Below are 57671 nucleotides of genomic sequence, written 5' to 3'. Positions count from 1 at the left end.
GACTACATAAACAGGCTCGGAGAAAAAAGATTTTTCAACAGGATCAAAAAATATGTTTATAAGTACAAGCTTATTGAGGCTTTGAAAAAACAGGTTGGCGAGGAAAATATAGATGACATACTTGATGCTTTATAATCAGCGAAAAGAGATTAAACTCAACTGACTCTTCCACACCCTTGTAGTCCTGCTTCGCGTCGGCGTTATGCTTCCATACTGCCGCTTACTACAACAACCTCCTACATCAGGCAAAAAGCAAAACATAAGACACCCCTTTTCCCTGGCGTCTTAAACTTCAAAAAATTGAATTTCTAATTTAAAAAACGTTAGGAATTAAACGCACAAAATAATCTGACGGCTATCGCTCATTTTATTTACGCAACCCTAGTGCTCCAATGTTCACATAACAGCAAAAAATTTCAACTATTTTTCAAAAACATCCCAATTATCCCAACTATCCCAATTATCGCCCGGAAAAACTATTGACACTCTGGTATAATAGAAAGCTCCAAAAACGAATCCCCACAAACCCCACCGCTCCCTAACTTAAAATCGTTAGGTGAATAATATTTAAATTCAGGCACCGCTCACCCAAAAAAATCAACGCACACAGTAATCCTCCGCAAAAAGCCAAAATATCAAAAAAAAACCTCCCCCTCTCCTCCGGCGACCTCACCTTGGCTCTTTGCGTGTAACAATACCAAAACCATCACCCAACTTGCCTGCCCAAGCCTTCCCGTAAGCCAGCCGAACCCCCAGCAACAAAAAAAAGTCTAGCACACCCAACGCAAGCAAACAAAACAGTGCCCGCCCCAAAACCAAACCCATCAACCTCCTTCTCGGGCACCCCCTCTTTCTCCTTAGCGCTTCGAGATACAGGCAACCAGCCCATAACGAGATAAGTCGCTAAGCGTGTCTGCCATAGCCTCGGCGTAAGCAGGTCAAACCACCACCACCACCAATAAAAACAACCAACCCATCATCACGCACAACGCCATTCAAAAAAATTCCCATCACACATAGCCTCGGCGTAGGTAAACCAAAATTCGCCAACACCCAAACAAAACCCAAAGCAGTCTCACAAAGCCACACCTCAAAAAACTCCCCATGATTCACCCCCCCTTCTCTGGCCCCCCTCTTTCCCTCCGTCCGTAATCCTAACACACACCTGCAACTCCTCAATTCATTTATTTAAAAAATCACGCCCCCTCCCATCGCCTTGTCTCTTCAAACCACACGCAACCATCCACTAAAAAGACCCATGCCAAGAGTGTCCGCACCTTAGCGCTTCGAGGCACGGGCCACCAGCCCATAACGAAATGAGTCGCTAAGCATGTCCGCCATAGCCTTGGCGTAGGCGGCCCCCCCAAAAAAAACACCGACCCACCAGCATTCACAGCACCATTCAAAAAACTCCCCTCTCACATAGCCTCGGCATAGACAGCCCCCCAACATACGAAACAACCTAAAACAAAAGCGCCCACATGCATTTAGTTATGAACAAAACACCAAAAAACCAACCCCTCCAAAACTAACTCCTCAACCCCCTTCTCGGGCACCCCCTATTCCCCTCCATCCGTAACTATACCACTCAAAATCCACCCCTCAATCATTTTTTTCAAAAAAAAAAGCCCTTCCGCTCGCTACGCTCGCGTCGGTAGTCTTTCTCTCTTACCCAACATAACAAACCCTCATTTCCCATGAATATCATCACCACACCCACCCCTTTACTGCCATTGATGGCAACCATCGTCCCACCATAGCGTCTTGACTCCCCTCACGTCTACTCCTGGTCGAGGCAAGACGGTTGCTTATGTCACGGGCGCGGAGGTTTTAACTCCTCGCCTGAGCGTAAAACACGTCCCCTTCTCGCAACATCAGGGCACGAGACGCCAGTCTAATAAAACATGCTTAACGGAAGGCCATCGCGAAACAAACCCCGAAGTCTCCGGGAGAATAGCCGAAGCGAAAAACAGCACACTCTTCCTAATAAGAGTTGCCCGTCACCACCTCCGCCTATACCATGCCTAAAGTTAATAATAATCTTCACACATAAGATCAATGACCCACAGCATGGCTCCCGGAATCAACTTCAAAGATGAACTCAACACCGAACAATACGCGGCCGTCACCGCCCCTCAAGGCCCCGCCCTCGTACTCGCCGGAGCCGGTTCAGGCAAAACAAGAACGCTCACCTACCGGGTAGCCTACCTCCTCGAACAAGGAATCGCCCCCTGGGAAATCCTCCTCCTCACCTTCACCAACAAAGCAGCAAAAGAGATGCTCTTACGCGTCGAAAACCTCACCGGGGTCTCCGCGGATAAATTCTGGGGAGGAACATTCCACCACATCGGGCAAAAAATCCTCCGCAGGCACGCCACCGAAGTCGGCCTATCCCCCAGCTTCACCATCCTGGACGCAGGAGACGCGGAAGCCCTCCTCGGCGAAGTCATCAAAAACCAAGATGCCCAGTTCTCCAAAAACAAGGAAAACCCAAAGCCCAGAGTCATCGCCGAAATCATCAGCTACACCCGCAACACCTGCACCTCCATCGCCAAAGTAGTAAAGGACAAATATCCCCACTTCGAGCACCTCATCGGCCCCATCGAAAACTTCGCCAGCCTCTACAAAGATCAAAAGCTCACCCAACAAGTAGTAGACTACGATGACCTCCTCGAGCACTGGTTAAACCTCCTCAAAAATAACCCGCAAACCGCCCAGGAATACCAAACCAAATTCAAAGTCATCCTCGTCGACGAATACCAAGACACAAACATCATCCAAGCAGACATCATTGACAGGCTCGGCGCACAACACCACAACATCATGGCCGTAGGCGACGACGCCCAATGCATCTACACCTGGCGAGGCGCAAACTTCGAAAACATCATGACGTTCCCCAACAGACACCCGGGAGCCCAAATCTACAAAATCGTCACCAACTATCGAAGCACTCCGGAAATCCTCGAACTCGCAAACAACGTCCTCGAAAGCCAACCCATCTCCGCCGGCTACCGAAAAGAGCTCAAACCAGTAAGAGAATCCCGCCAAAAGCCCTACTTCATAACAACTAACGATACCCGGCAACAGGCAAACTTCATCATCAAAAGAATCCACGGCGCTTTCCAACAAGGCTACAAACTAAGCGACATCGCGATCCTCTACCGAGCCCACCACCATTCCATGGACCTCCAAATGGAGCTTTCTCGCCAAAACATCCCGTACCAGATCACAAGCGGAGTACGCTTCTTCGAACAAGCCCACGTAAAAGATCTCGTCTCCCAACTACGCTTCGCCTGCAATCCACAAGACAGCACAGCCTTCTACCGGTTCGCCTGCCTCCTGCCCAAAGTCGGTCCCAGAGCCGCCGAAAAATTGTTCCTCCTGACCCATGAGCTCTCAACCAAAGAGCAAAAAACGCCCTACTCCGTCATGACTCACGAGAAAGTTCTTAAAAAGGTGCCCGAACCCGCAAAAGACGATTGGACAGACCTCGCCATCACCCTCCAGGATATTTCCGAAAATGCCGACAAGTTGACACCCGAAGAAACCGTTAAATTAGCAATGGAAGGTTGGTACAGCTACTACATCCGAAACGTCTACGCCAACTGGCGCACTCGCCAAGACGACCTCGAAAGCTTACTCGGCTTCGCAAAACGCTACGATAACATGCCAGACCTCCTCTCTCAACTCGTCCTCCTCAGTTCCGAAATGCACGATCGATCGATTGATGCAAACGAAGACAGCGTCCGCCTAACCACCATCCACCAAGCAAAAGGACTAGAATTTCCTCTCGTCTTCGTAATCGGCCTCGCTGAAAACATGTTCCCCTCCAAACGCGCCATCGAAGAGGACAATATGGAAGAGGAGCGCAGGTTATTCTACGTAGCCGTAACACGCGCTAAAGACGAGCTCTATCTAACCTTCCCTAAAATCATGGTACAAGGCGGTCCACCACAACTACTCAAGCCAAGCAGGTTCATCCAAGAGCTTTCCGAGACAACCTATGAAGCCCTACAAGTCGGCGGCAATTCCTACTCAAGGCAGTACTAAAAATCAACCTGAAGGATCTTTGGCCGTTCCCACTACTTTCTTAAGTCGTTTATTGATCAATTCAAGCTTCGCTCCAAAAATAACAAAGACAATACCTGTAAGTTCGATTAACACATTGTACTTGATATTGATCACTTTGGTGTTAAGAAATGAATCCATCTTGTGAAAGGATGCTGCTCTCATAACAATAAAAAACACGAGGAACGCAATACCGACAAACGGGAAGAAAAACTTCTTAAAGGAAAACAGCATAAAGCCTCCAAAAACAACAATAAAGCCAGCTCCGAAAAGGCTAAGTGCAACAATGAAATAGACCTGGTACGCTCTCCGCTGTTCATACCAACCTTGTTCCTTAGCTAAATCCTTCAGCGCTTGCGTGAAAAAGCTTTGTAGATCCAGTTGCTTATTAAAACCCAAAAAAAGCATAATCCCGGTAAATACAAGCCAAATGAACTTTTCTCTGAAACGAGGCGTATGAAGAACACATCGAGCACACATGTAAAAGGCAAAGAAATAAGCAAATACAGTAACCCAACCCCAAAAGTTAGGGTCACCTATACCAGGTTGCCACCGTTCATTAACCATTGCCGCAAGAATAGCATTCATAGGAGTGTGCAACAAAGAATGCGCCTTGTTATACGCTTAAGTCAAGGAGTTTATAATAGCACTGGATCAAGCATTTTTGGCCTCTGCATACGTGTGAGGCATATAATTCGCTAAGACGGATGAAAGTCCATTAACATCCTTGGCACCGCCCATAGCAAATTCGGGCTTACCGCCACCCTTTCCGCCAAGTTGAGCAGTTAGATCGCGTACGATATCCCCTGCTCTATAACCAGCCTGTATCGCTTCCGGCGTGCAAATCGCCAGGATTGTCACCTTATCCCCAAAAATACCTCCAAGAATAACGCCACGGGCGTGTGTTTTTTGAAGAACTTGTATAGAAACCCCTCGCATATCTTCTGGGTTCGGGATCTCGACTTCACCAATAACCCATTTATGACCTTCTATTTCTTTAGCATCCTGAACGAGTGCTTCCACTTGGGATGCCGCAAACTTTTGCTGATAAGCACGTATTTGCTTTTCTAATGATTTTTTTTGCTCAATCAGTTCCTTGCATTTATGCTCTACTTCTTCTTGTTTACAAGCAAATGTCTGCGCCAGATGCTGCATACTAGAATAAGTATGGGTAATTTGAGCATATCCGTGTTTTCCAGTAATAGCCTCTATGCGCCTTGTGCCCGCTGCTATACCGCTTTCAGAAATTATTTTACACATGCCGATTTCTCCAGTGGAGCGAACATGTGTTCCTCCGCAAAGCTCAACAGAGTACCCGCTTATATCAACAACACGTACAATCGCACCATATTTTTCACCAAAGAAAGCTATACAATTATCAGGTTTTTTATCAAAAGGAGTTTCAAAAGTACTCACGTTTGAATTTTCCAAGATTTTCATATTAACAAGCATTTCTATCCTTGCAAGTTGTTCATTCGAAATTGCCTCGAAGTGGCTAAAATCGAAACGCGAACGTTTATCATCTACATAGGAACCTGCTTGTCTTACATGATTGCCCAAGACCTGATGTAATGCCCAATGGATCAAGTGCGTAACGGTATGGTGACGTTGTATATCAGACCTTCGCTCCATATCAACAGAAACGCAAATAGGTATGCCCACTTTTATCTCTGACGGTTTGATATTTACTTTATGTAATGTACGGCCAGCATCGTCCTTAATTGTATCGAGCACATAGATTTTATGACCTTTAATTTCAACAATACCAGTATCACCTACTTGACCGCCCATTTCTGCATAAAAAGGCGTTTGTTCGAAAAGCAAAAAGGTGTTCCCCTCAGACTCAACAATCCCCGTAATCGTTGTCTCAACATTACTTAACTGGTCATAGTCATATCCAATAAACTGAGTCGTGTGAACTGATGTGTCATCATCGCTGACAGTAATGGTTGTTTTTTGTTGAGCCGCCCGTGCTCGTGTACGTTGCGCCTCCATTGCTTTATCAAAGGCTTCTACGTCTACAGTAAGGCCTCGTTCTTTAGCCATTAATTGCGTCAAATCTAGCGGAAAGCCATAAGTATCGTATAATATAAATGCTTCCTCACCGGAAATAATAGCATGCGAGCTTTGTGCTATTTTATCAAACAGAAGCAAACCACGATCCAAAGTTCTATCAAAGGTTTTCTCTTCCGCTTCAATGATTTGTTTTACCATCTTATAATTAGCAATTAACTCGGGAAAAACGCTGCCCATTTTTGCAATTAAAGGATCAACAAGAGTAGAGAAAAAGCCGTGGGGAAGGTCTAAACGTTTGCCAAACATAACCGCTCTGCGAAGGATTCGTCTTAAGACATAATTTCTGCCTTCATTGCCTGGAATAATCCCGTCCGCAATGGCAAATGTGAGCGTTCTAATATGGTCAGCGATAACACGAAATGCGCAATCCAGAATTTCTATTTCTGACATTTTGTCGCGATCAGTTGGAACTGTTCTTTGATATTTATGATCGGACATTTCCTCCAAATGAGCAAAGAGATCAATAAAAAGATCGCTATTATAGTTAGAAGGTTCCTTGGAATAGTCAGTAAAATTGTTAGTTGTCGCAAGAATGCCAGCAACACGTTCAAGCCCCATACCCGTGTCAACATGCCTTGCTTTCAATTTACTGAAGGCTCCATTTGGTTCGGCGTTAAATTGAATAAAAACAAGGTTCCAAATTTCAATGCAACGGCCAGAATCACGATTCACGAGTTTACCCTTACTGTCCCCTTTTGGAGTGAGATCCATGTGGACTTCGCTACAAGGGCCACAAGGGCCTGTATCGCCCATCATCCAGAAGTTGTCTTTTTTATTACCGTAGACGATATGAATATCTGGATTCATGCCTTCTTTTTCAAAAATTGCTTTCCAAATATCATAAGCCTCTTGGTCAAAGTCGGAGGGATCTCCTTTCTCTGGCTTATAAACGGTTGCGTAAAGGCGTTCTTTAGGAAAGCCCCAGACTTGTACTAATAGCTCCCAAGCCCATTCAATTGCCTCTTTTTTAAAATAATCGCCAAAGGACCAATTACCCAACATTTCAAAAAAAGTTTGATGATAGGTATCAAAGCCAACATCTTCCAAGTCATTATGTTTACCTCCAGCACGGATGCACTTTTGTGTGTCTGCTGCTGATGGGAATGGAGCTGGTCGATCCCCCAAGAAGTAGGGCACAAACTGGTTCATTCCTGAGTTTGTGAATAAAAGGTTCGGCGAGCTCGGCATGAGAGACTCAGACTCAACTAATACGTGGTGTTTACCTTTAAAAAAGTCGAGAAAGGATTGCCTTACATCGGAAGCGGTCTTAATCAAGTGAGTCATAGTTTTATGAAATTTGAGTATTTATAGGTAGTCACGTTTGGCATGATTCACTATTCAGTAAACTTAATTTGTACAAATTTGTACAGAAAATTACGTTTACCATAGGCAATACAAAAGACAAACTTTACAAGTTGCTAATAGCCGGAAAAACTAGTGTTCATTCTCTAGGGGATAGAGCTTCAGTAATTCTGGAGCTGTCCACGCTGTTTTTCGATCGCCTAAACCTTTCCTGACTTCGGCAACTAATTCCTCCTCTACGGCAGGAGACTCGTTACCCCATGATTGACGAGCAAATGTTAAAACACTAGCAATATCCTTATCTGAAAGCATGCTGTGCGATGGCATATTTCCATTATATTCTGTTCCATGGACATTTAAAGGACCTTGTAATCCTAACAAAAGAATGCTGGCTGGACGTTCCGGTGTTCCATTCAGCCATGGTGAACCATCCAATGGAGGGAAAACACCTGGCAAGCCTTGGCCATTAGTTTGGTGGCACTGCACACAGGTTCTCGAAAATATTTTTTTTCCATGGGCTATTGGATTAAAGGCAACCTCAGTTTTTGTTACTTCAGCCGTTACTGCAGCCTCGGGATTAAAAACATTCGGGCTAAAGCCGCCTGAATAACGAGCAAAGTAGAATCCTGCCCAAAATACAAGAACGGCACACAGCACAAGAAAGAACAGAGGGATAGGCGCAGAAAGTTCCTGAGGCTCGACTTTTTCACGCTGAATTTGGTCGTGCAACTGTTGCAGCTCTATATCTCCAAAAGCACTTGTTTCCCTTGTGTCGTGGGAATGGGTATTCTGTTGGGATAAAGAATCTTTAGATTTATCTTTTTTACTCATTTAGTTTACTCACTGAAGCGTGATTCTGGAAGTTCGTAATTAAGTTTAAGACTTAGCAAAAACGCAACCAATGCCTCGGCGCGAGTAGTCGGAACGATCTCGTACCCCTCTTTGGGTGTTTTCTTATAACCTGGAGGAAACTTTAGAGCATAAGGCGAAGGTTCACCATCTATTTTGCGGTTCTCAAAAAGGTATGAAAATGGAGGCATGAGTGAGCCCTTTGATGTAATTTGAGGATCATACAAATGGAGATAATGCCAGTCTTCACTGGAGAGACGCTGACCTACGTTCGTAAGATCCGGGCCTGTTCGCATCGTCCCAAGTAGAACGCGATTTTGCAAAATATAGTCGCGAGCCACTGTTTGGCGATCCCCCCAACCTCTTTCGAAATCGGAACCAAAGCCCTTGCGACGAACTTGATTAGAGTGACAATACATGCATCCTAAGCGAATGTAATCTTCCCTTCCCATTTGCGCCATGCCTGCAATGGCTTGAGGATAAAGCGGTTCACCCTCCTCCATCGCTACAGGTTCAAGTGAACCGAATTGAATAAGAGCCATTACAATCAATCCCGTAAACGAGAAGGCGATCATTAAAGTTATGCCAATAAAGAGTGTAGGTAAACTTTTCATTATGCTGAAACTCCTTGATTTTTCATTGAGCTGAAAGTTGTAGGTCCTGTAGCCAAGGTTAGTCTACGAGAACGGAATAGCATCCAGAAGAAATTAATAAAGAACGCAATATGCCCCACCAATATAAATACACCGCCTACTGAACGAGAGACAAGCCACGGAACAAGATGGCGAACCACTTCCAAGAATGGTATATCGGCATTATTAAGTTCTAAACCTTGTATCCAGCCACCTATATGGAGCGCAACTATATATATAGTAATTCCTATCGCAGTTCCCCAGAAGTGAATTGAAATTAACCTAGCAGAAGGCCATTCTTTTTGCAGTAAGCGTGGTACCATAAAATAAATGGAGCCAAACATGACCATCGTAACAAAAGCATAGGCACCTTGGTGAGCATGGCCAACAGTAAACTGTGTAAAGTGGGTAACCATGTTCACTTCCCGAAGAGCCATTGTTGAACCCAGAAGACTTGACACCGTATAGGACATCGCTCCAAAAACAATAAACCGCAAGGTAGGACTAGCCCATACGAGATGAAAACTGCCAACAACAGTAAGATGGTGGTTGATCGCGGTAACAACAACAGGAATGACCATCATTACGCTAGCAACAATACCTGCGCTAATGAACCAAACAGGAATCGGCCCACCAATCAGGTGATGCACACCCGCCCAATTGTAAAAAAACGCAAGAGTCCAAAAACCAATAACGGACAGGTAATAACTGTGGATGGGTTTCCCAAGTACTTTAGGAATAAAGTAGTACGTGGCAGCCACACCCATTGGGGTATACCATAGACCAAGGACATTGTGCCCAAACCACCAATTAGTAAGTGCTTGAATTGTCCCTCTTGCGGGGAACCAAAAAATTAATATCTGTGCGATTGTGTACAGCCAGGGAAACCAAAACAAAGCGGCAAGTATGTACCATTGAGAAACGTAAACGTGCTCCCCTTTACGGAATTTGAATGAAACAATTCCCCAAACACCAATAAAACCATATGAAAGAGCCAACAAGGGTGCCACATTTTTGGGCATCTCAAGCCACTCCACAGAAGTCATGTGCCCATTAAAGATAGCTGCTACGCCTATAACTACTCCCAAATTCCAAAATATCCCGGCAACAAACAATAGCCAATTATATTTTAGAGGCACTCGACATAAACGTGCCATAATCCATAGTCCCACTGCGTAAACAACGTTATTTAGCCAGCCAAACGCAACAACATTCAAGTGGGCTGATCGCATTATGCCAAACGACAACCACTCTTGAGCCGGAAAGTGATTTGGCGAATGTAAAGAAATTGATGCAATGAGCGCAAAAAGCGTTCCTATGATGAGCCAAATAATGGATGCTGAAATAAAGAACAGGCAAGGGCCTTTCATAGAAGAATCTATTTCAGCGAGCCTTAGCTTGGACTTAGGATCAAGATCCGTTTTGTGAATATCTGTTGATGATGCCATGAGTATGGAATTAAAAATTATTTATTAAAATTACGATTGTTTTTATTTTTACCTGGAAAAAAATCAATTTGACGGCCTTCAGGCTCATCTTCATCGAAAATACTTCGCGATGCTTCTTCTAAATTCTGAAATTGCCCGTTTTTTGCTGCCCACGTCATAGCCAGCACAACCATAACAAAAAAGGGTATTCCCAGTATGAAAATCGCTAAAACGTTGTTGTATTCTTCCATATTATTGTTGGTGTAACTCGTTTACGGTTAATTCCATTGCGCGTTTGATCGGCAAATGAACAATTTGCTTTTGTTGATCTACCCAACCGTAGTGAACCAATTTCTTACCATCTTCTGCTTGATGTTGAGATAAAGCCTTATAACGGTCTTGAATAAGCTTTTCGTCAATAGGACGTGGGCGATTCGGAACATACCAAATGAGCAATCCAAAAAAGACCGCTAGAATAACTAGTATCCCTATGACAGCTGCAAAACCGTGTTTTATGTAATGGTTATTATTAGTAGTACTCATTGCTGACTAATATTTATGGTGGTGAATATCTTCTTCTTTAGGGAAAACAGATTCGTTAATGCGAGGATCACGGAAAGGGATGGGGGCGCGTTTTCGGGCACTTCTTAGGAATGACCAGGCACAAATCCCGCCAACGCCTATAATGGCCGCAATATCGAAACCGGTAATGGAAAACTGAGTAACTACGTAGCCTAGAACATTATCTGCATTCTCTTTGCTCGGAAGTATATTGAAATAGAGGTCGCAAATAAAGAAAACGAGAATCCAGCAGCAGATAAAAATTAAACGGGCAGGAATAATTTTATTTCGATAAAAGAGAAGGAGCAAAAATGGTATAAAGAAATAGCCAAAGACCAAACCGCCCACACCTATCCACCACCATGAATTTTTAGAACCATCAACAAATAATTCGCGCATGTTATACCAAAAGGTTTCTTCTGGAATGTTTGCATTATAGATAAGGAAATATTGGGAAAAGGCAATGTAGGCCCAAAAGATAGTAAACGCAAGGCACATGCACCCTAACTCGTATCGATGCGCTTGGCGGAAAAGCCCTTTCAAGTGGCCACCCAAACTTAATACAGTGCACAAAATAATAGTTACCGCTAAAGCCGCGCGCATAGATGTGGCAAAGAACCAAACACCAAAGATTGTTGAGAACCAATGGTATGAAAGGCTCATAAAGTAATCAAACGCTGCAAATGTAACTGTCAATGCCAAGACGGGTGTACCGATTGCTGCCCAAACGCGTGCTCGTCTAGCCCATTTAATGTCTCCATCAACATCCATCGCAAATGAAGATTTGCGCAGAGCCCAAGCTAACGTTGTGAAAATTGTGAAATAGAAAGCAAAGCGAACCGTAAAGAATGGGAGATTTAAGAGTGGGGATTTATGAAGATAAATCGAGTCCTCACCTACAGGTTCCCCATTAGGGAGTAAAAGATCCGGATTCATCCATTCCCATAAGATGCCTGGGTTACTGTGGTTGAACCAACCAATCAAGATAAGGGGAAGTAAGATCAAGGCAAGCCAAGGGAAAACACTAATAGCGTGCTCTAGTTGTCTTCTGATAACAACAGGCCAACCCGCGTCAAACAGATACCATATCATGATAATAAATAGCATGCCGATCGCGACAGAAAACCAAACGGTAAAGCCAATCAGCCAACTCGCAAGGGGGCGTGATTCATCATGAAGAACACCTTGCCAAACCCCATAACCGGCAACAGCAAGACCGATAATACCGATGACAAATGCGATTGTCGAAGTGCGTGACTTTCCAGTGAAGCCTAAATAAAAGGATGATGTTGATGGTTGCTCGCTCATAAACCTAAGTCTTCTCTAAATTCTCCGGGTACATCCTCTATGCTTGCATTTTGGGCACGCTGTAAAGCGCGAACGTATGCAATAACCGCCCAACGCTCTTGTGGGGACAATTTGTCGGCATAGCTATTCATGAGGCCTTTTCCGTTTGTTATCGTGTTAAAAATTTCACCTATAGGCATATCACGTAAGCGCTTATCGTGATAGGTTGGCGTAGAGATCATGCCGTATTGTTTAGTAATGCCTTCTCCGTCACCAGCGGCGCCATGGCAAACGATGCAAAAGATATTGAATTTGTCTTGGCCAAGTTGCATCAGCTTGTGATCAACAGGAATAGGGAATGTCGTTAAAAACTCCCCTTCAGCATTCTTACCCGAAAACAGAGATGGGTTCTTTGCAGGAGCGTACTCGTAGTCTCCTGCAAATACTTGTTGAGTATCCCAACCGTATCCACGAACGACTGTTCCTTGGACTACCGGACGGTCATCACGCATGTCTGCAAAAAAGTGATTCTTGCCTTGAGGCTGATATTTTGCCTGAAAATCCATATCAGGGAAAATATAAAGCGGCGTTTTCTTAAACTTGTCGCCCCGAAAGCCGAGTACAGCAATAGTGGCAATGCACAAAAACGCAAATATAGCTAAAAAGTAACGCATGTTAGTTCTTTAGAGGTGTAATGTCCTTGCCACCATTTTCTTTTAAAAGATTTGTGGCTTGTTCCAGGTTAAATTTTGGGTCATCGGCGTTCAGGTAGATAAAGAATTTATCATCAGAAGCCCGACTAAAGGGTTCAAAGTCAAATACAGGATGGTTGTGTCGTGGTAGTCTATTCGTTATAAACATACCAAAAAAGGTACCGAATGCGGCGAGCAGAATAGTCAACTCATAGAACACCGGAAAGGGGAAAATGGGGCTGAAATAGGGCTTACCGCCGACAATTAAGGGATAATCGTAAGCATTCATATACCAAACAATGAGCATACCTGTTAGGAATCCAGTCATACCCCCGAAAAAGGTGAAGAATGGTACTTTAGAACGTTTAAGACCCATATTGCGATCCAAACCGTGCATGGGGTAAGGCGTATAAACATCCCAATGCTTAAACCCGGCATCACGAACATGCGCTGCCGCTTCAAAGACATCAGGTGCCTCGTCAAACTGGGCTATTAGCCCGTGTATATTATTGGAGTCTGCCATGTTGCTTACTTAATAAATTTTTAATGATGTCCTCTATGTGGGTCTGCTTGCGGTATCACTGCCTTAATTTCACCAATTGGCATAAGGGGCAGGAAGCGTATGAAAAGAAGGAACAATGCGGAGAAGAAGCCAAATGTTCCGAAGAAAGTAAAGATGTCAACGATCGTTGGTGAATAATAACCCCAGCTCGATGGAAGAAAATCATTGGCTAATGAAGTTACTACAATCACAAAGCGCTCAAACCACATACCTACGTTTACAAAAGCCACAATTATCCAAACAAGCGTTGTGTTGTTGCGAATCCATTTAGACCAGAAAAGTTGCGGGGAAATTACGTTGCAGGTAATCATGATATAATATGCCCATGAGTACTGACCAAACGCACGATTAATAAAAGTAAATCCTTCGTAAGGGCTTGCGCTATACCATGCTATAAAGAACTCCATCGCATAGCCGTAACCCACCATGCTGCCTGTTGCCAAAATAATCTTACACATGTTATCAATGTGGCGCTGAGTAACCAGATCGTGTAGGTTGTAGACGGCTCGCAGAGGAAGCATAAGGGACAACACCATTGCAAAACCTGAGAAAATAGCACCCGCAACAAAGTATGGTGGGAAAATGGTCGTATGCCAACCAGGGACTAGTGAAACCGCAAAGTCAAAGGAAACCACTGTGTGTACAGAGAGAACCAGTGGAGTTGAGAGACCTGCCAAGAGCAAATAGGCCATTTCATAATTTTGCCAGTGTCTATTAGAGTTCCGCCACCCCATTGCAAGCACACCATAAAAATACTTACGCCAAACTGCTTTTGCGCGATCCCGAATAGTTGCTAGATCAGGAATCATTCCCATGTACCAAAATAAACAGGAAACGGTAAAATAAGTGGACACCGCAAACACGTCCCATTCCAGAGGACTTTTAAAGTTAGGCCAAATTGAGTTAGCATTGGGGAGTGGGAATAACCACCAGGCAAACCACACGCGACCTACGTGGAAAAGCGGGAATAGACCAGCGCACATAACGGCAAAGATCGTCATTGCCTCGGCAGAACGATTAATACTGGTGCGCCATTGCTGCTTAAGCAAGCACAAGATAGCAGATATAAGGGTACCGGCATGACCAATACCAATCCAGAAAACGAAGTTTACAATCGCCCAACCCCAATTAACAGGATTAGCTAATCCCCAAACACCAACACCCGTGGATACCAAGTAGGTAAGGCCAACAAATGTAAAGCTAGCCACTAATATAGAGACAATGAAGCAAACCCACCACCAACGAGGGGTAGGTTCTTCGACTATGTTACAGATCTTGTGGGTAATCCAACGAAAATCACGATCGTGCTCAACCAAAACCCTGCGTGGCATCTTAGATGGCTCAATGCTGGGTAGAATAGCCGGATTAACCGCTTTGATTTTTTCTGAAATAGTTAGCTCTGCCATATCTGGAAATTAGTTGTGTGAAACTTCAGCTTCATGTGGAACGCCATGTCCATAACGCTTTTCATACTCCGAGCGAGTGTTCGGCAAGGGATAATAATCCGGCATTAAAGGGTTTGGATTACGTAGTTTTGCTAAGTAAGTTGTTCTTGGTCTGGTATTCAAGTAACCCAAGACAGAATAATTCATATCCAGGCCTTTCAATTTAGATACCCGAGTATTGGCATCCGCAACATCACCAAATACGATAGACTCTGTTGGGCAAACTTGCTGACAAGCCGTTTTGATCGCTCCATCCGGAACCATCACATCAGGCGAATCCTTAGCTTTTACGCGTTGATTAATTTTTGCAGCCTCAATTCGTTGTACACAGAAGGTGCATTTTTCCATAACACCACGCATACGAACCGTAACATTTGGGTTTTTCTGCATTTTGTGAAGTTCAGGCATACCGGAAGGTCCCATAGGCCCTTCATAGAAATGATCAATTTCACGTTTGTTCCAATCAAAGAAATTAAAGCGACGAACTTTATATGGACAGTTGTTTGCGCAATATCGTGTACCCACGCAACGATTGTATGCCATAACATTAAGGCCGGATTCATCGTGTACAGTGGCATTAACCGGACAAACTGTTTCGCAAGGTGCCAATTCACAGTGCTGACAAAGCATACTCATGAAGGAAACTTGAGGGTCCTCAGGAATTTCCATCGTATTGTTGTCGTTGCTTGAGAAATAGCGATCCATACGAATCCAATGCATCTCACGACCTCGAAGCACTTGATCTTTACCAATAATGGGAATATTATTTTCACTTTGGCAAGCTACCACACATGCATTACAACCCGTACAGGTATTAAGGTCTATGCTCATCCCCCACTGCTGTGCTCCTGTAAAATCAGGTGTCTTATAAAGAGATCCTCCCCGAGGAATTTCGGTTACCTTCTTTTGCAGGGAATCATTCTTCGCAGTTCCATAGATAGCAGGCGAATGGGATTCCACGCCCATTTTGTTAACAAAGTCTGGATTGTGGGCATAATCGTCTGCCGTACTCTCACGAAGAATAGCGCGCCCTTCCATGGACCAGTGCTCTTGGGTATTCGCAAGCTCGTAAATTTCATCGCTTATTTTTAATCGCGCACCAACTAAAGGCGTATTGATACTTCCAATACTGAGTGGATAAGCATCAAAACCGGTACCAGAGCCAACATTTCCTGTCACTGTTCTACCATAACCAACGGGAATCACAAGCGTGTAGTCTGCTAAACCAGGCTGCACATGTAATGGGCCTTTGACTGTTTTGCCATTGACTGTCAATTCAGCTACGAAGGCTTGTTCCTTTCCACGCAAGAAAGAATTGGCATCGTGCTCTAATTGGCCCAACTCATTCATCAAGCTCGCTTTAGGCACAATGGGAAGACCTGTCTTCTGTGTAAGTTCCTTGGCTAATCGCGGGCTTATGGAAATCGCGTTATCCCAAGTCAGCTTTGTCAAGGGATCCGGAAGCTCTTGCAACCAACCGTTATTGTTGTAGCGACCATCTAAAACTTGGTTACTCAGAACAAGTCGAACTTCTAAGTTATCTTCAGACAACTGAGGAACGGAAATCGTTTCAGCTCGCTCTACAAAATTTTCAACTTGGGAACGGCTAATCTTAAAAGAGACATAGGGGAACTCGGAGTTTTTCAAAACACCTAATCCTAACCACTCTTCTATGGAGATATTGGGATTCATGCTCTCAAACGTTTCCCGAACCAAACCGTAAGGCTCTGCATCTTTTAAACCGAGTACTTTGGCTAAAAGCTCAAGCTCAGTAAATCCATCAAATAAGGGCAGAATCATGGGCTGTACCGGTACATATGTACCATCATACGCTCTACCATCTCCCCAACTCTCCAAATAATGATTAGCAGCGATATGCTCATTCGCCAGCTTGGAGGTTTCGTTAAAATAGTAACTCAAGTGAGTCACACGGTTGATGGACTTCTGTAGTTTTGGCCAATTGAGATCTGCTGGTGCATTGTAAACAGGGTTGCCGCCTAGCACAACTAACGTACCAATAGTACCTTTTTTGATTAAGTCGGCCAGCTCTTTTATGCTGATGGCTTGATCTGAAGGTAATTTGGAATAAGAAACGGTCTCACCTTCCGCGCTTAAAAGGTTGTTCATCAACATCACCAAGAAATGAATATCTTCAGGCATGTCATCCCCTGCGATAATGAGGGACTGCTTGCGATAATCATAAAGATCTCTCGCACATTCCTTAATCCACTTATGGTCAACAGTTAATCCAGAACCCTTTTGGCGTAAAGCATCAACCACGGCAGAATCCCAGCCTGCTAGTTCAAAAATTTCTGCAGCTACTAAATGCGTAAAGGCTGTCGCATGTGAAGCAGGCAAACGCAAACGGTGATCAGCCATACCTCCGGTAAGCGTAAAATTACTTTCCACCGCATAGAGACGATTCATTTTAGAAGCATCCTTAGTGGTATGCACGCGGCGTGCGTTTGCAAATGCACGAGAATTACCTAATTGGCCAGGCTCACTATGTAAAAAGTCAGAATCAATTGCTAATATCCTTTTTGCATTCTCAAAATGATATTGCGGGCGTATAAAGTCATCCGGCATCTTATCTGCAAGCGGATCACTGTATTGGAAAAAGCGACCCAATACTTTTTCGGCACTATTATCAACGGTAGGATCGTATTCAGCCCATACCGCTTTAGGGAATTTCTTTTTAAACTCGTTTACCAATCGAGCTCTTGTAGGAGACGATGATGGCTCTGCTAAAACGGCCAACCCCTCCCCTTGCGTTTCGCTAAATTGATGATTGATATAGGTAAATAAATCTAAAACTTCTGCCTTAGATAACGCTTTTCCCTTATCATTATCCATGCTGCGTTGAGCACGATCAGGATCATAAAGATTTAAAATACTCGCTTGGGAAAAAGTATCTGTCGCACCATTATAAGCTAGATAACTCGGGTTACCCTCAATCTTAGTTGGCCTTGCGTCATGCGTTTCCACGAGCAAAGGAATATTGTCCTTCGCAGATGGCATGGATGAGGTATAATAAATAGGAACACCAGGAACAATCCGCTCCGGCTGCTTTGAATAAGGCAGTACATTGACGGTTTGCTGACGGCAACCCGCAAGGCCTACACCGGCAAGCGCAAAGGATGCTGCCATGATTTTCATAAACTGACGTCTATCAACGCCGTTTATTTCTGAAGCACCTTCAGGAAATTCACGATCAAGCCACTGCTTAAACTCAGGTGCACCCGTGAGTTCATCTAAACTACGCCAATAATTGCGCCCATTTGGAGTCTCTTCTTGTGGCATTTTGTTTTCTTTATCGTTATTTAAATTATCTGATTTCATCGATGGCAACCGGAACAGCTTACGGGAGGAGTGATTTTCCAGTCATGTACATAAGCAAGCCCTTGCTGCTTTTGTTTTTCTGGACTTTCCGCCTTCCAATCAAGGTTATATACTTCGTTAAGAGGTCTTACAAAATTTTCTGGATTACGGTGACAGTCTAAGCAAAATGTCATGGACAATGATTTATCCTGATAAACAACTTTCATCTCATTGACTTTGCCGTGACATTCCACACAGCTCACACCGCGATTTACGTGCACCGCGTGGTTAAAATAAACATATTCAGGTGCATGATGCACCTTAACCCATTGGACAGCTTTACCGGACTCATAACTTGCTCTAATGGGTGCCAACCGATCCGAATCTGTCTTAATTTGGTTATGGCAATTCATGCAAGTTTGGGTGGCTGGGATATTTGAATGTTCGGAACGGTCTACATAAGTATGGCAATAACGACAATCCATGCCTAACTGTCCAACGTGCAAACTGTGTTCAAAATCAACCGGTTGCGTTGGCTCATAGCCCACATTGGCATATTTAGGCGTAAGATAATAATTTATTCCCGCTACTAAAGCAACGAACAGCAAAATCAAAGCAATTATGACCTTGCGCGGAACAGAGTTAGACCATTTTGGAAAAATATTAGCCATGGGTAATTAGCAAAAGTAATCAAGCATTTTTGGAGCGTGGAACAGCTCGTGGTTCTTTGTAAGCGTTTAAGGGATAACTGCGTGTATCAGACTTTCTAAACCATGGCAAAAGTGTGCCGATGATTGCTGTGGCAAAGAGCCCTTTAAAAAACGTTCTTCTAGTCAGCTTTTTCACGTGTAGGAATTTTGAGGGATTAAAAAAGATTTGTTATATTTCAAACTGCTTCAGGAATAGTAAGCACAAAGTTATCTTCATATACAAGTCAGAAAATAAAAAAATTGATAATTAGAACGCTTATTGGAAACAATCTAGCAGCCCGTTTCACCGCTCCCGTACAGCTCTAAAAGCTCTCGATGTCACAAAGGCGCTAGAGACGAGCATGATAAGCACTGCGATCACAGGGTGTAGCTTTCCTGCTGCGGCAAATGACATGCCTATAATATTGTACCCTGCTGCATATAGAACGCTTCCTCTGACAGAGCGATGTACTCTTTGACAGAGTGCGATAGCCTTTGGTAGTAAACTTAAGTTGCTGTTTAATAACGTTCCCATGGCAGTTGACTTCACGAGTTCAGAGGCTCCACCCATGGCTATCGAAGCACTGCTCTCAGACATCGCAATCGCGTCATTGATTCCATCTCCTACAAAAAGCACTTTATCACCTTTTCCTTGAATATCTTTTATATATTCATCTTTTTCTTGAGGGCTTATCCCATAAAGTATTTTTGCGCCATGCACGTCATTGTATTTTTTGTGCGTGTCTCCAGTGAGTATACTAACCGCAAGAGACATTTTCTGTAGCTCCAGAAGCGCATCTTGCGTTGTTTCGCGAAAGGCCTCGTCTAATCGTATAATTGCCGCAGGTTGATTATTGATCGCAACATATATCTCTTTTTTAGAGTCGCTAAACGGGGCTTTAAAGGCATCTGCTATATTCAGTGGCATAAGTTGCTTTTCACCGATTAATACTTCCATCTCCTGCGTCTTATTATCCGTGTTTACTACAATCGCCTTGATGCCTTTGCCTGCAATAATCCGGGAGGATACTACTGACAGGGATTCCCCTGTGGATTCCTGAGGTAATACAGCAAGCGCTCTGGCAACAGGGTGCCCTATAGGGCTTTCCACGGCACGCACAATCGCTTTCACTTGGTTTGGTATATTTGTGTACTCTCCTAATGCTATGAAGTCGCTCACGCATAAATCATCTTCAGTAAGGGTACCTGTTTTATCTAAGACGACATGCGTGACTTTTGCTAAGGCATCAATCAATTGTCCTGTTTTAGAGACTAATCCTAACTGTGCTAGTTTCCACAAACCACTCCAAATTGCCAAGGGTGTCGCCAAGCCAAGGGCACAGGGGCAAGCAACTAACAAAACCGACATACTATTGATCAATGCTGGCATCCAGGAATCATAAATCGTCCAGCCTATAAAGGTTGCCAAGCTTATTAAAACCACAATAGGAAGAAAATATTTCACTAATCGGTTGGCTTGCTCCATCAATGCGGATGGTGTCTGCCTTGCTTCCTCTATCATGCTTAACAAGAGGTCGATTTTGCGATCGAGTGTCTTGGGGCGAATAATAAACGAGCCGTCTACAGAATAGGTTCCAGAAAATACTTCGTCTCCCACTTTTTTAGAAACGGGCTCAATCTCGCCTGTAAAGGCGGTTTCTTTCACAAAGCCTTCACCGGAGACAATAATACCATCAACGCATACCGCTTCTCCAGGTGCGACAACCACTCTATCTTCAAGCGTTAGCTTAGTTAAAGGGATTTGTGTTCGTCCCGTAGTATCGGTTGTTTGTATATATATATAGTCAAAGGATGCTCGTAGTTTATCAACTTCTTCAAAAAGTTTTTCTCGAGATCGATTTCCGAGCATTTTACCCACCATATAAATAAACAAGACAATCGCGACGACTTCGTAGTAGACAGCGCCCTTTCCCGTCAAGGTGCAAACGAGTGATCCCGCAAACGCGCCCACGGCGCTTAGGGTAAACAGACCTTCAATAGAAAGGCGTTTCTCCATAAACATGCGGAATGTTTCTCTAAAAAGGCTCCCACCCAATAAAAGCACGACCAGTAGGGTTGAAAGAATCAATCCGCCGTGGATCACCCAAAACGGGGTAGATCCATATGTTGGTGGCGTAATATTAATCGCCAGCCCAAAGACCATCATCTGTCCCATTAAAATGAATCCTACAGCAAACCGCCAAGCCATCTGTACAAACGTCTTTGGCTTTTTCTCGTTTTGTGAGGTCGTCTTTTTCGGCTTAGGTTTACAGCAACACGGTAACTCTATTACGCGTTCTTTTGGCTCAGTTGTGATCATTATAAATATTGATATAAAGGATTATTTTGATCAATTTAACCTCGTTAGTAAATGGTTTTTCCTGGCACAATAAGCGTAATCGCCAACTCGTTTTTCAAGAATGGTTTACGTCTGGCCACAACCAATTTAAGAACTTTGCTTTGCCTGTCTCGATTAATAAATAAACCGCCGGAACCAATAAAAGTGTAATAAATGTGGCGAACAATACTCCAAAACCTAATGAAATTGCCATGGGGATCAAAAACTGTGCCTGCAAACTACGTTCTAAGATAATGGGCATTAACCCGAAAAAGGTGGTTAATGACGTTAATAAAATCGGCCTAAAGCGCAACAAACCCGCTTCTTGTATTGCCTCTGTTATCGTTTTCCCTCCCGCGCGTAGATTATTGATACAGTCAACTAAAACGATACCATCATTTACAACAACTCCGGTAAGTGCCACCATGCCGTAAAGCGAAAGTTGGCTGATCGAAAACCCAAACAGTAAATGGCCTAGTACTGCGCCTATAATGCCAAAAGGGATAACCGTCATAATCACAACGGGTTGTAAATAGGACTTAAAGGGTATTGCCATCAACGCGAACATTAAAAACAGAACGAGCAGAAAGCCTTGTTTTAACTCTTGTATCGTTTCTTCCTGGTCTTTTGCTTCCCCAAACCAACGCCATGATACGTCATGATAATCTTTCAGTAATGAGGGTAATACTTCTTGCCCTAACTTTGCTTTAATAGACTCGATATCAACCAACTCACTCGAAACACTGGCTTCAACGTTTATGACACGCTTGCGGTTGACGCGTTCAATAACAGGCGAACTTCTCGTATAATCAATATCGGCTGCTTCATAAAAGGGTATCTCTTCTCCCATAGAATTTCGCAAACGCATATTCACGAGATTATAGAGGCTCTTTCGTTCTTCTTTAGGATAACGTACCATAACGGTTACGTCTTGGTTTCGTCCAGGAAACTTCTGTATCTCATCTCCATAAAAGGCTTGGCGCGCTTGTCTTGCCAAGTCCTCTTGCGTAAGCCCAAGCAATTCTGCCGACTCTTTTAAGTTTAACCGAACCTCTTGCTTTCCTTCTGAAAAAGTATCCTTAATGTCAACTACACCGGCATACTCCCCTAATTTCAACTTCAAGAGATCTGCCGCAGCGCGCAACTCTCCCAAATCATCACTCATTAACTGGATGTTAATAGGTATATCAGAAGCTGGGCCACCGGAATCTCGAAAGGTCAAATATTTTGATCCCGGAATCTCGCCAATTTTTTCTCGCCAACGTCGCGTAACCTCTGAGGCTTTGATGCCGCCGGGACGCTCTTCAGCCTTTACCAGTTCCACGAGTATCTCGCCTAAGTTGTCCCCAGCAGAAGTCTTGGGAAAGGGGTTTGGCCCTCCCGACCCTAAGGCCAATGATCCTACGTTTGATATCACATATTTAATAGGAGATTGCCCCCCTAATTCGTTTACTAAATCCTCATCAACTTCTTTCAACGTGGACTTGATTCGCTCGATCTGCGCTTCCGTCATCCCCGCAGAAACACCTTCATTCATCGTGAGCGCGACTTGTATGAAGTCTGATTCTACCTTCGGGAAAAAGACCAGTTTCACCCACCCGCCTTTCACTACACCCACACATAGAATAATACCTGCAAGAAAGATGGAGAGGACTAACACAGGTCTTCTTAAGCATCTTCCAAGAATCGGTTCGTAAATTTTATTGATACAAAAATCTAACCATAAGGCAACTTTCGCACGCGCATAGGTAACAGATTTCAACCAACCTCTCGCAGGGAGTTTTTCTTTGCGAGACAACGCTAAGTGGTGAGGTAATATCAGTTTTGATTCCAGCAACGATATCATCAATGTCGGAATCACGATCAAGGGTAGCGCACGCAATATCTGCCCAAATACACCTTGAATCATTAATATTGGAATAAAGGCTACTGCCGTTGTTAACACAGAAAAGGTAACCGGCGTAGATACGCGTAATGTCCCTTCAATAGCGCTATCAACGCTATATCCCTTATTCTCAAACGTGTAGAAAATGCTTTCCCCAACTACGATAGCATCGTCCACAACAACCCCCAAGACCATCACAAAGGCAAATAATGAAATCAGATTAATCGATATCCCTAGCCAAGGCATCAATATAAAGGTTCCTAAAAATGAAGCGGGTATCCCTATTGTTATCCAAATAGATAATGAGGGGCGCATAAACAATAACAGGATTGTAAATACTAAAATCAAGCTCATAACCCCGTTTTTGATCATCATATCTAAACGGCTTTTTAAATAGAAGGTTGCATCAGAAAAGGGTAATAGTTTGATTTCCTTAGGTAAATAATCAGGAGGCGTTTCGACGAACTTATAAACTTTTTCAGCCACGTCTAGGGCATTCTGCCGCCCTATTTCCATGATATTTAATATAACCGCAGGGTTGCCATCTGAGCGGGTGATAATATTTTTCTCTTCTAACGCGACTTTTACTTTTGCAATATCTCCTAGCTTGAGTTGAGTCCCATCAGTGCGGGATATAATTGTGATATTTGAAAAATCTTCCGGGGTGTATCCTTGTGACTTGGTTCGAATTAAGGTATCTCCGGTATCCGCTTTAATCGCGCCTCCTGGTAAATCAAGAGATGCATGGTTCACGGCACGCGTAATATCATCAAAGGTCAAATTATATTCCCGAAGGGTAATTTCGGAAACTTCAATAACAATTTCATCACTTAAGTCATTGAGTATTTTGACATAGGTAATTCCCGGCACATGCGTGAGATCATCGCGTACGCGATCAGCAATACGCAACAGCGTCCTGGGATCGGCGGGTCCCGTTACGGCTAGTTTCATCACTTGGCCAGCACTAGAATCTAAAAGAGTTATCTGTGGCCTTTCAGCATCAACTGGAAATGATGTAATAGCCTCTACTCGCGTCTTTATATCATCCCGAAGCTTTTTTGAATCGTAGGTATCTTCTACCTCTACTATGACACTTCCTGATCCTTCATACGCGTTAGCAGTAATTTCTTTAATTCCCTCTAGATCATAAATCGCATTCTCTACTTTTACGCAAAAACTCTCTTCCATGTCCTCGGGAGTGGCACCTTTGTACTCCATCGTCACCGAAACATAATCCAACTTGATCTTTGGAAAGAGTTCCACCTTCAGCTTACCGGCACTTATCAAGCCCCAAACAATAATCAGCCCCAATAGCAAATTAGCCGCAACTTTATGCCTAGCAAACCACTCTATCATTTTCGTACTATTTCAAGGCTAGCGTCTTCGCTCCCCTGCTTCACCAATCTTAAATTCACCCGCATACCTTCGACAAAAAAGGGCACATCCGTTAAGCAAACAATGTCTCCGCCTGCTAATCCTTCTGTTATGATGACATTATCAAGATCAACTTGTGCTATTTTAATTCGCTTTGTAATGAGCCGCCCTTCGCTATCCACTACGCGGACTGCGTCATTATTAATCAATGCCTGCCTTGGCACGCGATAAACGGCTTGCAGCGTCACGCCTTTAATCTTTGCTTGCACAAATTCTCCAACACTCAGGGCAGGACAATCACTCACATTATCTGCATTACGCCTAAAGGGATCCTTGATTCGGGCAACAACGTATGCCAAACGGCTTTTTATATCAACCATTCCTTCCGTTCTTACAATTTCACCACTCCAAGAACAGTTCCCTCCTGTTTTTAGAAAAAAGGTAACAGGAATATTCAAATGGCTATCATCTTCAAACCGATACCCACGGCTTATTCCCAAAAAAGCCATTTCCCTGCTACTCAAGGGCAATCTGACTTCATAAGAATCAATCGCGTACAATTGAGTTAACTCAGATACTTCAGCTGTTACTCTCTGCCCTAATTCTACAATTTTTTTACCAATAATACCGTCATAAGGAGCATTTACGGTCGTTGCGTTCAATTTCTGTTTTGCTTCAGCTACCCCCGTCTGGGCCGACTTTAAATCAGCCTGCGCATTTTGAATTTGAGGCTTTCTTAAAACAAAGTCCGATGCCTCTCCTCTTCCGATTGTCTTCCAATCTAATTTCGCTTGTAGGGCTCTAGCCTCTTCTTCTTCAAGTTGTACCTTAGCCTTTGTTAGCGCCACTTCTGCCTTTGCTACTGCCAATTGTGCTTCTGTTGGATCCATTGATAAAATCAAATCTCCTTTTTTAAAGAAACCACCTACCACATAATTTGGAGCAACATAATTAACCGTCCCTGATACCTCAGCACGAAGAGTCGTCTCTGTTGCCGGAACAATCGTCCCTTGCGAATAAACGTATAGCGTGACTGTCTCGGGATTAACAGCAAGGCCTTCCACTATAGGTAACCGTTCCGCAACATCACCTTTCTTCTCGGGCGATGGCTTCAGGGCAATAATCACCCATGCAATAAAAACGGCAAAGAGAATGACTGCGGGGGGTAATAAATACTTAGTTTTCTTCGTCATTTACAGGTTTCAAATACCACATCAATATATGATCTACATTCATTAGAGGGCAAACATAATATAGAGTTGCAGCCAGTCTTCTATATCCTAAAATTTCACCATGCGTATCCTCTATAAAAATATCCTTTTCTTTGCGTTTGTTATGGCTGCGTCCTTCTCATGCTTCGCAAAATCAATTGAGGAAGAAAGTATCAGAATCGAACTGGTATCAGAGGTCAAATCCATACAGCCGGGCCAACCTTTTTGGGTCGCGGTTGTCTTTAAGCCTGATCCGGGCTGGCATTTCTATTGGTATAACCCCGGCACCGCGGGTTTACCCACTCGCATTCATTTCAAGCTTCCCAGTGGCTTTTCTCACGACCTTGTTCAATGGCCTACGCCTAAAATTTTTGAACTAAACGGCCTCGTCAACTATGGCTACGAAGGTGAAACACTCTTGATGGCAGAGATCACGCCGCCGGAAGACCTCACGCCAGGTGAATTCGTAACATTAAAAGCAAACATAGACTGGGTCGCTTGCCAAGATGTTTGTCTTCCAGGTGCAGGAACGGTCAGTCTCAAACTTCCTGTTTCCATAGAACCACCCCAATGGGATAACCACTGGAAAACTGAATTCGACCGCACGCGTCTCTTATGGCCTCAGATGTTAGATACTTGGGATGTCCAGGCTTTTCTCGATGGTGGTTTTATTGATTTTATTATTCGTCCGTTAGATGACTCTCATCCTAACTTAAGTGATCTCTATTACTTTGATGACTGGATTATGATCAATCCCAACGCACCGCAAGAGCTCACCAAACACGACACTTACTACCAGCTAAGAGTTGCCCACTGTGCTATCGAGGATCAGTTGCAGGGGGTTATTTATAACGCAAATGGCTGGACAAAAGAGGGCATTCCAACAGGCTTGTATGTAGTTGTCCCGCTTCAAAAGGAGGATTCTGCTCTTCTTAACACATTACAATCTTTAACAGCACCACCTAACCCTAAAGCACCTTTCCCCTTTTCTATTACAACTGCCATCGCCTTTGCCTTTATAGGAGGTCTTATTTTGAATCTCATGCCATGCGTTTTTCCCATACTAAGCATCAAGGCATTGGGTTTCATCCATCAGTCCAACAACAGCCCCGCAAAGGCTAAGCTACACGGGCTCGTTTTCGGGCTTGGTGTCCTCATGTCTTTTTGGGCACTTTCGGGTTTACTCATTGCGCTTAGAGCTGCTGGAGAACAAATCGGTTGGGGTTTCCAGCTTCAATCGCCGTTATTTGTGAGCATACTGGCAACGCTTATGATTCTCATAGGTTTAAATCTAGCGGGCATATTCTCGTTTGGTACTTCTTTTATGGGCATTGGCAGCAGGCTGTCCTTTTCAGGTTATCGGGGTTCTTTTTTTTCCGGAGTTCTGGCTACAGTCGTTGCCACCCCATGCACTGCCCCTTTCATGGGAACCGCGCTTGGTTACGCTTTAAGTAAATCCGCTCCCATCTCCCTTTCAGTGTTCACGTTTCTGGGCATGGGGATGGCCTTGCCTTATATCATTCTCTCTTTTTCTCCTAAACTGATTCGTAAGCTACCGAAACCGGGTGCATGGATGGAATCGTTTAAGCAAGCCATGTCTTTTCCCATGTTCGCAACGGCTCTATGGCTTATGTGGATCTTTGGCTCTCAAACAAACATTAACTCCCTGGCCATCCTGTCTTTTGGGTTATTAACGATCGCTCTGGCTACTTGGATTTATGGTCGTTGGTGCGCACTGGATCGTCTTCTGGTTGTGCGTAAGCGTGGTTTATTCTTTTCTGTCCTCTTAGGCATACTTGCGCTTTATATGATCTATTCAGCTTCCGAGGACTATTCCAATGGTGAGCATCTACCGCAACCTTCTCGTGAATTAAATTACGGTATCGAGTGGACTCCTTATTCTCAGGAAATGGTTCAAGAGCTTCGCAAACAGGGGCATTATGTCTTTGTAGACTTTACCGCTGCCTGGTGCATCACCTGCCAAGCCAATAAAAAAGCAATTTTCAGTTCAGACAGGGTGATGGAGGAATTTAACCGATTGAATGTCGTTGCAGTCAAGGCAGACTGGACGCGTAGGGATCCTCTCATCACACGAACACTCGAATCTTTCGGCAGAAACAGCATTCCATTCACGCTGATCTACTCTCCCGATCTTAAGAAAGATCCTATCATTCTGCCAACTATTCTGACTCCTCAAATTGTGTTGGATGCGTTAGAAGACCTCAGCGCACGGAAAGATTAAGTTTACATATCTTAAGTAAGCGCAAACAAATCAGTGTCCCGCAACTGGTCGCTGCTGTCAGCAATCCTAGCCAAACGCCTGCACCTTTGTAATCCCATACAAAACCCAGTAAATAGGCCACAGCCAAGCCAAATACCCAGTGCGTCACAACAACAATCACCGCGGGTACTCTCACGTCTGCAAAGCCTTTCAATGACCCTAGTCCCGTGATATCCATGCCGTCTATGATCTGGAAAAATGCAACAATGAGTAACAACTGCGAAGTGATCGCAATCACTTCCATATCGTCCACAAAACCCAAGGGTATGTAATTGCGAGTCAAGATCGTACACAGCGCAAAAAATGCCATAATCATAGCCGCTAAAGCAACCCCGCTGTACGCCACATTGCGGGCTTTCTCCGGGTTATTACTGCCCATCGCGTTTCCTATTCTTATGGAGAGCGCGAAAGATAGCCCTAGGGGAATCATAAATATAATACCGCAATAATTCAACGCGATCTGGTGCGCGGCCAAATAGCTAGCACCTAGCCAACCCATCATGACTGTGGTTGCAAATAAAAAGCCCAGCCCGAAAAGTCCTTGAAAGGCTATAGGCAGCCCAATAGCCAGTATCGATTTGATATACTTCACGTTCCAAAAAATAAACTCGCGGATGCGCCACCTAAATACAAAGCGTTTGGAAGCAAATACATAATAGGCGATCATCGCAACCATCAGTATTCTAGCGAGCAATGTGGCAAACCCGGCGCCTCCCGCGCCCATAGCAGGAGCTCCCCACTCCCCGAATATAAAAATCCAGTTTAACAGAATATTGGCTAAAATGCCTACGATCGTTACCACAAATCCCGGCCAGGGGTGGTTCCATGCTTCCGAGTAATTTCGGAAACCCATAAATAACATGAAGGGCACAAGCGACCATAAGGTATAAATCGTATAAGGCGTTGCTTGTTCAACAACATCAGCAGGTTGGCCAAACATGCCCAAAACATCTATCTGCCAATGCAGCATGGTAGCAACCAAAAATGAATACAGGAATCCTACAATTAAACCATGTTGTAAAACATCAGATGCCTCTTTCTGTTTACCTTCTCCTGTTGCGCGTGATACTAAAACATGCACGGATGTACATAAATTTGAGCCAATTACCATCAACAACAATAGCAAACTAGACCCAAAGGCTACCCCCGCCAAGGGCACAATGCCCACTCGGCCAACCATAGCCGTATCCACCAACCCTAAGGAAACCTGCCCAATCTGCCCCAGTATCATCGGCAATGCTAAGGCAAAAGAACGCCTAGATTCTCCCTTAAATATACCAAAAACTTTCCCCCAATCCGTCATGTAAATTTAATAAACTATAATCCCAAAAATAGCAATGCTATTACTTTTCTGCCAACTTCTAACAATACAGCCATCCCACATGGCTCAAAAGGATCAACACAAAATCGTCTCATTAAATTTTAGAGATAGCTTTCCGATCCATGTAGGTATAAAATCGCAAGCAATTAAGCATCATAAAGAAATGAAGATCCGCAGAATAGCTTTTCACTGGCAAATCCTTATCGCCATCGTTCTTTCTATCCTCATCGCTACCGTCATAAAGATGACGGGTTCGCAAAATGCGGCTTTCACGATCAAGCTCTTAGATATTTTTCATTTCTTCGGCCAGCTCTTCATGAATGCTTTAAAAATGATCATCGTCCCAGTGATTATTTCTTCGATCGTATATGGCATTTTAAGCATCGGCAATACACATGGAATGGGGCGTCTGGCAGCAAAAACAATTGCATTCTATGCCCTTACCAGTGCCTTGGCTATCGTCATCGGTTTAGTCTTTGTTAACGTTATTCAACCGGGTACCGTGGATGCGGAAACAGCGTCCGCTATTGTTGGTCAAAAGCAGGATGTATCCGGCTTCTTGGAAAAGGTCGAGGGCAAGACGACTTCCGTTCTGAGCAATCTTTTTTTACGCATGGTTCCTACGAACATCTTCGAAGTAACCACGCGCAATAATCAACTTCTAGGCATCATCGTCGTCAGTCTTTTTATCGGCTTCTTCCTCAATAAACTCCCGAGTAATTTAAGAACCGTACAAGTAGATTTCTGGAATGGTATTCACCAAATGATGATCATGTTCACTCACTTCATCATCCGTTTCACCCCACTGGGAGTACTTGCGCTCATCACTCCAATTTTCACACGCACAGGTTTGGAATTAGCCAAACCGCTCTTCTGGTTTGTAGCGTGCGTGCTACTGGGTCTTGCCACGCACTTCTTTGTAGCTATGTGGCTTATTCTTAGATACATGGCCAGAATCAAACCAGGCAAACATTATAAGGCAATGATTCCTGCTCTGTTAACGGCTTTCTCAACTGCGTCTTCCACCGCCACACTGCCGCTCACCATGCAATGCGTGGAGGAAAAGGGCAACATTTCCAGTCGTGTTTCTAGTTTCACACTTCCCATTGGAGCAACGGTCAACATGGATGGCACGGCCTTATATGAGGCTATCGTGGTGCTCTTCATTGCCCAATTTTATAGCGTCACATCGGGTTTTGTTATCGATCTTGGTATGCAGATAACCGTTGCCATTATGGCGCTTCTGACATCTATCGGTGTAGCCGGTATCCCTTCGGCAAGTCTCGTGGCTATCGCTCTCATCTTAAGCGCGGTTGGCTTGCCTCTCGAAGCCATCGGCCTGGTCTTAGTCGTAGATCGCGTACTGGATATGCTACGTACCGCGGTTAATGTCTTTGGAGACTCCGTAGGAGCCGCCGTTATCGCTCGCTCAGAGGGCGAAGATATTTACAATAACTAAGGTCTATATATCGTTCCCGTTTAAACGAGTACATTGCCTAACGTTCGGATGTACTGCACAAAATCAGCTCTCGGCAAATAATTTTCAAAAACCCGCACAGCTCCTTCTGCTTTTAACGCTTCGGCGCGTTCCCCCACACCTCGGCCAATAAAGGTATACCCGAGTGCCTTCGAAGCTTTCGCGTCCCACACGCCATCACCCACATAGATCTTTGCATCAAAAGGCTCTGATCCGTACCGATACTTCATCTTTTCTTCCGTATGAAGAATAATATCTTCTCGTGTATAGGCATCACTGGAGCAAGAAAAAGCAACTTTGTTTGCCCCGAGTATATCAAAATCAAAGGCGCTTAATTTTCTCTCCGCTGATTTCCTTAGCGCACCCGTGGCGATCCCCACAGCAATATCATCAGTGTCAGCAATCAACTCCATCAATAGGGCTGCCGCGCCATCAATAGGACGCAACAGGCCTGGGACCTCGCTAACGGCTGCATCCAACAAGGATGCAAAATAGTCCTCAAACGCATTTAATTCTTCTCTATGCGGCTCCCTCCCCAAATGTTCTTTTGCAATCTCTCTCAACACGAAGGAATCCGTATAATTCCCATAACTTTCCCAATCCGTGTTAAAGGTATCAATATCCCAAAAGTCTTTGACGGCTTTTATAAAACAAACTTCATCCAATTCATCCGAATCTGTCAGCGTACCATCTATATCAAAAATTACTAAATTCATGTTAAAAAAATGCGGGATAATTTATTGCAACTTGGGGGCTAGTAGGAGATTTTTTTCTACCCCTAGAACTACTACTAGCCTTTATATTCCAAAATTACAATAAATTATCCCTACCCCAACTACGTCACTTGACGTTAGAAAAACGGATTACGCTCCTTCTCACGCGCTTGCTTCAGCTAGATCACTGTCCCTCCTGCGTTTTCTCTTTAATAATGACCCCGCAAGGCCCACAAATAATATCGTCATCGAGCTAACAACGGTAGACATCAATGTATTCAAGGGGCATTTGTATACTTCCCATGAGCCTGTCCAATTCTTCGAAAAGGTAATCCATGCAAGCAATACCACCGCCAGAGCCACACCGGACATCGCGGCCATCTTGCGCGTCTCGGTCACTCGGCTTAATATAAATAGCCCTAGGGTACCTCCGCTCAACACACCTAGTATCTTAAGCCAGGTAAACAATATCCCTTCAATGTTCATCATAGCCAGTGCTACGCCGATTCCTATCAAACCCAATATCAAAGAGGCTCCATGGAGCACAAGCTTCGCTTCTTTGTCAGACACTTCTTGTCCTTGACTGACATAGGTCTTATAGATGTTTGTATAAAAGAGGGTTGCGGATGAATTTAAACCACTGTCGATGCTGCTCATCGCCGCCGCTATAATCGCTGCTATTAAAAAGCCTATCGTTCCAGCAGGCATCTGGGTTGCCACAAAATAAGGCAAGATGGAATCAGACTTCAATGCCGCAGGCACCGCTGTGCCCGCAAGCTCCGGTTGTGCGTGGTAAAAGGCAAATAAGGCGGTCCCGATAAAGCAAAAAAGTGCGGATATAAATAACCCAAGCCATACAGCTAGCCACACACTTCTCTTGGCTTCTTTTTCAGACTTCGCCACAATATACCGCTGCACACAAGACTGGTCTATTCCAAAGAAATCAAGTTTCATAAAGAACCCCGATATCACCAACACCCAAAAGGTTGTCTCCACAAAATCAATATTCATGGCTCCCAATCCAAACTTCTGTTGCGTTACCGCAATATCGAATACTTGCATCGGCCCTTCCGGCATGCTGAACATAATAAAAATCGCGCACATAACCCCGCCCAATATCAGCATAATGCTTTGTATGCTGTCTGTCCAAATAACGCTCTCTATGCCTCCCATATAGGTATAGGCAGTCACAACAAGCCCAGTCACTATAACCACCCAGCGTTCGTCCCAACCAGTCAAGGGAGTCAATGCCAATGCTACCAAATACATGATCACAGCAATTCTAGCCAATTGTAACAAAGTATAACAGGTAACCGCGAAAACAGTGGCCCATCCGCCAAATTTTCTGCCCAAATGCTCATACGCAGAAATATTCCCTTCTTTCCGGTAAAAGGGAATAAAGTAGCGTACAACTAATAAAACCGCAAAGGGTGCGATTAATTCCATCACAAGCGCTGACCAATTTGTAGCAAACGCACTGGCAGGCTGTGCTAAAAATATAATACTGCTAAACTGCGTACCAAAGACAGATAATCCAACCATCCAGCCGGACATGCTTCTTCCACCGTCCATAAACTGGTTCGCCGTACTCTTTCGCAGCGCAAACCAAAATCCGGCGCATAGCACAATAAGCAAATAGACAATTATAATTGCAAAATCAATTGATGATAATAGCATGTTAGGTTAGGTAATTTGGAGGTTATATATCTTCTATTTTTTTAAAGACAATGCTGACCATTCTACATACCGGGATTGTTACGTCAATAAAAAAAATATTATTATTTTTAATACAACTAGCTTAAACAAAGATTCAGCGGTCGATTAATATCCGTAAGCCTATAAAGATAAGCGCTTTGACTTTAGGATTCTGACCTTAAATTGTGCAAAAAGTGTTAGACATAGATTATATAATAATAATTCCACACCGAAGTATCTTATTTCCAAAAAAAACTCGATTCTCCGCCCTTTTATAGGTAATAATAACATATAAGCGTTCCCAAACGTATCACCCCAAATTATTTCCCATTATGGCCACGCAACAAGAGGACAAGCTAAAAGAACGTCGCGAAAGAATCACAAAGGGGCTTGCTGAAAAACGGTTTACCCAAACCCAACCTCCTATAAAAGCTTACGCTTTCAATACAGAGCGTAGCATCGAGGGTCTTAGAACTTCTATCTTGAATCACCTCAAATTCACGTTAGCGAGAACACCCATTGGCGCTAGACCAAGAGACTGGTGGCTCTGTCTCTCCTACTCCATTAGAGACCGCATTCTTGAGCGTTTATTGGCTACTCAGGAAAGTCATCATAAAAATAATGTCCGTAGGGCATACTATTTCTCCCTTGAATACCTCATGGGACGTCTTCTCGATAATAATCTCTGGAACCTGGGCATGCATGATGATGCCGTACTCGCACTCAAGGAAATTGACCTGGATCTATCGCAAATCGAAGAAGAAGAGCCGGACATGGGTCTGGGTAACGGCGGCTTAGGTCGTCTCGCAGCATGCTTTCTAGACTCTCTGGCTACTTTGGAATACGCGGCAGTCGGCTATGGCATCTACTACGAGTTTGGCCTATTTAAGCAGGAATTTATTGACCACCAACAGGTCGAAAAACCGGACCACTGGCTCCAAATGGGTAATCCTTGGCTCGTTGTCCGCCCGGAATACAAACAGGAAATCCCTCTCTTTGGACGTGTTATAGATGACTTCGATGACCGCGGTGATTACCGTCCTATGTGGGTTGATACCAAAAAACTTATCGGTGTCCCTTGGGACCTCCCCATCGTTGGCTATGGTGCTAGAACGGTTAATTACCTGCGCCTCTGGGAGTCTCGCGCATCCGAGGAATTTGACTTACAGGTCTTTAATGAAGGGGGTTACGTTGAGGCCGTTCGTGAAAAGGCCATTGGCGAAACCATTTCCAAGGTTCTCTATCCAAGTGACAAAACTGAAAGCGGCAGGGAGCTTCGTCTCCAACAGGAATACTTCTTCGTTGCTTGCTCCCTCAGAGACATCATTCGTAACCATTTTAGAGACAATACTTCCTGGGATAGTTTCCCTGAAAAGGTAACCGTTCAGTTAAACGACACCCATCCCGCCATCAGCATAGCTGAATTCATGCGCTTGTTAGTAGATGACGAACGTCTTGACTGGGATTTCGCTTGGGATATGTGTCAAAAGGTGTTTGCTTACACGAACCACACGCTCATGCCGGAAGCACTTGAAAAATGGAGCGTCTCCGTTTTCGAAAAGATCCTCCCGCGTCACTTGCAAATCATTTACGAAATAAATCGTCGTTTCCTCGAGCACATTGTAGAAGCAAAATGGCCAGGCAATGATGAAAAAAAGAAGGTTCTTTCAATTATAGAAGACCATCATGGTGAAAAAATGGTTCGCATGAGCTATCTCAGCATCGTAGGAAGCCATTCCGTAAACGGGGTTGCTTTCTTACACACAGAGCTTCTCAAAAAGGATTTGTTTGCAGACTTCTACGCTCTCTTCCCCGAAAAATTTAATAACAAAACCAACGGCATTACCCCTAGGCGTTGGCTAAAAGCCTGTAACCCGCTCCTCTCGAAACTCATCACCAAGAAGATTGGGGATAACTGGATCACCAACCTCGATGAGCTCCGCAAGCTCGAACAATACGCGGATAATGAAGAATTCCAAAAGGACTTCATGACCGTTAAGCATACCAACAAAGAGTACCTGGCTCATATCATCAAAGAGGAATGCGGTATTGAAGTAGACCCTATTGCCATATTTGATGTCCAAATCAAACGGCTACACGAATACAAGCGCCAACACCTCAATCTCCTTCATATCCTAACGCTTTATCGTAAATTACTTCACGAGCCTAATTTCGATATGCACCCGCGCGTCTTCATCTTCGCCGCAAAGGCAGCTCCGGGATACGAAATAGCTAAAGAGATTATCCATGCCATTAATGCCGCCGGAGAACGTATCAACAACGATCCTCGCACTAAAGGAAAACTCAAAGTAGCTTTCATTCCAAACTATAGCGTCTCCCTGGCTGCAAAAATCATCCCCGCCGCGGATGTATCTGAACAGATTTCAACCGCCGGTCGTGAAGCCTCTGGAACCGGCAACATGAAGCTCGCCCTCAATGGCGCAGTCACAGTAGGCACACTCGATGGTGCTAATATAGAAATCCTGGAAGAAGTTGGCCCAGATAATATTTTCATCTTTGGTAACGATGTTGAAGATATTAATACGCTCAAACAAAACGGTTACAACCCCTGGGACTACTACCACGCCAACCACGAACTCCAGGCCGTCATGGACTGGTCTTGCTCGGACTTCTTTACCCCGGGTGAACACAGCTGTTTCGGGCCGCTCCATAGAACGCTTCTTGAAGGAGGTGACCCTTTCTGTGTCCTCGCAGACTACGATTCCTACTGCAAAATCCACCAAAAGGTAGATGCAGCTTATAAAGACAAAAAGCGTTGGGCAAAAATGGCAATCTTGAACACTGCCCGCGTTGGCAAATTCTCAAGTGACCGCACCATCTTCGAATACGCCGAAGACATCTGGAACCTCAAACCCCAACCGGTTTAATCCGTTTACCTCAACAGCTTCAATCTAGTCTCATATAAGCGCGCACGTACCATTTAGCCCTTTCACAAACGGCATCTTCTCGAACTGAATAAACCGGGCATCCAGCTTCCGGAAACTCTCTTCATCATACCGCTCCCAATCAAAGGTCTTGAAAGGGCTTTTGTTGCCCACTTGGCAAGCGGTTACTTCGGTTCCTAAATATAATGGTGGTTTCACCATGCCTTTAAAGATTTTGGGCATCAATTGATCGTGCTTCAAAGACTTCGCATCCTTCGCACATTCTTTTAAACGAGTTATGATTTTTTTATGCGAGTTGTCCAATTCTTTAAAAACATAGGATGGCTCTAGCCCATTCATGTTCGCATAATTCAAGTACCGATTATGCTGCTGACATACTTTTACAAAATTATCAAAGGTATTGCGTTCGCGCAAAACTACTTCTTTTTTCTGCAAAAGATAATAATTCTCTTGATGGTGCTGCAGGCTGATATTCTCCAATCCGTTGGAAACACCTTGGCTAACCCCTTCTTCGGAAAGCACGCCACTCTCTATGCCTTCGCCCTCTTTGCCAACAACTGCAGTATAATGGTGGGCTGTTGAAATCGGCATCACAATATTTTTCAACTCACATTGTTCTAATGCCATCTCCTGCTCGTATGGATCCAGGGTAAAGAAATGGTTTACTGTTCCTGGGATAAAATTCCCGTAATGCCCTTCATCGGTATAACCACTTACTTTCGTCAGTTTCCCTCCATGGATCAACACATTCTGTTGATTTCCCGCACACATCCCAAAAGTGGGTATTCTGTGTTTTGTAGCCATCTTGTAATAGGCTTGGTAAGATTTCTCAAAATCACTCACCTTGAGTTCATCCAGATCGTTTAGGCCAAATTCTTTTGTCCCTACTCGGCTCGCAACCTCAAACGAATCTTGTCCTCCTTGAAAGACAAGACCATTAAATTGACTGGCAAACTTCTCACTCAACATTGCCTTATTGATAATCCTAAACGCTACATCAGGAAACTTAAACTGCAGTGCTCCAGCCACTCCAAATATATGTTCAGACCAATACCCGCCTTCTGTGACCAATCCTATATAAGTCTTTCCTCGATTATCTTTATTACGAAACTCCGAGCTAAATTTCCCACCTGCCATTTGCAAAACAAATTCACCTATTTTATTACTTGAGGCTATCCCCAATTTCAGAAATCTCTCTACACCAATATTGGCAACAATATTAGCAAATGGCGTCACATACATCGAATTCGATTGGTCAATATCAAGACCAATTTCTTTGACAAGGTACTCAAGTATCTCAGTATTATCCGGATTGCTGCTAGACGAGCAGTAGTGCAAAAACGTATTTCCTAGACTATCTTTGTAGGTTAGGAGATCTATTCCACCTGCCAATCGTTTGAACAGTTTTAGATCCATACCTTGGCTCAACGAAGTGCCATACACCAACGGCATCCTACCATCGACATCTTTGATATCTGTCCTTGCGCCCTTATCCAGCAATAGTTCCACGTATTCTACCCGCCCCATTAATATCGCAGTATGCAACGGGGTTAACTTTTTTTTATCCTGAAAATTTATGTCTCCTAATTTTGCAAGCGCTGCCATAAAGACATCTTTCTTGTTATCCAAAATCGCATGAAAAACAATTGCCTTCAGCTCCTCATTTGTTTTGCTCCCCACATCCCCCACAGTAATTATTAACTTTTTTGGATACTTGATTACGGCATCATAATTGCTTTTTAACTTAGTGAATTCAGGTGAAATTAATCCTGCTTTTGAAACCAGCCTAAACAGATCTATTGGAAATTTTGATCCCTTATCTATCAGATAGCGTACAACATCAACACGCATATTACTTCTCGCAAGCTCATCCATCAATGCGTTTACATCATAACTATTCCACTCCCACGGCTTGAATCCATTTTTCTCACAGAAGATAAAAAGGCTTAAACAGGCATCATTAGAAAAACTACTAATAGACTGATAATGTATCATTCCAAAGGCATTGTCCAATAGCTTCTTATCCTCATATTTTAATACCAATTCTAACAACCAAGGCGCTTTCTCGTAGAGCGTAACTATGTTACTCAATATTCTACTTTCGTTCCCAATCTTGTTGACAACACTTGCCCCTGACTTCAAAAGCAAGCTTATATACCGCTTTTGCTCTTTTTCGGTAAACACTTCAAAATCGTTTATTCTCCAAAGAAGTGATTCTTCGAAAATCGCATTATTACCATCACTGCCAGTAATAGTCACATCTAGCCCAGCATCAATAAGCATTTCAATTAAATCAACATCCTTTCCATGCAAGAATAGATTATGAAATCGTTTTAATTCTTCTTGCGACAGACTGTCTTCTTTCTTCATTAATTCCAATATCACAACATAAACCTCTTTAAATTCGGGCTTATACTCGTATAGATCTTTCATCAACTCTGATATTTTACAACCTTCTCGCACCCAACCTGTTGCCAACACCATTTTCAACATACGGGCATCTTTCGAATAAAATGTATCTCTTAAAATATTTTTTGCTTTTTCTTTATGCGCGATGCTCACGTCCTCTTTTTCCAATAACACTTTCAATCGCGGCAGGTCTTTATCTCGTATAGCTCTCTCTATAGATGCATAGCCAAAAATCAAATACTCCTTACTCCAGCCCATCTTTTCACACCATGTTTCAACAACATTCTGAGCTAGAAAAGATTCCAACTCACGTGGAATCCCTAACCGTGTTTGGTAGAATATATAACTCTTAACTTCGTGTGTATAAAGCGGCTGTTTAACAAAATAATTTAAATAATCCCAGTTCCCCTCATGTTGCGCTGCTTCAAATGCGGCCTGTATCAACTGGGTTCGTTTGGCGTTATCTTTAGGATACCAACCAGCTTCTAAAAAATCTTTCGGCAAATCATTTACTTCCAAGAACCATTCCATCTCCTCTTTGCTCGCAATGGATAAATGATTACCCTCAACTGGTTTCTCCCACCTAAACTTCTGCTCAAAAGAATTTAAAGATACACATACATCTTTCTGTATCTCTCGCTGCTCAAGCTTCACCAGGCCTCGCTCATCGATTCCGTTACCTGTATTGCGTTTAAACTGGTTGCCGTCACTATGCCATCCTTTCGTCAGCACAGTCTCAACGGGCTGTATCTGTGTAAAAACATAGCCTAAAATAATTTTCCCTTTATTGTCCCAAGCAAACTTCCCTAGCTTCTGCAACCAGTTCATTTCCCAATGCTGTGCCTCACTCTCTTCAAGCCCTATGTACTTAAAAAACCTCCAAGCATCTATGCCCTCATATTGAAAAATACTCTCTGCTTTCTTAATATTATCTGAGCTTAGTCCCATCTCTTTAAAGCGAATTGCCCGTTCTTCGCTACTCAAACTAACCAATTCCTCAAAGTATTTGTCAAAAAAGCGTTCACTCAACCCGGGGCATTTATCAATATTCTTGCGATACCACCCATTATTGCCATCTTCTAACCCTCGCTCACAGGCATCTTTAAATAAATTATCGCAACTCGCCTTTACTCGATCTTCTTCATCTAACCGTTTTTCTAACAATCTTTTAAACGAATCACATTCTTTCTCTTCTTTAACTTTTGTTTCGCCATTCGCCAATAAATCCAACGCTTTCAGTATTTCGTCAATCCCAGCTTTCTCATTTTCAATAACGCCTTGCACAAACTCCGTGTCCCTAATCACGGCAATTTGCTTAAAAAATCTAGTGTACACCGAATCTTCTGATTTGCTAATCTCCTTCCCGCTAACAATCCAACTACACGTCTCGCAGGTCCATTTATAAAATGATCCAAAAAAACCGTTTTCGGTTGATTCCTCTTTTCTATAATTACTTTTACTTAAATGATAGTTATTATTTATATTTCCCATAAAGAACAATTTATCTGCAGATCGTATACACAATTACCAGATGAGTAAATAAAAAACTAAAAATATACAGATAAAATCTAAAATAAAGATAACTCTATCTAATCAGCAAGCAGTATCCTTAAATAAGGCACATTATCCAAAATAATCAGAAATCGTAAACAATCGACACGCTTATCTACCGCTCTTAACTGGTCCAGCAAGAGACACCTCAGGCTCAAATAAATCATCCGCAATGGGCACGTTGATCTGCATCTCACGCACCTCTATCGCTGAATGTGATCCATTATTCACAAATGTCTCAATCAAAAAAGGTTGAAGCAGTTTTCCAACAACGCCGTACTGAGATAAATACGCCTCGTGCCGTTCTAATTGCCCGTCCACCGTCATTTCATGCGCAATTTTCTTCTCCAAAAAATCATCACGCCCAATATAATACTCAATAACAGCCCCATCCGGCAATGTAGCATTAATTTGGTAACAGTACTCCTTACGTATCATCGTTTCCCCAACAAGTGCTAGGCGTATCCCACGCTTGTAGGAATGTGCCAAATGGCTCAAAATAGGAGCATCCCGTACAAATATCTGTGCAGATACCTCCGGCATAAGCTCTGGAGCCTCAAACCCTTCCTTCATCCAAGGATACTCCCCATTAAATGCCATCACTACCTGTTCCGTGGGCGATTTCGGGTTAATCACCAAATAAGAGCGGTTTGGCGCCTTCTTATATAAATGAAACTCCGCAGGCTCATTATCCGGAGTATGATTTACCCCAACAACCCGCATACTCGTAATCGTACTCAGGTGGTCAATCCCCCCTTGCCTCGCATAATACCCCTCAAGTATCTCGTCTAATGCTAAAGGCCTACACTTACGATTCCAACATATCCCCATCAAAAAGCAGGGCGCAAGGGCGGATAACATGAGGAAGGGGTCCATAACAAAAATTCATAAAATGGTTGCCCGACAAGGATTCGAACCTCGACAAGCTGTACCAAAAACAGCTGTGCTACCATTACACCATCGGGCAGTGCATTCAACGTTGATCATTAAAGCAGCATTTTTTTTCAAGTCAAGCCTTTCCCCAAAAAAAAATGGTCTTTCCCTAGCGAAAGGATCACCGTCTAATAATACGTACAAAATTGGCCGTTACCAATTAAAACTTATGGAAATAATTAATTTAATATATCCTAGATTATAATATCAAAAAAGCATCAGTAATTTGAAAAAAGCAAAATATGGACTAAATTTAAGTTATAATTAAAATAAAAAAGAAAAGTACATACAGGCAATCCGTTTCAAAAAAGGAATTTAACAAAAAACCATCAAAGAAATGAACAAACTATTCAAAAACTTGCAACAAAACGTCTTCCCTAAAACCACACCGAAAGAAACGAAAACCGCCGAGAAAGGTAAGGGAGAAGCTAAAATAGGCTCAACTACGTTCAATACGGTTACGGAGGTTAAAAACAAGCCCACCGATCCAGTAACAACAAATACCACTGTACAGGATATAAAACAAACACCAGAACAAAAGCAGGAAAATGTTAAGAATTATGTTTTCCAAGTGATTGATGATTTTCAATCAAGCTCGATATATAAAGAGATTGAACTAAGAAAGCCGCTCGATAGCTATAAAGAACAGTTAGAAAACTACGAACAGAAAGTATCCGATTTAGAAAGCAGGCTGAGTAATTCTTTTGATATGGAGGCTTATAGGGAAATAAGTACATTAAAGTCCAGTATAAGCATATTATATTCATCGACCAAAGTCGATGATTCATTAAGTGATGAGCTGCTGTCTGTGAATGTTAAAGTATTCATTCCGCTAACTAACAAACTAGACAATCTGAGAACGAAAGCGACTCAAAAATATGCAAGCGAGATTAAACAACATTCTTTCGACACCGAGACCGTTAAACTACTCAAAGGCCGGGTAGAAAAACATACGGAAACAGTAAATCAGTACAAAACTGATTTAGCTTCCAAAAACCCTTTCAGCAAATTAGATCCGGATCACCTAATAACAACAAACGAACAGACAAAAATCCTACACGGAATAATATCAGAACACCTTACGGAAATCACAGACAAAGGCCTAAAAAACGAACTGGAAACACTCCTAAAGGAAGTTAATACGCTACAGGAAGAAACATCAATACAGGCTCAATTAGCGAACAGCAATATTAAAAGCCAGCAGCATAACCAAGAAGTAAAAGACCACAAAATGCTCGAAGAATACGATGTAATTGAAATTCCTTCATCTCAAAGCAATAGTCCAAAGACGGAAAGCCCCAGTATGTTACAAAACATATATAACCTTTTCGGATTCAAGGGATCTACTGATGAGGATCTTTAATACAGACAATTGATTTAAAAAACACAATAAAAAGCGTCTTTCAAACCGGAAAGGCGCTTTTTATTGCACCTTATATAATCCATTTTACCCGCTAAAACCCATCCCATCTTAAGTCTTGAATAATCTCACCCGCTCGGGCATTCTGGCAAAGAATTATTCTCAAATATGCCACATTCGAGCCATAAAGAAAGATGGGGTTCCCAACTAGGTATCATTCTAGCCGTAGCGGGTAGTGCTGTCGGTTTGGGCAACTTCTTGCGCTTCCCCGGCCAAGCGGCTCAATATGGTGGAGGGGCGTTCATGCTAGCTTATTTTATCTCCTTCCTGATCATTGGCCTCCCGATCGGCTGGGGTGAGTGGATTATGGGGCGTTATGCCGGCAAAAAGGGGTTTAGGTCTTCCCCGGGCATCACTCATGCCATTTGGAAGCACCCGATGGCTAAGTATTTGGGCATTATAGGGGTCGTCATCCCTACGGTTGTTTATATGTTTTATACGTATGTCCAAGCGTGGTGTTTGGGCTATGCCGTCAATTTTCTTTCCAATGGGCTCAATTTCACTTCTATAGGAGAATCCCAGTCGTTTTGGGCAAATTTCGTGGGCATCAGCTCAAATGGTGCCGCCTTGTCTTTTGATCTCAAACACGTGGGCAGTTATTTGCTCATCGTCCTAGCGATCAACTTTTTCTTCATCTACAAGGGTCTCAGGCAGGGCATCGAGTTGTTTGCCAAATGGGCCATGCCGATATTAATCATTTTAGGTATCATCATTGTGATCCGCGTTCTCACGTTGGGTACGCCGGATGCCGCTAAGCCGGACAATAATATCAACAATGGTCTGGGTTTCATGTGGAACCCCAATAAGACCGTTCTCCAAGAATATTCACCAGCGCAAAATAAATGGGAAAACAAAATAGAGGTGATCGGTTCTGCAGACATTGCTAAACGAGAAGCCCTAGTCCAATCTAACCCCACCCAATACCGCCTCCAAGAAGTTTCGTTTTTAACTCAACTAAAGCGCCCTCAACTCTGGCTCGCAGCGGCTTCTCAGCTATTCTTATCTTTATGCGTGGGCACAGGTGTCATCACTGTTTTCTCAAGCTATATGAAGGAAAATGATGATGTTGTCTTAAGTAACCTCACCTCTACTTCTGCTAATGAGTTTTGCGAAGTTGCGCTTGGAGGGCTTATCACGATCCCTGCAGGGTACGCTTTCCTAGGAGCAGCTGGCATGGTCGGCCAAGGGGTCTTCGGACTCGGTTTCAATGTCCTGCCGATGGTTTTCAGCCAGATGCCTTTTGGCTGGGTCTTTGGCTTCTTCTTTTTCTTTTTACTATTTATTGCGGCTGTATCGAGTGTTCTTTCCATGCTGCAACCGGGTCTCGCTTTCTTTCAAGAGTCCCTGGGCTGGAGCCGAAATAAATGCCTAGCTTTGCTTTTTACTATAACACTCATTGGTACGTCACTTGTATTCTTCTTCACAGAGGATCTCAAGCTCATGGATACTTTAAACTTCTGGGTAGGCGACTTCCTGATCTTCGTCTTTGCAACGATTCAGATCATCCTCTTCTCCTGGGCTTTTGGGGTTCGTCGTGGGTTTGAGGAAGCAAACCGTGGCGCAGCGTTTGCGATTCCAAAGCTCTTTATACCGATCGCTAAATACATCTGCCCTATCTTCATGCTCAGTATATTCATCTTCTGGGTTTTAGTAGACGTGCTAGGCATCGGTGGTAATGGTTTGAGCTATTATATCGTGGACTTAATCGGCAGTAAGGATCACAAGGCCAACATCATCGCTTGGCTGGGCATAGCCAACATAGTTACCCTTTTCATCATTTACGGAATATTTACCTATAAAGCAAAAGCTTACAAAAACATATAAGACATGAGTAAAGAAAGCTGGAACACTCGCATAGGCGTTATTATGGCAGTTGCCGCCGGTTCAGTGGGCCTGGGCAACTTCCTTCGTTTTCCTGGCCAGGTTGCCCAATTCGGGGGCGGTGCGTTTATGATCGCCTACTTTGTCTCATTCATCATCATCGGCTTACCCATCGGCTGGGCTGAGTGGACAATTGGGCGCCACGGAGGTCGTAGAGGTTTTTTTGCCTGCCCTGGCATATTCTCGACCATATGGAAGAATCGTTTAGCTAAATACTTCGGGGTCATCGGCACCGTAGTCGCTATCGGCATTTTCTCTTACTATATATATGTGCAAGCCTGGTGCTTGGGATACGCCGCTAACTTTCTCGCCGGCAAAATCAATTTTACAGATGTCGACTCCGCTTCAGCATTCTGGGCAAACTTCGTAGGCGCGGCTAATAACGGTGCCGTCACCCACTGGGGTATAGATTCTTTCGGTCTATATGTTGTCATCACATTTTCCGTTAATATTATCATCATCTGTAAGGGGCTTTCCAAGGGCATAGAATTCTTCACCACGAGAGCTATCCCTACGCTCATCTTTCTAGCCATTATATTATTAATAAGAGTACTGACGCTAGGTACTCCAGTCGCAGAAAACCCGCAATACAATGTTAACAACGGCCTTGGCTTCATGTGGAATCCCACCAAGCTATTTCTGCAAACAGTTGATCCATCAGACAACTCGCTGATCAGCACAAACCAGATCATTGGCGACACCGAGTTAGCAAACGCCGAGCGTCTGGTTCAAAACAACCCAGAGCACTACCAATTTAAAAAGGAAACGGTAGTCGACCAACTCAAAAAGCCTAGACTCTGGCTAGCTGCTGGAGGGCAAATATTTTTCTCACTCTGCATCGGTGCGGGAGTAATCCTGGTCTACGCCAGTTACATGAAGGAAAACGATGATGTCGTATTAAGTAACCTCACTTCCATGAGCGCTAATGAATTTTGCGAAGTAGGCCTCGGGGGGCTGATCACCATTCCCGCCGCATATGCTTTCTTCGGTGCCGCCGGGGTCGCCGGGCAAGGTATCTTTGCGCTCGGGTTCAATGTCCTGCCGATGGTTTTTAAGGAAATGCCCATGGGCCACTTATTCGGTTTCCTCTTCTTCTTCTTACTTTTCTTGGCCTCTATTTCCGGCACCCTCGCTATGCTCCAGGCTGCGTTATCTTTCCTTAGAGAAACCATTACGCCAGGCCGCAAGCGTTCACTAGGCCTGCTAACAATAATCGCCGCTGCTGCCGCTCTGGTAATATGCTGGTTTACTAAAGATTTAAAGGCGATGGACACCGTAGATTTCTGGGTAACAAACGTCCTAATGTTCCTCATGGCGGGCTTCGAGGTCATTCTCTTCGGCTGGATCCTCGGCATAGATAAGGCTCTAGCCGAAGCAAATCGTGGCGCGGCTTTCCCAGTCCCTAGAATTTTCCGTTTTATTATAAAATATGTTACTCCTCTGTTTTTATTAACCGTTTTCCTCTTCTGGCTAATATTAGACGTATTTGGAGCAGGTGGCACGGGAATAGACTACCATATCGTAGATCTCTTTGGCAGCAGCACTCAAAAACCTAACATGGTTGCTTGGATGGGTATAGGTATACTCATCGGCCTCATTCTCTTGCTTTCCATCATCGTCTCCAGAGTAAAAAAATATAATAATATACACGATTAAGGCATGTCACAAAAAGACTCATGGAACTCTAAAATAGGAGTCATTATGGCCGTGGCCGGTGGCGCGGTTGGTTTAGGCAACTTTCTTCGTTTTCCCGGGCAAGTCGCCCAATACGGTGGCGGTGCCTTCATGATCGCCTACTTCGTCTCATTACTCATCATCGGTCTCCCGATCGGTTGGGCAGAATGGACTATGGGGCGTTTCGGCGGCAAAAAGGGTTTCTCAGCAGCCCCTGGCGTATTTAATCTTATTTGGGGGCGCCCATTTGCTAAATACTTTGGTATCCTCGCCATTATTATCCCCCTAGGTATTTTCACGTACTATGTCTACATACAAGCCTGGTGCTTGGGCTACGCAGTCAATTACCTCTTTGGTATGTTCGACTTTAAAAACATTGCCGAAGCCCAAACTTTCTGGGAAAACTTCGTAGGCGTGCATGAAGACGGCTCCGCACTTGGCTTTGGCATGCAAAAGGTAGGAGGTTATATTCTCATCGCCTTTATAATAGACTTTTTTCTTATCTTTCGCGGGGTCTCCAAGGGCATAGAATTCTTTACCAAACGCGCTATCCCACTGCTCATTTTCATCGCAATCATTATTACCATACGAGTCCTTACACTGGGTACTCCTGATCCTCAAACCCCTGAAAACAATATCAACAATGGCCTCGGCTTCATGTGGAATCCCAATAAAGCTGTTTTACAATCCTGGAATACAGAACAGAGCACATGGGAAAACCAATATCAGGTAATCGGCGAAATCGCCCAAAAGGATGCTCAAACACTGGTAGCAACCAGCCCTGATTCCTACAAAATTGAGGAGACTACTATCTGGGATCAACTCAAGCGCCCACGTCTCTGGTTAGCCGCGGCTTCTCAAATATTTCTCTCGCTCTGTCTCGGCGCAGGCTTAATCATTGTCTACGCCAGTTATATGAAGAAAGACGATGATGTGGTTCTCAGCAACGTCAGTTCCACAAGCGCCAATGAGTTCTCAGAAGTAGCATTGGGCGGTCTCATGACGATTCCTGCCGGGTTTGCATTCCTAGGAGCGGCTAGTGTTCAAAACGCCGGCACATTTGGCCTAGGTTTCAACGTCCTGCCTATGGTTTTCGCCAAAATGCCCCTAGGGCAACTCTTCGGCTTTCTCTTCTTTTTCCTCCTTTTCTTAGCATCCGTCTCCGCCACCTTAGCCATGCTTCAACCTGGTAAAGCCTTTCTTCAAGAAGTTCTAGGCTGGGGGCATAAGCGTACAATCGCTCTACTCTTTGCCATCACGGCTTCAAGCGCGTGCATCGTATTCTGGTACACCAAAGGGCTTAAGGCATTGGACACCTTTGACTTCTGGATAACGTTCCTCATGTTCGTCATGGTAACATTTGAAATCATCACTTTCTCTTGGGGCATGGGCGCCAAAAAAGGCATGAAAGAAGCGAACCGCGGTTCCGCTTTCCCTATACCTAAATTTTTCTACCCGATTTTCAAATACATCTGCCCTATTTTCCTCTTAACGGTATTCGTCCTATGGGTTCTCTTAGACGCCCTAGGCCTAGGAGGACAAGGCATAGACCACCGCATCGTAGATCTCTTCGGTGGCAACGGCCAAAAACCAGATCCAGTTGCCTGGCTCTGCGTAGGCAATATCCTCTTCCTAGCAACCCTTTACATCTTCATCGTTGCCAAATCCAAACGCTATAAGAAGGGCTTCTTTGGCATGAAGTGGGGCAAAAAATAAAGGCAACTTCACCTCTGAGTTTAGCCATTTTTTATTCAAAAAAAACTACCCACGCACCAGCTTTTTTCACTTGTAATTTCCTCAAATCCAAAGCATTATCGAATTTCGTTCATTTCACGGTGAAATGAGTCGCAACAAAGAACATTAACTACTAACCAAATTCCATATGAGTTCTATAATGGAAAAACTGCTCAAACAGAGCGGAATCGGAGCCCTAAAAGAGGGATCCATAATCAAAGGAACAATCACAGAAATTCGCCCAAACGAAGTCGTTATTGATATCGGTGCCAAATCAGAGGGTATCATCCCTGCGCACGAATTCATCGACACAAGCGAATTATCCATCGGTTCCGATGTCGAAGTGTTCTTGGAAAAGATTGAAAACAAAGACGGTTATCCCGTTATTTCTTTCGATAAGGCAGAACAGAAAAAGAATTGGGAGAATATCCTTAATAAATGCCAAGAGGGTACCATTATCCCCGGCCGCATTAAAAGCAAGGTCAAGGGCGGCTTAATCGTCAGCATCGGCGTAGACGCTTTCCTTCCTGCTTCTCAAATCGATATCCAACCTCCCAAGAATCTGGATCAATACGTCGGCCAAACGTACGACTTTAAAATCCTTAAGATCAATCTTGATCGCAAAAATATCGTCGTTTCCCGTCGTGAGCTCATCGAAGAGCAACGTCAGGTCAAACGTCGTAAGCTTCTCGATGAAGTTAAAGTGGGTGAAACTTGCCGTGGTACCGTTAAGAACATCACTGACTACGGTGCGTTTATCGATCTCGATGGCCTCGATGGTCTCCTCCATATCACAGATATGAGCTGGGGTCGTATCTCTCACCCAAGTGAAATGCTTAAGGTGGGCGAAGAAATCAACGTCATTATCATCGAAATCGACCGCGATCGCGAGCGCGTTTCCCTCGGTCTTAAACAAACCACTTCCAATCCATGGGAGCACATCGAAGCGAAATTCCCAATTGGTGCGCATGTACACGGTAAAGTCGTTAACCTTGTTCCTTATGGCGCGTTCATCGAGCTCGAACAAGGCGTTGAGGGTCTCGTACACGTTACAGAACTTTCCTGGACAAAGCGCATCACTAAACCAAGCGAAGTCCTTCGCATTGGTGACGAAGTGGACGCTGTCGTCCTCGGTATCCAAAAGGATGAGCAAAAGATCTCCCTTGGTATCCGTCAACTTGAAACAAACCCATGGGAAATGGCAAAACACAACTACCCAGCAGGTGCCCGTGTTCGCGGTAAAGTCCGCAGCCTAACTACCTACGGTGCGTTCGTTGAACTCGAAGAAGGTATCGATGGTATGATCCACGTCTCCGATATGAGCTGGACTCGTAAGATCAACAATCCAAGTGAAGTCCTCAAGAAGGGTGACGAAATTGAAGCGATCGTCCTAGACGTAGATCCTTCTCAACAACGTATCTCTCTTGGTGTTAAACAACTCCACGAAGATCCTTGGTCAAACATCGAAAAGAACTTCAAGGTCGGTGATATCGTTTCCGGTAAGGTCGCTAAGATCACTGCCTATGGCGCTTTCATTGAATTGAAAAATGATATCGATGGCCTTGTCCACATCAGCCAAATCGGTGAAGAACACATTGAAAAGATCAAAGATGTTCTCAGCGTTGGCCAAGAAGTGACAGCCCGTGTTATCAAGATCGACAGAGATGAACGCCGTATCGGCCTCTCCATCAAGGCTGCTTCTTACAATACCGATCAGCTCGCTCGTGAAATCGTTGCTTATGACAAAATTAAGCAAGACGAACTCACAAGCCTCAGCGATGCTTTCGATATCGTAGAGAAGAACCAAGGAGAATAAGCTCTTGTAGATACAAGTTCTCTTTTATAAAACAAAAAAGCGTCCGATAGTTTCGGGCGCTTTTTTTATTCTTTATTTTAAATACAGTCGATTCAGCCAACCTACATCCAGGTCTTCTTAACGGCCTGAAACTCCCCATTGCGAATCGCTTCTCGTATCGTTTTTGCTAAACGGCACATAAAGCGTATATTATGGATCGTCAGCAACGTCCCCCCGATCAGCTCTTTTGCCTGAAACAGGTAATGCACGTAAGCTCGTGTAAAATTCTGGCAGCAATAACAATCACACCCAGCTTCGATCGGCCCTAGATCTTCCTTAAAGCGAGCATTCTTAATATTGATATGCTCTTTACCTTCTCCCATAGCAGGGTGTACGAGAGCACCCCCATGTCTTGCCAAACGGGTCGGGTGCACGCAATCAAACGTATCAATCCCCTGTTCCACCCCATTCCAAATATCTCTAATACCACCAATGCCCAGCAAATGTATTGGGCGATCCGGGTGCAGGTATGGCGTTGTAAAGGAGACCACGTCAAACATCTGTTCTTTGCCGCCTCCTAGGCTCCCACCAATAGCTTGTCCAAAAAAATCTTCGCTAGCCACAAAGGAAGCGCTTTCTTTTCTCAAATCAGGATAAATGCCGCCTTGCACAATCCCGTACAAGCACTGCGCACCATTGTCCCCACGAATGAATTCTTCCAAACTTCTTTTCTCCCAACGATGGCTTCGCTGCATCGAACGTTCCGTATATCTACGATCCGAGTGAAAGGGCGTACACTCATCTAGTACTAAAATAATATCCGCGCCAAGCTTACGTTGTATATCAATAGACAGCTCTGGCGTCAATCGATGCATCGTACCGTCTACATAGGAACGAAAGATCGCGCCGTCTTCGTCAATTTTTTTGAGCATTTTCTGAGAAGTCAACTGCCGGTTGCCTTTAATCTCAGAGGCTACACCGCCGTGCCCCAAGCTAAATATCTGAAAGCCGCCAGAGTCCGTCAACATGGGTTTATCCCAGTTCAAAAACTTATGTAACCCGCCGTGTTTAGCAACCAGATCAGGCCCGGGCTGCACAAACATGTGGTAGGTGTTAGAAAGAATAATATCAGCGCCGGCAGCTCTTAGATGCTCCGTTGTCACGCTTTTCATCGCCCCTTTGGTCGCGCAAAAGATAAAGTTCGGTGTCTCTAAATCACCATGCGGTGTCTTCAAAACACCATAACGCGCCTTGCTCTCGCTATCTCTGTTTTGTATTTCAAACTTAAAATTAGAATACTCTGGCATAAGGGATACTGATTATACGCATTTCCCCTAAACTGTCAAACACGAGAATCTTACAAATAACAACTATTGTAACAACAAGCCAACATCACAATGCTCCTTTATGCCAAATGACGGTTCCAATTGCCCACAGCCCAAAGCTGATTAATACGATCCCAGACACAATTTTAATCATTCGTAGCGCGTTTTGTGACATAAAGCGTTTCGAACTAAAGGTAATAATGCCCAATATTCCCCACCAACTTAGAGAACCTAGAAATATCCCCAAAACCATCCAAACCATATCCCATAAGGTGGATCCCACTAGCCCAACCGCTGAAAACACACCTATAAAACTAAATATCGCAACCGGGTTAGAAAGCGTTAACACAAAGGTCAGGGGCACTAAAGTGAGAATCACTTTCCGCCTCGATACTACCCCCGCAGACACTCTTTCTATCTTAATACATTCCCTAAAACCCAAGTATAACAAGATTAGCCCGCCTATAAGCTTTATATAAAGAGAATAATCGTTCAAAAACAGGGAGACCGTTGTTAGCCCTCCTCCCACAATTATGCAAAAGACTATGTCCGCCATCGCAGCCCCCAAGCCAACTCCTACCATTCCAGCAACGCCAAGCTCTAGGGTCTTGCGTATAAACAACATCCCGATTGGCCCAACGGGTGCCGCAATCGCTATCCCAATCACCCAACACTTTAGTAATATCCAGCCGCTCGACATATCTCGTGCTGCAAATTCTATTTTGACAACGCACGCTTGTCAACTCCCTCAAAATATGTCCATCATGATAGATTAAAGCCACCCGCATTTACCCCCCTATAGCCCTATGATTAAAAAAGTCTACAAGCAGCAAATCGAAAAAAAGAACTTCACGGTAATCAATAACAACTCATATGCACTATCGCTCCAAAAACTCACCGGTAAAAAAATTCCTGAAGAGATCTTTAAGGATAAAGAGCTCACTAAAAAAATCATAAAGCTCATGCATGTCGAAGCAGGAAAAGGCTACTTGCACACCTTTCTACAATCGCTTCATGACCTGGGTTTCTATTATGAAGATATCTATGCTCTGCTCTCTCTTGAGATTTCTTCTTCCGGCAATTCCATCTCTCAAGAAAAGGATAATCCCTTACAGAAAGCTGCAAAAAATAACTCTCTTATTCAATCACTTAAGACACTCTATTACACGCCATCCCGCATGGATTTCGTCACCTCAAACATAAAGTTCATCAACACATTTTGTCTTTTAAAAGTAACGGGGGGAGAAAAAAATCCCAAATCCACCCTCCATATAGCCGTTGAAAACCGTCAGTTTCCAAAGTTAATAAATCTTTTTCTCAAGCTCTATCCTAAAGCAAATCTCCCCATCGAAAAAATAAAGATCTTTTTTGACGTATCCGAATTTTTCACAAACAAAACTTATCCATCCATCAATACACCATCCGAGATCATTCTCGCTAAGATCATTAAAAATAGGGATGTTAATAGTCTGTTTTACATCCTAAAAGACTTCTCAAAAAAAACAGATTCCTCCAATCTCAAATATATTCAAGAAATCGCAAAGCCCATCTTCGATTTATACATCGATAAAGACAAAAAGCAAAAGGGCATCCACCTCATCGCTCAAACAGGCCAACTCCGAGGAGACTTTCTCGAAAGAATCCTCAAGAGTAATATTATGTCAATATCAGCTATCTGTGCACTCTTTCAATGCAAGGATACCCTCGGCAACACTCCCCTTCACCTTGCTCACGAAAGTTTAAACTTTATTAAAAATGTGCTACTCAAATATGGCCTAAGCAATAAAGAGTGGAATAAAATAAAATCCATCAAAAACAATGATGGCCAAACGCCTCAATTCTTGTTTTCCGATTATATCAAAAAAACTGAAAACCAGGACGAAAAACTGATACTCTACGTGTAGCACAAAAAAATTCGTGACTCGCAGTTCTATTACAGCCTTTCGATATTATCCTGTATTCGGCTCAATATCTCCCGAAAGCTCGGCCTACCCCTGTATCCGAAAACTCCGAATGTTCATGCAAGTACGGGGCTTTCATAATGCTTCAAATCTTTACTAAATAAGCTGCCAAAAAACTTCTTGGAATGCACACCACCATATTCTTTAACAGCTACCAAAAGTTCCTTGCGATTTAATGCCTTTGCTTTTTCCGCAACACGTTCAAGTATAACCTTCTTATTCTCCTCCGCTAGCTGGTTAAGGTTATCAACCAAATCCACCATCAAAAACGCTTCGCTTAACTGTAGTGGAAAATAATCTTTGCGCACAAAGCGATACTGCCGTTTCCCAAATCTGAATAAGCCATGGCGCTTGCGGTTGTATACAACAGTTTCATTGTACAACTGTGTGGTCCCAACCCCAAGGGCGTTGTAATGATTCGGTGTCGTTATCAAAAATCGATCATCCTTAAGAAAGGTTATTACAACAGCTTCCTCTGAAGGCCTCGTTAAACCAAATACAGATTTTTTAGGATAAAAATAAAGCCCACCAGATAATTTCTCAAGGGTATGATCCTCTTGCAATAAAGCTAAATGACGATCCACCGCATTAGACCAAGAACTCATTTCAGAACGCCTATACACACACCCCTCTTTTAAATGTTTTCTAAACTCATCTACTGCTTTCTCCCGTGTTCTCATGCCCTCGCTTTTTATTTTATTCTACCCTCATTAAGATCTTTTTGCAAGTTTTTTTATTAAAAATTCATGCAATTCGAATAAAACTTCACTCCTCCTGCAACTTAAACAACCCCCTTCACCGCTATAGCATATTAAAGACAATAAAATAGGTCTTGTGGTAATCCCCGCGCTCATCGCTTCCGATGCGCTTATTCTCTATTCTGTAGGCTAACTGTACTTGATATTCCTTGCCGTCAGGGCTCAGGTATCTAAAGCGTATCAGGCTGCCTTTCGTTTCATTAAACAAGAGTATCCGGCATTCGTCTACGGGTGCCGAATAGGGCACTACATTAGCAAATTGCATCAACTGGCGGCCACCAATTTCCGCCTTCGTCACGCCGTCAAATAGGGTTAAGACCGTTTTGGGGCTAACCTCATAAAGATTGTTATGCGCCCCATCCGTCTCAATGCTTTCTTCCACATCTACAAATTGAAGGAAAAGCGGTATACTCGTTTCATTATGCAATACTACAGTATACTTTCTTTCGCCGGCAATAACGGCATTAACACACACCATCTGGGTTATAATAGCCAGTAGAAATGTCAGTGCCGCTCGTCTCATAATAGTTTAACTCTGTGAAAACGCATCAAAGCCAGGTCCAGAGGTATCCGTATCACCTTCAAAGAAACCGTGCAATTGGCGCAAACGGGTCGGGTGGCGCATCTTACGCAAAGCCTTGGCCTCAATCTGGCGAATCCGCTCACGCGTTACTTTAAAGAGCTGTCCGACTTCTTCCAACGTCCGGCTATAACCGTCCGCTAAACCAAATCGAAGGGAAAGCACCTTACGCTCACGCTCCGTCAAGCTGGAAAGCACATCAAGTATCTTCTCGCGCAACAAACTGAAGGCGGTCATGTCATACGGGTTCTCAGCGCCTTTGTCTTCAATAAAGTCACCAAAATTCGTATCATCGCTCTCCCCCACTGGGCTCTGCAGGGATATCGGTTGTTGTGCCATTTTCATGATAGATTGCACTTTCTCAACCGGCATTTCCATTTCTTCCGCTACTTCTTCAGGAGTCGGCTCATGCCCCAATTCCTGCAACAATTGCTTCTGCACCTGGATCACCTTGTTCAACGTCTCAATCATATGCACCGGTATACGAATCGTCCGCGCTTGGTCTGCAATCGAACGGGTAATCGCTTGGCGTATCCACCACGTAGCATACGTTGAAAACTTATACCCACGGCGATACTCAAACTTCTCCACCGCTTTCATCAAGCCCATATTACCTTCCTGAATCAGATCCAGGAAAGACAAACCGCGATTCGTGTACTTCTTTGCAATACTAATTACTAGGCGCAAATTAGCTTCCACCATCTCCGTCTTTGCTTGGTGAGAATCCGCCAGGTTCTTGCGCACAAAACGTATCATCTTCACAAACGCTTCGGGATCCATCTGGTACTCCGCTTCAAACCCTTTCAATTTAGCTTTCAAGGCTTTAACGTCTATGTTCTTCGCGCGAATTGATGAGGATTTCTCTGCGATCGCTATCTTGTTATAAGCATCTTCAATCTCATGCACAACAGGCACAAGGCTATCCAAATGCTCTTCAAACACTTTTAGCTTGAAGTAAAATTTCTTGAGGACTTCTTTTAACTGTTCTGTATATTTATTATAACGCGTCTGAATTGCTTTTTTACTCTTCACCGGAGCCGCCTGAAGTTCTTTCCATGCTTTGTCTGTTTTAATCAACAAAGCTTTCGCTTCTTCAATCGTCTTGGGGAGCGTCTCAAAGTACTCCTCTCGGCTATCAATCTTCTTGTCTAAAATAACACGGTCAAAACGCTCTTCTCGATTAGCCAACTTTTCAGCCAGCTCAATCTGAAACTTCGCCGTCAAGGGCACGGAAAACAGAGCTGTCTGTGCATCACTATCGGCCTTCTCAATGCGCTTGGAAATATCGACCTCCTGCTCACGTGTCAATAGAGGTACTTGGCCCATCTGTTTCAAATACATCCGAACAGGATCATCAAGCACATCCCCTTGGGCAGACTTCATCATCTTATCTTCAGTCTGCTGCATCCGCGCTTTGTAATGCTCTATTTCTTCCGTATCCAGAATATCAATTTCCAGATTCTCTAAAATAGAAATAACATTCTCAATCTCTTCAGGATTATTAATCCCTTCTGGAAGGGACTCATTAATATCCTGAACGGTCAAATACCCCTGGGATTTCGCATGGCTAATCAGCTGCTTGATCTTCTCATTCAACTTACCATCATTACCGTCATCGCCGTCACCACGTTCAGCATCCTCAATCTCAACTTCAATCTTTTTTGCAGTCACTTTATTACCCAACCCTTTAGTATCCCCCTTCTTTTGCTTCTCCTCAACAGGAGCCGCCACAAAAGGCTTCTTACTTGCCTTTTTGTTATCAAATTCTTTCATCTTGGCACTATTATTTTTATCGTGCGCTTTCTCCTGAATAGCTTTCTTCGCTGGCACCGGAGGCTTAGTAACCTTTTTTGCTACCACAGGCTTCGTATCCTTGCCTTTCTTGGCAACCACCTTCTTCGATTGAGAAACTTTTTTCTCCAAAACTTTACTCTTCTTCGCAGACACCTTCTTATCCCGCGCTACTTCCTTTGCCTTACTCCGCACAACTTTCTTTGCCACGGTAGCCTTTTTCGCAACAGGTTTCTTCACGGTAACTTTTTTCTTCGTAGCCTTGGGCTTCGCCACGGCGCTCTTCTTTACAACCTGTTTTTTTACACTCGCAACCTTTTTCGCGACAGGCTTCTTCACAGCAACTTTTTTCTTCGCAGTATTTGCCTTCGCCACGACACTCTTCTTTGCGGTCTTTTTTGCCACAGGTGCCTTCTTTTTTACTACTTGCTTCTTTTTGGTCTCTTTTGCTTTCGCCATATCTTAATAAATTTATTTAATTGCCGGTGCCGCAGATAACGCCTTCCTCAACTTTACACGCTCATTCTGTAAATTAATAACTTCCTCTTGTTCCCCATTACCCAAATTTGCAATCCGTTGGTCAAGCTGGTCACGCCGCGCATGAATATACTGTTTATACAGTTGTTTAATACACATGTTTGCTGTTCTTTTTGGTTCATCAAAGGGGAGATCGTCTAACAATAATGAATAAATTATATCTCTTTCTGCGTCATTTTCAAGTAAATCATTCATTTTATCTGATCCGTCCCATTCGCCTTCCCGAATTTCTGCCAAAACCCGTCTCAGTAGGGTCCCGTACAGGTCACTCGACATTATCCAGTCAGGATTCACTACCTCGGCTATTTTTTTAGCTATTTCTTCCTGGTTCAAAATCAATAATAGTAGTTGATACTCAACGGTTGTCAACTTCTCATTATTCCCGGAATCTGTGTTTATGACTTCTTTCGCCGTTGTGTATAACGCATTTTCTGGCTCGTTTTGGATCTTTTTATTTCTTTTAAATGTCTGAAAGTCCGCTTGCAGGGTCTGCCTATTAATATGGGTTAACCTATATATTTCATCCAAATACTCATCTTGCATGATAGCGGAATTCGTACAGGTAATAATCTCGAATAACTGTTCTATTCCGTCTGTTTTCTCTCTTGAGGTTAATGTCCTGTCTTTCGGGAAATACATGCCAATAGCAAAGGTCATCGCACTGATAACTGATTTTTCCAGGTATGCCTTTATGTCGTCTTTTGGGTAACTGCTTAGAAACGCATCTGGATCTTCTTGTTCTTTTAAGGGCAAAAATTGAACATCCAGGCCTGCTTTGATGGCCATGGGCAACATCCTGAGGGCTGCTTTTTTACCCGCTCGGTCACCGTCTAGAAAACAGGTTATGTTAGACGCGTATCGTCTGAGTAAGCCCATCTGCTCCATTGTGATACTGGTTCCTTGGGGCGCAACGGCTGTCTTTAAGCCTTTTTCCCAACATCGTATCGCGTCCAATTGTCCTTCTACTAATAAAAAATGGTTCTCTTGGGCTATGTGCTGTCGGGCATTATCTAGGCCAAATAATACATGGCTTTTCGAAAATAGGGGCGTCTCGGGGGAGTTTATATACTTCGCATCTCTAGCGGGGTCTTTTTCAGGGGTAATTTCAAGTGCCCTTCCGGTAAACGCTATCACTCTCCCTTGTATGTCTTTTATAGAGATCATGAGCCGTCCTTGAAATCTGGGGTGCCAGTTCTCAGGACGATTGTTCCCT

Annotated in this window: 41 protein-coding genes and 1 tRNA gene (2 of these 42 cut by a window edge); 12 read left to right on the top strand and 30 right to left on the bottom strand. The window is 43.7% G+C overall.

All coding sequences use genetic code 11. The features are described 5' to 3' along the window. Positions 1-135: the 3' end of a hypothetical protein gene (locus tag AUJ82_05395; protein OIO59666.1), read on the top strand. The gene continues 3012 nt to the left of window position 1, outside the view; only the last 135 of its 3147 coding nucleotides appear in the window; its start codon lies off the left edge, out of view; it ends in the stop codon at positions 133-135. Positions 136-706: 571 nt separating this feature from the next. Here the strand turns inward: AUJ82_05395 and AUJ82_05390 are convergent. Continuing rightward, positions 707-889 (bottom strand): hypothetical protein, encoded by a 183-nt coding sequence (locus AUJ82_05390; protein ID OIO59665.1) that lies wholly within the window; start codon positions 887-889, stop codon positions 707-709. Positions 890-903: 14 nt separating this feature from the next. Beyond that, a complete protein-coding gene (locus AUJ82_05385; GenBank protein OIO59664.1) occupies positions 904-1161 on the bottom strand; it encodes a hypothetical protein in 258 nt (85 codons plus the stop codon). Between the two features lie 897 nt (positions 1162-2058). On the opposite strand from AUJ82_05385, the gene AUJ82_05380 reads away from it, so the two are divergent. Continuing rightward, positions 2059-4050: a DNA helicase UvrD gene (locus AUJ82_05380; protein ID OIO59663.1), complete on the top strand. Its 1992-nt coding sequence runs from the start codon at positions 2059-2061 to the stop codon at positions 4048-4050. Positions 4051-4053: 3 nt separating this feature from the next. Here the strand turns inward: AUJ82_05380 and AUJ82_05375 are convergent, their stop codons facing one another. From AUJ82_05375 to AUJ82_05310, 14 genes are all read right to left on the bottom strand, one after another. Then, on the bottom strand, positions 4054-4656 hold the full coding sequence (locus AUJ82_05375; protein OIO59662.1) for a hypothetical protein: 603 nt from the start codon (positions 4654-4656) through the stop codon (positions 4054-4056). A gap of 66 nt (positions 4657-4722) precedes the next feature. Further along, positions 4723-7428, bottom strand: coding sequence for an alanine--tRNA ligase (locus AUJ82_05370; GenBank protein ID OIO59661.1), 2706 nt, complete (start codon positions 7426-7428; stop codon positions 4723-4725). Positions 7429-7578: 150 nt separating this feature from the next. Then, complete coding sequence (locus AUJ82_05365) at positions 7579-8277, bottom strand: hypothetical protein (GenBank protein ID OIO59660.1); 699 nt, start codon at positions 8275-8277, stop codon at positions 7579-7581. Positions 8278-8282: 5 nt separating this feature from the next. After that, a complete protein-coding gene (locus AUJ82_05360) occupies positions 8283-8909 on the bottom strand; it encodes a hypothetical protein (protein ID OIO59659.1) in 627 nt (208 codons plus the stop codon). Then, positions 8909-10375: a hypothetical protein gene (locus tag AUJ82_05355; protein ID OIO59658.1), complete on the bottom strand. Its 1467-nt coding sequence runs from the start codon at positions 10373-10375 to the stop codon at positions 8909-8911. Before AUJ82_05355 ends, AUJ82_05360 begins: the two co-directional genes overlap by 1 nt. 17 nt (positions 10376-10392) lie before the next feature. Next, positions 10393-10605 carry a hypothetical protein gene (locus AUJ82_05350; protein OIO59657.1) on the bottom strand — a complete coding sequence of 71 codons (213 nt, stop codon included), beginning with the start codon at positions 10603-10605 and terminating at the stop codon, positions 10393-10395. 1 nt (position 10606) lies between these two features. Beyond that, complete coding sequence (locus tag AUJ82_05345) at positions 10607-10897, bottom strand: hypothetical protein (GenBank protein OIO59656.1); 291 nt, start codon at positions 10895-10897, stop codon at positions 10607-10609. 6 nt (positions 10898-10903) lie between these two features. Continuing rightward, on the bottom strand, positions 10904-12223 hold the full coding sequence (locus AUJ82_05340) for a hypothetical protein (protein ID OIO59655.1): 1320 nt from the start codon (positions 12221-12223) through the stop codon (positions 10904-10906). Continuing rightward, on the bottom strand, positions 12220-12876 hold the full coding sequence (locus tag AUJ82_05335; protein ID OIO59654.1) for a hypothetical protein: 657 nt from the start codon (positions 12874-12876) through the stop codon (positions 12220-12222). The genes AUJ82_05340 and AUJ82_05335 overlap by 4 nt, the downstream gene beginning before the upstream one ends. 1 nt (position 12877) lies before the next feature. After that, on the bottom strand, positions 12878-13417 hold the full coding sequence (locus tag AUJ82_05330) for a hypothetical protein (GenBank protein OIO59653.1): 540 nt from the start codon (positions 13415-13417) through the stop codon (positions 12878-12880). 20 nt (positions 13418-13437) lie between these two features. Continuing rightward, positions 13438-14862 (bottom strand): hydrogenase, encoded by a 1425-nt coding sequence (locus AUJ82_05325; GenBank protein OIO59652.1) that lies wholly within the window; start codon positions 14860-14862, stop codon positions 13438-13440. Positions 14863-14871: 9 nt separating this feature from the next. Beyond that, positions 14872-18240 (bottom strand): hypothetical protein, encoded by a 3369-nt coding sequence (locus tag AUJ82_05320; protein ID OIO59651.1) that lies wholly within the window; start codon positions 18238-18240, stop codon positions 14872-14874. Continuing rightward, positions 18237-18890 (bottom strand): cytochrome C, encoded by a 654-nt coding sequence (locus AUJ82_05315; protein ID OIO59650.1) that lies wholly within the window; start codon positions 18888-18890, stop codon positions 18237-18239. The genes AUJ82_05320 and AUJ82_05315 overlap by 4 nt, the downstream gene beginning before the upstream one ends. A 322-nt stretch (positions 18891-19212) precedes the next feature. Beyond that, positions 19213-20931 (bottom strand): hypothetical protein, encoded by a 1719-nt coding sequence (locus tag AUJ82_05310; protein ID OIO59649.1) that lies wholly within the window; start codon positions 20929-20931, stop codon positions 19213-19215. Between AUJ82_05310 and AUJ82_05305 the strand changes: the two genes are divergently transcribed. Continuing rightward, on the top strand, positions 20930-21301 hold the full coding sequence (locus AUJ82_05305) for a hypothetical protein (GenBank protein ID OIO59648.1): 372 nt from the start codon (positions 20930-20932) through the stop codon (positions 21299-21301). The genes AUJ82_05310 and AUJ82_05305 overlap by 2 nt on opposite strands. A gap of 21 nt (positions 21302-21322) precedes the next feature. On the opposite strand, the gene AUJ82_05300 is transcribed toward AUJ82_05305, so the two are convergent. Together AUJ82_05300 and AUJ82_05295 are read right to left on the bottom strand one after the other, a co-directional pair. Then, positions 21323-24487: a hypothetical protein gene (locus AUJ82_05300; protein OIO59647.1), complete on the bottom strand. Its 3165-nt coding sequence runs from the start codon at positions 24485-24487 to the stop codon at positions 21323-21325. Next, positions 24484-25698 carry a hypothetical protein gene (locus AUJ82_05295; protein OIO59646.1) on the bottom strand — a complete coding sequence of 405 codons (1215 nt, stop codon included), beginning with the start codon at positions 25696-25698 and terminating at the stop codon, positions 24484-24486. The genes AUJ82_05300 and AUJ82_05295 overlap by 4 nt, the downstream gene beginning before the upstream one ends. 100 nt (positions 25699-25798) lie before the next feature. Between AUJ82_05295 and AUJ82_05290 the strand changes: the two genes are divergently transcribed. Next, positions 25799-27958, top strand: a complete 2160-nt coding sequence (locus AUJ82_05290; GenBank protein ID OIO59645.1) for a hypothetical protein — start codon at positions 25799-25801, stop codon at positions 27956-27958. On the opposite strand, the gene AUJ82_05285 is transcribed toward AUJ82_05290, so the two are convergent. Further along, on the bottom strand, positions 27939-29300 hold the full coding sequence (locus AUJ82_05285; GenBank protein ID OIO59644.1) for a hypothetical protein: 1362 nt from the start codon (positions 29298-29300) through the stop codon (positions 27939-27941). The genes AUJ82_05290 and AUJ82_05285 overlap by 20 nt on opposite strands. 187 nt (positions 29301-29487) lie before the next feature. Between AUJ82_05285 and AUJ82_05280 the strand changes: the two genes are divergently transcribed. Further along, positions 29488-30777, top strand: coding sequence for a dicarboxylate/amino acid:cation symporter (locus AUJ82_05280; protein OIO59714.1), 1290 nt, complete (start codon positions 29488-29490; stop codon positions 30775-30777). Between the two features lie 20 nt (positions 30778-30797). Here AUJ82_05280 and AUJ82_05275 read toward each other — a convergent pair whose 3' ends face one another. Both AUJ82_05275 and AUJ82_05270 read right to left on the bottom strand, forming a co-directional pair. Continuing rightward, the gene (locus AUJ82_05275) at positions 30798-31511 is read right to left on the bottom strand and encodes a hypothetical protein (GenBank protein ID OIO59643.1); all 714 of its coding nucleotides are present in this window, start codon (positions 31509-31511) and stop codon (positions 30798-30800) included. 159 nt (positions 31512-31670) lie between these two features. Then, positions 31671-33185 carry a hypothetical protein gene (locus AUJ82_05270; protein ID OIO59642.1) on the bottom strand — a complete coding sequence of 505 codons (1515 nt, stop codon included), beginning with the start codon at positions 33183-33185 and terminating at the stop codon, positions 31671-31673. Between the two features lie 443 nt (positions 33186-33628). Between AUJ82_05270 and AUJ82_05265 the strand changes: the two genes are divergently transcribed. Then, on the top strand, positions 33629-36091 hold the full coding sequence (locus AUJ82_05265) for a glycogen phosphorylase (protein ID OIO59713.1): 2463 nt from the start codon (positions 33629-33631) through the stop codon (positions 36089-36091). A 30-nt stretch (positions 36092-36121) separates the two neighbouring features. Here AUJ82_05265 and AUJ82_05260 read toward each other — a convergent pair whose 3' ends face one another. From AUJ82_05260 to AUJ82_05250, 3 genes are all read right to left on the bottom strand, one after another. Further along, complete coding sequence (locus AUJ82_05260) at positions 36122-40009, bottom strand: hypothetical protein (protein OIO59641.1); 3888 nt, start codon at positions 40007-40009, stop codon at positions 36122-36124. A 171-nt stretch (positions 40010-40180) separates the two neighbouring features. Then, positions 40181-40792, bottom strand: a complete 612-nt coding sequence (locus AUJ82_05255) for a hypothetical protein (protein OIO59640.1) — start codon at positions 40790-40792, stop codon at positions 40181-40183. Positions 40793-40962: 170 nt separating this feature from the next. Beyond that, positions 40963-41036 (bottom strand) — tRNA-Gln (locus AUJ82_05250). A gap of 303 nt (positions 41037-41339) precedes the next feature. Between AUJ82_05250 and AUJ82_05245 the strand changes: the two genes are divergently transcribed. The 5 genes from AUJ82_05245 (at position 41340) to AUJ82_05225 (ending at position 49527) form a co-directional block, all read left to right on the top strand. Then, positions 41340-42365: a hypothetical protein gene (locus AUJ82_05245; GenBank protein OIO59639.1), complete on the top strand. Its 1026-nt coding sequence runs from the start codon at positions 41340-41342 to the stop codon at positions 42363-42365. A 165-nt stretch (positions 42366-42530) separates the two neighbouring features. Continuing rightward, positions 42531-44246, top strand: a complete 1716-nt coding sequence (locus AUJ82_05240) for a sodium:calcium symporter (GenBank protein ID OIO59638.1) — start codon at positions 42531-42533, stop codon at positions 44244-44246. A 3-nt stretch (positions 44247-44249) separates the two neighbouring features. Next, positions 44250-45959, top strand: a complete 1710-nt coding sequence (locus AUJ82_05235; GenBank protein ID OIO59637.1) for a sodium:calcium symporter — start codon at positions 44250-44252, stop codon at positions 45957-45959. 3 nt (positions 45960-45962) lie between these two features. Next, positions 45963-47693 carry a sodium:calcium symporter gene (locus AUJ82_05230; protein OIO59636.1) on the top strand — a complete coding sequence of 577 codons (1731 nt, stop codon included), beginning with the start codon at positions 45963-45965 and terminating at the stop codon, positions 47691-47693. Between the two features lie 178 nt (positions 47694-47871). Beyond that, positions 47872-49527, top strand: a complete 1656-nt coding sequence (locus AUJ82_05225) for a 30S ribosomal protein S1 (GenBank protein OIO59635.1) — start codon at positions 47872-47874, stop codon at positions 49525-49527. 101 nt (positions 49528-49628) lie between these two features. Here the strand turns inward: AUJ82_05225 and AUJ82_05220 are convergent, their stop codons facing one another. Continuing rightward, positions 49629-50813: a tRNA guanosine(34) transglycosylase Tgt gene (locus tag AUJ82_05220; protein ID OIO59634.1), complete on the bottom strand. Its 1185-nt coding sequence runs from the start codon at positions 50811-50813 to the stop codon at positions 49629-49631. Positions 50814-50898: 85 nt separating this feature from the next. Continuing rightward, positions 50899-51531 carry a hypothetical protein gene (locus AUJ82_05215; GenBank protein OIO59633.1) on the bottom strand — a complete coding sequence of 211 codons (633 nt, stop codon included), beginning with the start codon at positions 51529-51531 and terminating at the stop codon, positions 50899-50901. 106 nt (positions 51532-51637) lie between these two features. Between AUJ82_05215 and AUJ82_05210 the strand changes: the two genes are divergently transcribed. Next, positions 51638-52735, top strand: a complete 1098-nt coding sequence (locus AUJ82_05210) for a hypothetical protein (GenBank protein OIO59632.1) — start codon at positions 51638-51640, stop codon at positions 52733-52735. Positions 52736-52848: 113 nt separating this feature from the next. On the opposite strand, the gene AUJ82_05205 is transcribed toward AUJ82_05210, so the two are convergent. The 4 genes from AUJ82_05205 to AUJ82_05190 form a co-directional block, all read right to left on the bottom strand. After that, entirely contained in the window at positions 52849-53472 is a 624-nt protein-coding gene (locus AUJ82_05205; GenBank protein OIO59631.1) for a hypothetical protein, read from the bottom strand. A gap of 121 nt (positions 53473-53593) precedes the next feature. Next, complete coding sequence (locus AUJ82_05200) at positions 53594-54028, bottom strand: hypothetical protein (GenBank protein ID OIO59630.1); 435 nt, start codon at positions 54026-54028, stop codon at positions 53594-53596. 51 nt (positions 54029-54079) lie between these two features. Next, positions 54080-56380 carry an RNA polymerase sigma factor RpoD gene (locus AUJ82_05195; protein ID OIO59629.1) on the bottom strand — a complete coding sequence of 767 codons (2301 nt, stop codon included), beginning with the start codon at positions 56378-56380 and terminating at the stop codon, positions 54080-54082. Between the two features lie 12 nt (positions 56381-56392). Next, positions 56393-57671, bottom strand: the 3' portion of a protein-coding gene (locus AUJ82_05190) for a DNA primase (protein ID OIO59628.1). Its footprint extends 575 nt past the window's final position; 1279 of the gene's 1854 nt are visible here — the last part of the coding sequence; the start codon falls outside the window, past its right edge; it ends in the stop codon at positions 56393-56395.

The sequence above is a fragment of the Verrucomicrobia bacterium CG1_02_43_26 genome, assembly GCA_001872735.1.
Lineage (GTDB): Bacteria > Verrucomicrobiota > Verrucomicrobiia > Opitutales > CG1-02-43-26 > CG1-02-43-26.
This window is presented reverse-complemented; position numbering and strand designations above follow the sequence as displayed.

What these genes read in the sequence shown, in the direction of transcription:
- AUJ82_05340 (OIO59655.1), bottom strand. Translation starts at nt 12,223, where the DNA reads ATGAGCGAGCAACCATCAACATCATCCTTTTATTTAGGCTTCACTGGA.
- AUJ82_05285 (OIO59644.1), bottom strand. Translation starts at nt 29,300, where the DNA reads ATGACGGATTGGGGGAAAGTTTTTGGTATATTTAAGGGAGAATCTAGG.
- AUJ82_05275 (OIO59643.1), bottom strand. Translation starts at nt 31,511, where the DNA reads ATGAATTTAGTAATTTTTGATATAGATGGTACGCTGACAGATTCGGAT.
- AUJ82_05245 (OIO59639.1), top strand. Translation starts at nt 41,340, where the DNA reads ATGAACAAACTATTCAAAAACTTGCAACAAAACGTCTTCCCTAAAACC.
- AUJ82_05195 (OIO59629.1), bottom strand. Translation starts at nt 56,380, where the DNA reads ATGGCGAAAGCAAAAGAGACCAAAAAGAAGCAAGTAGTAAAAAAGAAG.
- AUJ82_05375 (OIO59662.1), bottom strand. Translation starts at nt 4,656, where the DNA reads ATGAATGCTATTCTTGCGGCAATGGTTAATGAACGGTGGCAACCTGGT.
- AUJ82_05200 (OIO59630.1), bottom strand. Translation starts at nt 54,028, where the DNA reads ATGGTGTGTGTTAATGCCGTTATTGCCGGCGAAAGAAAGTATACTGTA.
- AUJ82_05290 (OIO59645.1), top strand. Translation starts at nt 25,799, where the DNA reads ATGCGTATCCTCTATAAAAATATCCTTTTCTTTGCGTTTGTTATGGCT.
- AUJ82_05365 (OIO59660.1), bottom strand. Translation starts at nt 8,277, where the DNA reads ATGAGTAAAAAAGATAAATCTAAAGATTCTTTATCCCAACAGAATACC.
- AUJ82_05370 (OIO59661.1), bottom strand. Translation starts at nt 7,428, where the DNA reads ATGACTCACTTGATTAAGACCGCTTCCGATGTAAGGCAATCCTTTCTC.
- AUJ82_05350 (OIO59657.1), bottom strand. Translation starts at nt 10,605, where the DNA reads ATGGAAGAATACAACAACGTTTTAGCGATTTTCATACTGGGAATACCC.
- AUJ82_05390 (OIO59665.1), bottom strand. Translation starts at nt 889, where the DNA reads ATGGGCTGGTTGCCTGTATCTCGAAGCGCTAAGGAGAAAGAGGGGGTG.
- AUJ82_05240 (OIO59638.1), top strand. Translation starts at nt 42,531, where the DNA reads ATGCCACATTCGAGCCATAAAGAAAGATGGGGTTCCCAACTAGGTATC.
- AUJ82_05220 (OIO59634.1), bottom strand. Translation starts at nt 50,813, where the DNA reads ATGCCAGAGTATTCTAATTTTAAGTTTGAAATACAAAACAGAGATAGC.
- AUJ82_05270 (OIO59642.1), bottom strand. Translation starts at nt 33,185, where the DNA reads ATGCTATTATCATCAATTGATTTTGCAATTATAATTGTCTATTTGCTT.
- AUJ82_05360 (OIO59659.1), bottom strand. Translation starts at nt 8,909, where the DNA reads ATGAAAAGTTTACCTACACTCTTTATTGGCATAACTTTAATGATCGCC.
- AUJ82_05230 (OIO59636.1), top strand. Translation starts at nt 45,963, where the DNA reads ATGTCACAAAAAGACTCATGGAACTCTAAAATAGGAGTCATTATGGCC.
- AUJ82_05330 (OIO59653.1), bottom strand. Translation starts at nt 13,417, where the DNA reads ATGGCAGACTCCAATAATATACACGGGCTAATAGCCCAGTTTGACGAG.
- AUJ82_05300 (OIO59647.1), bottom strand. Translation starts at nt 24,487, where the DNA reads ATGATAGAGTGGTTTGCTAGGCATAAAGTTGCGGCTAATTTGCTATTG.
- AUJ82_05225 (OIO59635.1), top strand. Translation starts at nt 47,872, where the DNA reads ATGGAAAAACTGCTCAAACAGAGCGGAATCGGAGCCCTAAAAGAGGGA.
- AUJ82_05215 (OIO59633.1), bottom strand. Translation starts at nt 51,531, where the DNA reads ATGTCGAGCGGCTGGATATTACTAAAGTGTTGGGTGATTGGGATAGCG.
- AUJ82_05320 (OIO59651.1), bottom strand. Translation starts at nt 18,240, where the DNA reads ATGAAATCAGATAATTTAAATAACGATAAAGAAAACAAAATGCCACAA.
- AUJ82_05325 (OIO59652.1), bottom strand. Translation starts at nt 14,862, where the DNA reads ATGGCAGAGCTAACTATTTCAGAAAAAATCAAAGCGGTTAATCCGGCT.
- AUJ82_05260 (OIO59641.1), bottom strand. Translation starts at nt 40,009, where the DNA reads ATGGGAAATATAAATAATAACTATCATTTAAGTAAAAGTAATTATAGA.
- AUJ82_05335 (OIO59654.1), bottom strand. Translation starts at nt 12,876, where the DNA reads ATGCGTTACTTTTTAGCTATATTTGCGTTTTTGTGCATTGCCACTATT.
- AUJ82_05235 (OIO59637.1), top strand. Translation starts at nt 44,250, where the DNA reads ATGAGTAAAGAAAGCTGGAACACTCGCATAGGCGTTATTATGGCAGTT.
- AUJ82_05255 (OIO59640.1), bottom strand. Translation starts at nt 40,792, where the DNA reads ATGCGGGTTGTTGGGGTAAATCATACTCCGGATAATGAGCCTGCGGAG.
- AUJ82_05355 (OIO59658.1), bottom strand. Translation starts at nt 10,375, where the DNA reads ATGGCATCATCAACAGATATTCACAAAACGGATCTTGATCCTAAGTCC.
- AUJ82_05345 (OIO59656.1), bottom strand. Translation starts at nt 10,897, where the DNA reads ATGAGTACTACTAATAATAACCATTACATAAAACACGGTTTTGCAGCT.
- AUJ82_05205 (OIO59631.1), bottom strand. Translation starts at nt 53,472, where the DNA reads ATGAGAACACGGGAGAAAGCAGTAGATGAGTTTAGAAAACATTTAAAA.
- AUJ82_05210 (OIO59632.1), top strand. Translation starts at nt 51,638, where the DNA reads ATGATTAAAAAAGTCTACAAGCAGCAAATCGAAAAAAAGAACTTCACG.
- AUJ82_05295 (OIO59646.1), bottom strand. Translation starts at nt 25,698, where the DNA reads ATGACGAAGAAAACTAAGTATTTATTACCCCCCGCAGTCATTCTCTTT.
- AUJ82_05315 (OIO59650.1), bottom strand. Translation starts at nt 18,890, where the DNA reads ATGGCTAATATTTTTCCAAAATGGTCTAACTCTGTTCCGCGCAAGGTC.
- AUJ82_05305 (OIO59648.1), top strand. Translation starts at nt 20,930, where the DNA reads ATGCGGAATGTTTCTCTAAAAAGGCTCCCACCCAATAAAAGCACGACC.
- AUJ82_05310 (OIO59649.1), bottom strand. Translation starts at nt 20,931, where the DNA reads ATGTTTATGGAGAAACGCCTTTCTATTGAAGGTCTGTTTACCCTAAGC.
- AUJ82_05380 (OIO59663.1), top strand. Translation starts at nt 2,059, where the DNA reads ATGACCCACAGCATGGCTCCCGGAATCAACTTCAAAGATGAACTCAAC.